Here is a 40,887-nt window from a genome sequence, read left to right on the forward strand (position 1 = left end):
CGCGCTTAACTGTCGAACCCGGGAGAGCAGACCGACATTCTCACGGCGCTGACGATCAAAAAACCGACCCTAGTAAAGCCGCTATCCATACGAAGCTCGACCAAAATCTCATCACTGCATGGCTTGATCTGGGAAATAAAGCGGTCCATGGAGTCCTCTTGAACGACGGCAAAGCAGCGAAACCGGCCAGTGAAATTAGTGGCGCGATCTACGGGAATCGGCCATCAAGCTGATGTTTGAAAATCTCTTCCAAAGCAGCCACCCAACCACTGGTTGTTTGGCTCGATCGAGTCATCGGACCATACAGGCGTTTCTTTCAACCACCGGACGCCAAGATGCGTGGTCTATTCCGCTTTGACCTCGTTATTTAATTTGAAAAACAATTATGCTGAATATACTGTTGAGGTTGTTTCGCCGCCTCTGCCTGTCCAATTTGTATGGAAATATTCTCCACGCGGTTTGTCAACTCTCTCATACTGATGCGCGCCGAAAAAATCTCTCTGTGCCTGCAAAAGATTTGCCGGGAGGTTTTCGCTTCTGTACCCATCATAATAAGCTAATGCAGAGGACAAAGCGGGCGTAGGGATTCCATTCTTTATTGCTTCGGCAAGTACATTTCTTAATGATTGTTGCGAGCTGGAAATTTTTTCCCTGAAAAATGGATCAAGTAAGAGATTTACAAGATCAGGATTCTGATCAAAGGCCTCTTTTATTTTTCCAAGAAAAACAGACCGAATGATACATCCGCCGCGCCACATTAACGCTATACCACCGTAGTTTAGATTCCAACCAAATTCTTTTGCCGCAGCACGCATTAATTGATAACCTTGCGTATAGGAAATAATTTTTGCCGCATATAAGGCTCTTCCAAGTTCATTGATGAAAATTTTTCTATCATCGGAAAAATATGGTTTTGGGCCAGTTAATATTTTTGAAGCTAAAACTCTCTCCTCTTTCATTGAGGAGAGCACACGGGCAAAGACCGATTCAGTTATAAGTGTGAGTGGAACAGCAACATCAAGTGACGTAATTACCGTCCACTTGCCTGTTCCCTTTTGCCCTGCTTTGTCTAATATTTTATCAAGCAACGGAAGACCGTCTTCATCTTTAACCGCAAGAATGTCTCTTGTGATTTCAATTAAATAACTTTTCAGTTCACCTTCGCTCCATTCCTTAAACACATCGTACATTTCAGCAGAAGTCATTCCTAATAAGTTTCTCATGACATCATACACTTCACAAATAAGCTGCATGTCGCTGTATTCAATTCCGTTATGAACCATTTTTACGAAATGCCCAGCTCCTTCTTCTCCAATCCAATCACAACATGGAACACCATCATCAACTTTTGCAGCAATTGCCTGGAAGATCGGTTTTACACTTTCCCATGCTGCTTTAGAACCGCCAGGCATTATTGAAGGTCCAAGCAAAGCTCCTTCTTCACCACCGGAAACTCCGGTACCTACATACAACAAATTCTTGCTTTCAAGCATTTTTGTTCTGCGTGTTGTATCTGAGAAATGAGAATTCCCACCATCAATAATAATACCTCCATTCTCAAGAAAAGGAATCAATGTTTCAATAATTTCATCAACTGGTTTTCCCGCTGGGACCATCAGCATAATTTTTCTTGGCAACTCTAAGGAGTCAATCAGTTCTTGAATTGAATAACATCCTTGAATATTTTTTCCTTTCCCTCTTCCAGTAACAAATTTTTCAACTTTTTCTTTTGAGATATCAAAAACGGAAACGGAAAATCCTTTTTTTTCCATATTGAGGACAAGATTTTCTCCCATTACTCCAACGCCAATTAATCCTATTTGAGAATTCATACTTTATTTTCCTGATTATTTAATTCTTCGGTATTGGGTAATCCGCCCTTTTTGCATGGGAGCCAGAAGTAGGGTTACGCAGCCATGGCCATTCACTGCTTTGGAGTAAACCCGCGATGCCATGTTGGAGCGGTCGTGATTGTAGGACCACATCCACTGCGTGGCGTACTTCTGCACCTCTTCAATGCTGGCCAGTGATACTGGGATAACCGCGGAGCCAGTGCCGGGGTCAAGGCTCGTCAACTAATTTATTTGTCAGCGTCGCGTAGGTCTCACGTAACGGATGCAACACCCCATTACTGGCGGGCCTCTTCAATAGCTGTCGTCGTCTGCAGCGCATGATCGGCAATTTGCGCAGAAACCAAAGCCAACGATGCCAGCGCATAAGTGCCGCTGATCACACCTTTGTAGGCCACTTCGGCAGCCACCGCGTCATTGCCCAAACCCTCGGTGGCGGCCACGATGCATTCTTCAATGCTGCTCAAGCCCGCGTCGCCGTAAAGCTCTTCGCCTTCGTAGCTGACACGGTATTCGTACTGATCTTGTTCAATGGGGTCAATGTGGAAACGCACGATCATGACAAGCCCTTTTTCGTAAATGCTGGCGTGAAGCTGGAATTGAAAATTAAACCGCTACCAAATTAATAGCTGCTTGCGCCCATCTTTATTGGGCTATAGGCCAAAATGACTTAGAACACCCTGTCCGGCGGCGCGTCCGCTGGCAAAACAGGCGGTGAGCAGGTAGCCGCCCGTGGGCGCTTCCCAGTCGAGCATTTCACCGGCGCAAAACACCGGCTGACCAGCGCCCTCCGGCATTTTGACTCGCAGTTGTGCATCCATCCCCTCAAACATCACGCCACCCGCGCTGCTGATGGCTTCGTCAATCGGCCTGGCGGCCAGCACGCGCACGGGCAATGCCTTGATGCCTGCGGCGAGTTGGACGGGGTCGGCAATGGCCTCTTTGTCCAGCAGTTCATACAGCATGGCGGCCTTGATGCCGTCGAGGTTCAAGCGGCTTTTGAGGTGGCTGGAGAGCGAACGCGAGCCACGCGGGTGACGCACCTCGACCAGTACCTGCTCGGGCGACTTGTCGGGCAGCAAGTCGAGCAGAAAGGTGGCGCTGCCGTGGGCCGCAATCTCGTCGCGCAGCAGGCTGGAGACGGCGTAGATCAGGCTGCCTTCCACGCCGGTGGCAGTGGCGACGAACTCGCCTTTGCGGCTGAAGGTGCGGCCTTGGGAGTCGGTGAAGTGGATGGCGACCGACTTGAAGGGCTGACCGGCGAAGCGGCTGGCAAAGTGCTCTGTCCAGCCCGCTTGCGGTGGCTTGCCCTGGCCGATGAGCTCTTTTAAAAACTCGCGGCGCGTTTCTCCCTGCTCTGCGGCGTCCGCAGCTTGCCGGGCTTCGCTGGCAGGCCGCGGCGCCACGTCAAAACCGCAGTTGGAGGGCTGCAAAGGCGCGAAGGCAACGCCGCGCGCTGCCAGCAGCGGCACCCACGCGCCGTCGGACCCCAAGCGCGCCCAGCTGCCACCGCCCAGCGCCAGCACCACGGCGTCGGCCTGCGCCTGCACTTCGCCAGCGGGGGTTGAAAATTTCAGCGCGCCATCATCGGCCCAGCCCAGCCAGCGATGGCGCATGGAAAACTGCACACCGGCGTTGCGCAGGCGATGCAGCCAGGCGCGCAGCAGCGGCGCGGCTTTCATGTCCTTTGGAAACACCCGGCCCGAGCTGCCGATAAAGGTCTCCACGCCCAAGGCTCCAGCCCAGGCACGAAGCTCGCTGGGGCCGAACGCGGCGATCAGCGGCTGCATCTGCGCGCTGCGCTCGCCATAGCGGCTCATAAACGCATCCGGCGCCTCGGAATGGGTGAGGTTCAGTCCGCCCTTGCCCGCCAGCAAAAATTTGCGGCCTACCGAAGGCATTGCGTCGTAAACCTGCACAGAAAGAGCCGGGCCGGCACTGGCCAGCACTTCAGCCGCCATCAGGCCTGCGGGGCCGCCGCCGATGACGGCGACGCGCAGCGGATGAATCTGGTTGGCAAGAGGTGTTGAGTGGTTCAAGGAGAAATCCGTCTGCACAGGGTGGCAATTTGAGGTCGAAACTGGAGGTCAAGTGCTTGCCGGAACTTCTTCCCCGGCAAAGATTGCTCTTTATTTGATAGCTGCTTGAGCCCGTAAATAGGGGGCTGCAATCCAAAAAGGCTTGGAATCTGTATATCAGGTAGACCCCAAGCCGGTTTGCGGGAGACCTTGATTATTGCAGTTGCATGGTTGGCGCCAACCCGCTGTTGACCACCGGGCGCGCTCAGGCAAGCTCCACCACCGTCCCCTGCCCAGTCAGAAAAGCGGCTTTCACCGTGGCGTCGGGGTAAATCAACTGCACCGCCGCCCGGTAAGCTTGCAGCTGAGCGACCAGCGCAGGCTGCTGCTGCGGTGTGATCGCCGATTTGTAGTCAAGCACCCACCACTGGCTTTCGTAACATGCGTCTTTGCGCTGCACCAGGCGGTCCAGCCGCAGTGGCTGACCCTGGTAGACCAGATCCACCTCGTTGCCATGCCAGGCCACTGCATCCTGGCGCCAAGCCCAAGCGCCTTCCCCGGCGAAAATGCGCTGCGCGAGGGCGGCCGCCTCTGCGGCTTGCGCCGGGCTGAGGCGAAACTCGCGTGCCACGGCCGTCACCTGCTGAGGAGACACCGCGCCGCCCCACTCCAGCAGGCGGTGCATGGCCTTGCCGATGCGGGCGATGATGGAATCCTCGTCTTCACGCGCTTCGACTGACGGTTTGGCCGCCATCATTTCAGGCAGCCGGGGCAGTTCAGGCAGGTTGAAGACGCTGGTGTCCCGGGCGGCCGAACCCGCCAAGGCGGCCTCTTTTGCCACCGGCACCGCCAATTCATCCACCAGGCCCTGCAAGCGCTGCCACCAGCTGTCGGTGGTTACGCGGTGGGGTTCAATCGATGAGATCACCAGGGTATGGCGGGCCCGCGTCAAGGCCACATACAGCGCATTGAGCTCTTCGCGCTTGCGTGCGGCCTGCTCGCTGGCCAGCGCCTCTTCGGCACAGGCCGGGGGGCGGCCTTCGCTGACCAGGAACACAAATTTTTGGGGTTCAGTGGCCTCGCCGGGCCAGTCCACCAGCACGCTCATGCTGTCGGCATTGCGCTCTACCGTGTCGGTGTCCAGCAGCAGCACGGCCTCGGCCTCCAGTCCTTTGGCGCCGTGAATGGTCAGCAGGCGAACGGCGCCCGTGCTGACGCTAGCGGGCGCCAGTGTGCCACCCGCCTTGAGCGCGCGGACAAAGCCATAGGGCGTGGCGTAGCGCCCACCATCGAGCGCCAGCGACACACCCAGCAACGCGCGCAGGTTGGCCAGCACGGTGTTGCGCTGGGCTGCGGGCGCGGCGGCCACAAAGCGGGCCAGCACATCGCCGTCGTCATAAATGCCTTGCAAGGCGTCGTGCGGTGGCAAACGGTCCAGCCAGCCCTTCCATCGGGCAAAAATAGCGCCCAGCCCCTGCAAATCGGGCGCAAGCAGCTCTGTTTTTTGTAGCAGTACGTACCACGGCGCTCGCAACTCGCGTTGCAGCAGCGCGAGATGCACCAGGCTGGAATCGGCCAGGCCAAACAGCGGCGAGCGCAGCGCGCGCGCCAGTGACAAGTCGTGCTGCGGAGACACCAGCACATCCAGCAGCGCCACCACGTCCAGCACTTCGCAGCAGTCGATCAGGTCGGTTTTTTCGCCAATCTGCGCCGGAATGTGCAGCGCCCGCAACTCGTCCTGCAGGGGCAGCAAACCCGCCCGTTTGCGCGACAGCACCATCACCTCTTGCGGCTTGAGGCCGCCAGCGAGTTGATCAAAGATCCATGCGGCGGCCTGCCGCGCTTCAAGCGTGCGCAGGGTTTCTTCGGGCAGCTCGCGTGGCGTGGTGAGGCTGTCGCGCCAGCCGGCGCTGAGCGGAGAATCGTCAGCGTCTTTGGCGCGCGGTATGGGCGGTAAACGGCCGGTTTCGCCCACCCTTTTTGAGTCCGTGGTGTGCTCGCGAAAGCCGTCGTAGCCGTCAAGCTCGCGTGCCTTGCCCATGGCGGCGTTGACAGTGTCAATCACGGCCAGGGCGTTGCGACGGGTGTGGTCGCAACTGAGCAAGTCGCCACCCAGGCCTTGCACCACAAAGGCCTGCGCAGCGCGAAACACCTGCGGCTCGGCGCGCCGAAAGCGGTAAATGCTTTGCTTGGGGTCGCCCACCAGGAACACGCTGGGCGCCGAGCCAGCCCCGGAATAACCTGTCAGCCAGGATGAGAGCGCCTGCCACTGCAGCGGGTTGGTGTCCTGAAACTCGTCAATCATCAAATGCTTGATGCGCGCGTCCAGCCGCTCCTGCACCCAACCCGACAACACCGGGTCACTCAACATGACCAGGGCGGCCCGCTCGACGTCGTTCATGTCAACCCAGCCATGCTCGCGCTTGAGTTGCGTGAACTGCGCAATCAGCGCGCGCGTCAGGCGGGCCATGCGCTGCTGGTAACCCCAAGCTTCATGCTGCTGGCTGGCCGCCACCACGCGCAGCACCAGGTCCTGCGCTTGTCGCACGCGCTCAATGCCGACGATCTTTTCGCCGAATCTGCGCGGCGTGCCTTTTTCGGTCAGCAGCGCAATGAACACTGCGGGCATATCCTGCGCCGTCAGAGCCTGCTCCAGCTCCACGCCTTTGGCCGAGAACGTTGGCGCACTGGCGCGGCCCAGGGCTTTGGCGGCGTCCAGCAGCAGCTGGTGGTTGGCAGGGATGGCGGTGAGGCAATCCTCGGGCGCGTTCAGACCTGCAAACTCGGGGAACTGCACGCCAAAGGGCTGCACCGAAGCCTCGACCATGCCTTTTTCGTCAGCCAGCGTGAATTCGGTTCGCTTGTCCAGCGCGGTTTGCAGGGCCTTGTCGGTCTGGAAGCGCCCATGGATCCGCACCACGGCTTCAAAGTCGGCCTTCAGCAGCGCATCGGCCACCACCGCCGCGTAAAACCGCCGCCACACCAGCACCCGGGCCGGGGCATCGTCTTCCAGCAGCTCGTAATTGACCGGCAGGCCCAGCCTTTGCAACACGGCCACGGGCGCGCTGCGCAGCAAGGCGGCAAACCAGCTGTGAAAGGTGCGAATCTGCACCGAACGACCGCTGACCAGCATGGATCGGTATAAATTTGATAGCTGCTCACGCACGTCCTGCCTGGCATTGGGGCCGATTTGGCTTGTAAGGCCGCGCAGTACCAGTTCGCGCTGCAGCGTCGCATCGTCGGCGTGGGCAAAGGCCTTGAGCCATTCATCAAGCCGCTCACGCATTTCACCAGCGGCTTTTTTGGTGAAGGTGATGGCCAGGATTTCGTGCGGGCGGACCTGGGCGTCTGAGTTGGCATCCGCGCCGTCAAGCAAGGCGCGCACGATGCGCGACACCAGCATCCAGGTTTTTCCCGCGCCAGCGCAGGCTTCAACCGCCACGCTGCGCCGCGGGTCACAGGCGATGGCATAAAACGCGTCGGCGGAAACCGGCTCGCCATTGCACTCGTAGGCGGCGTTCATGTCAGGTCTCCGTCATCGTGGCGCTTGCTTGCAGTGTGAAGCGCGCGGGCCAAAGGCCGCAGCGCCGGGCCGCCCCAAGCAAGGCCAGCCCCCTCGGGGGGCAGAGAGTTACACGAAGTGAACGAACGTGGGGGCATCATGCTTTCCAAAAGTCTTTACGGCACAGGCCGCGTGCCGCGCAATAGTCGCAGGCCTTGCCTTCGCCCAGCGCGGGCAGCGCGGCGCCCTGCGCAATACGCGCCATGTCGCTGAGGATGCTGTCGATCAACTCATCGCGCAGCTCCACGATGTCGGGCTGCCCGTAAGTGCGGGTGGGCTCCTTTTCGCCCAGATTGACATAAGCCGCGGCCAGCGTGTCGTCGGCCATCAGGGCGGCGTAAAACGCCAGCTGGGTGTCTTCCTGCCCGCCCTTGATGCGCTCTGCCGTGGTGGCGCGCGGCTCGGTTTTGTAGTCGATCAGCAGCGTGTGACCATTGGCATCGCGATCAATACGGTCCAGCTTGCCCACCAGCGTCAGTTCGCCCAAGGGCATTTCGCGCCAGGTTTCTGATGCGTCAAAACGGGCGCCTGTGGCTTCGTGACCGGCTAGCCACGCCAGATAGCCGTCGCGCACAGCGGCCCAAGCGGCGGCGAACGGCAGAAACTCGCTGTCGCTGTCGCTCAAGCCAAGCTCTTTCGTGGCTTCCTCTGCCGCTATATTAATCATAGCTACCCGCGCAGACAGATCGGGCGCAGGAGCCTCTTTTAGTGCCTCATGAAAGTGGCTCAACAGGCTGTGCAGCCAATTGCCAAAATCGCGCTTGCCGAGTTCGCTCTCCAGCTCTTCGGGCTCTTGCAGCTTGAGCTGGCGCAGCGCAAAAAAGCGGTAGGGGCAGCGACGCAAATCTTCATAGGCACTGGCCGACAGCTTGGTTACCGGCAAAGCCTCGCCGGTGGGCAAGGGATGCGGCGTGGGCTGGACGGCCACGGCGCGCCAGCTGCGGGGGTCGGGTGCCAAGGGGAGATCATTTGCCAGCAGCAGCTCCTGCACAAAACCACTGGGCATCAGGTGCTCGCCGGCCTCGCTGGTGCGCCACAGCAGATCGACATGCGGCAGCTGCAGGGCATAGTGCCAAGCCTGGCGGGCTGCGCTGGCGAGCGTTTCGCGCGAAGGCAGGCCGAGCAGCTCGCGCTGGCTGGGCGTCCAGGGGGCCGCAGGCTCGGGCGACACCGGCAGGCGGATTTCGTCGCAACCGGGCAGCACGACGGCCTGCATGGGCCGCCCCAGCAATTGCTGCAGCGGCAAAATTACCACCTGCTCTGCCGGGGGATGCCCGGGTGAGAATTTGCCGCCCTCCAGGGTCTGGTTGACCCAGCTCGTGAAGTCGTTGAGCTTCATGATGGGAGAAGTCTCAAACTCCACCTCGGCGCCTTCGTGTAGGCGCAGCACGTCCAGCACCGCCTGGCCGGCCTCATCGAGAGCCAGCGCCTCCCACTGCCCGGCTGACTGCAAGGCAGCGCGTAGATGGCGCAGCCACTCGGTCAGGGAACGGGCGCGGCTGAGTGTCTCGCGCAGGGCGTTCACTGGCACCGCCAGTGGCTGGGCGGCCGCGAAGGCAGGCAGCGGCGTACTGGGCAGTTCGCGCCATGCGCGCACACCGGCTTTGCGCAGTTCGGTTTCAGCCGCAGTCACTGCGCCAGCAACAAACGCGGGTGCGTTTTTCAGCCAATCCAGCACGGCGTCGGTTGATGCGTCCCACGACATGGCGCGCAGCAAACTCATCAGGCTGGCCGCAGCGCGTGTGGTGGACAGCTTCCAGCCGGTTTCATCGCGCATGGCAATGCCGCGCTCCGCCAGCATGGCGCCGACGCGGCGCGTGAGCAGCCGGTCTTGCGCAATCAGCGCGACGGGACTGCGCCCTTGCGCCAAATGCGCCAGCACGCAGGCGGCGGCCTGCTCGGCCTCGTCTTCTGCGTCCAGCGCGGCGTGCAGCGAGGGAAACACCGGTAATGGCAACTCCGCTGGCGACGACGTGTAAAGGGGAATGGAGATCGACCGCTCGCCAAAATGCAGCTTGAGCGCCTCGGTCAGCGGCTCGGCCTGAAAGCCTTCCAGCACGGCAAACAGCGGTGCTCGAGCCTGAAAAAGACGGTCAGAAGGATAGGCGGAGGCCGCTGCCCAGGCGAGCGCAATGCGCGCCACTGCGGCCTCCAGCGCAAGGACGGGCGAATCCAGGCCCACGCCCAGCGAGACCGCCAGGTGCTCGCTCCAGGCCTGACGCGCGGCGGGCAACACCGCCGCAGCCACCCGGCCCAGGCTCCACGCCGCCTCGACCAGTCGCCCGGCCAGAGCGTCCTGCTGACTCGCCAGGCCCGCCCGCACCAGCAGCGAAGCGGCCGTCAGCATGTCCACAGCCACATCCATACGCAAATCGTCACCCGAAGGCGTAAACAGCCCCAGCGTACCGCCCAGGCTGCTGGCCCAGTTCATGGTGGTTTCAAAACGCGGAACAAAAAACGTGCCGCCTGCTTGTGCGGCCCAGGCATGGCGCGCCTGCTGGATCAGTTGGGCATAGGGCAGCAGCACCACGGCCTCGGCTGGGTGTATGCCCTGCGCCTTCAGGGCATTGGCCAATTTGCCCACGGCCTGCTGCCAGCAAGGGGTGGAAAGGGTTGCCGCAGTGTCAGCGGTGTCGGGAAGCGGCATGGAGGAGGTTCTGCAAAGGGTAACAAAAGGGGGGTGGCACACGGACTCGGAGGCTAACTATCAGGACGATAGCCGCTGCTCAACCGACACCGTCACTTGCTTTCTGCCACAATGACAACGACTTTAGCCCTGTCCCGTAGCGTAACCATCGTAATTAGACCCAAGGAGCCGTCATGGCGAGCGAACTGATCAAACATACCACCGATGCCACTTTTGAAGCCGATGTGCTGAAATCATCACAACCTGTGCTGGTGGATTACTGGGCTGAGTGGTGCGGTCCCTGCAAAATGATCGCCCCCCTTCTCGAAGAAGTGGCTACCAGCTATGCGGGCAAGCTGCAAATTGCAAAAATGAATGTGGACGAAAACCGCGAGATTCCTGCCAAATTCGGCATTCGCGGTATTCCCACCCTGATGCTGTTCAAGGATGGCCAGATGGCTGCCACCAAAGTGGGCGCCATGAGCAAGGCGCAGTTGACCGCGTTTATCGACCAGCAACTGGCCTGAACGCTTTTGCACTGGAAAGCAAACAAGGCCCCTGCGGTTTCCTTTCCAGAGCAAGCCTCCGCTTCGTTGAGCCCGCGCCCCGGGCACCTGCCGGGCGCGCATCAAAATGCTCCCTGATTTCTCCCCTGAATTTCCTGTCATAATGAGCCTTATTCGCCAGCTGACTGTTGTCGGCTGGTTCGAGTTCCCGGTTTGTAAGCCTTCCTTCTCTGCGGCTTCTTTTCAAACCTCCCCCCGTTTTTTTTAAATGAACTCCGCAAGGAGTAATTCCATGCACTTAAACGAACTCAAGGCACTGCACGTGTCTGAAGTCCTCAAGCAGGCCGAAGCTCTTGAGATCGAAAACGTTGGCCGTATGCGCAAGCAGGAGCTGATGTTTGCCATTATCAAAAAGCGGGCAAAAACAGGCGAAACCATTGTGGCCGACGGCGTGCTGGAAGTGCTGCCAGACGGTTTTGGTTTTCTGCGTGCGCCCGATTCCAGCTACACCGCCAGCACCGACGACATCTACATCAGCCCCAGCCAGATCCGCCGCTTCAATCTGCATACGGGTGACATGATTGAAGGTGAGGTACGCACCCCCAAAGATGGCGAGCGCTACTTTGCACTGAACAAGCTCGACAAAATCAACGACGGCCCCCCCGAAGACAACAAGCACAAGGTCATGTTCGAGAACTTGACGCCACTGTTTCCCAGGGAGCAGTTCAAGCTTGAGCGCGACATCAAGGGTGAAGAGAACCTCACCAGCCGCATCATCGACATCGTTGCGCCCATCGGCAAAGGCCAGCGCGCCCTGCTGGTGGCACCGCCCAAATCCGGCAAGACCGTGATGATGCAGAACATCGCCCACGCCATCACCGCCAACTACCCCGAAGTGGTCATGATGGTGCTGCTGGTGGACGAGCGCCCTGAAGAGGTCACCGAGATGCAGCGTAGCGTGCGCGGCGAGGTGATTTCATCGACGTTTGACGAGCCTGCCGCACGTCACGTGCATGTGGCCGAAATGGTGATTGAGCGCGCCAAGCGCCTGGTCGAACTCGGGAAGGATGTCGTCATTTTGCTGGACTCCATCACCCGCCTGGCGCGCGCCTACAACAACGTGCTGCCCTCCTCGGGCAAGGTGCTGACCGGTGGCGTGGATGCCAACGCGTTGCAGCGTCCCAAGCGCTTTTTCGGCGCAGCCCGCAACATCGAAGAAGGTGGCAGCCTGACCATCATCGGCACCGCGCTGGTCGATACCGGCAGCCGCATGGACGAGGTGATCTTTGAGGAGTTCAAGGGTACCGGCAACTGCGAAATTCACCTGGACCGTCGTCTGTACGAAAAACGCGTGTTCCCGGCCATCCACCTCAACCGCAGTGGCACCCGCAAGGAAGAACTCCTTCTGGCTCCAGAAATCCTTCAAAAATCGCGTATCTTGCGTCAGTTCATGTACAACATGGACGAAATCGAGTCCATGGAACTCATGCTGAAAAACATGAAGGCGACCAAAAATAACCACGAATTTTTCGACATGATGCGCCGGGGGGGTTAATCCAGCCCCCTTCTCCGAAGAAAAGCCCCTGGGTCATGGCGAGCATGACTAAAGCCGAAGGCGTTTTTCGCCAGGCCGCCCCAAGAAAAACATGGCTCCCCCTGGGGGGCAGCGCAGTACATGGAAGTGGCAAGCGTGGGGAGCCACTTCCATGTGATAATTGAAAGCTTCACGGAAAGTGCCTGGAACTGGTCTGGGTGGCTACCGAAACGATGAAAAAGGAAAGATTATGAAAGAAGGCATTCACCCCAACTACCGCGAAGTTTGCTTCGTTGACCTGTCCAACAACTTCAAGTTTGTGACCCGCTCCTGCGTGAACACCAAAGAAATGGTAAAAATGGACGATGGCCGCGAGCTACCCCTGTACAAGCTCGATACGTCCAGCGAATCGCACCCCTTCTACACCGGTACGCAAAAATCCGTGGACAACATGGGTGGCCGTGTCGAGAGATTCCGCAACCGCTTTGGCAAAACCGCCGCAAAAGAAGCAGCACCCGAATCAGCTCCCGAAGTCGAAGCTGCCAAGTAAGCTGCAAAAAACGCTTTTGCCAGCCTGCAAAAAGCAGCCTGAATTTCAGGCTGCTTTTTTTTCGACTAAAACTGCTACAGACTGAAGCAGGAGTCGCCATTCAGCTTCCCATCAGACGCAGCCTCTTTCCTGATCATCAAGCCATTTTGAACAAACCTTCTCCCGCCATCATTGCCCAGTCTGCCGTCCGCCGCCTGCCGCGGTTTGCGCTGCTGCTATTTTGCCTAGCCTATATCTTGCCGGGCTTCCTGGGGCGTGGGCCCTGGAAAAACGAAGACATCGCGGCATTTGGCGTCATGCGCGAGCTGACCTCCTCCGCTGCCAATTGGCTACAGCCTCAGCTGCTGGGTCAGGCCAACGGATTTGAAGCACTCGTGCCCTATTGGCTGGGTGCCATCGCCATCAAATGCCTGCCTTTTTTGGACCCCGCCTTTGCCGTGCGCATTCCGTTTGTCCTGCTCCTGGCGCTGACACTGCTCACCACCTGGTACGCCGTTTATTACCTGGCCCGCAGCCCGCAAGCCCAGCCCGTGGCCTTTGCGTTTGGTGGAGAAGCCAGCCCGGTGGACTACGCCCGGGCGATTGCCGATGCCGGTTTGCTGGCGCTCATTGCCAGCCTGGGCCTGGCGCAGCTGTCTCATGAAACCACTCCTGCGCTGGCACAGTTGGGCTTTACGGCCCTGGTGTTCTACGCCATGGCGGCCAGCCCGTACCGCCGAGCGACCCAAATTGTAGGCCCTGCGCTGGGTTTGTTGGCCGGCCTCGCAGGGCTCGCCCTGAGTGGCGCGCCCACACTGGCTCTGTTGCTGGGCGTGGGCGGAGCGGTCGTGGAATGGACCCATATGCGTTGGGGAAACAACCGGGCCGATGCTGCCAGCAAACAGCAATCCTGGCAGTGGGTGTTGCTTATCGCTGGCGTCACGCTGCTGGTCTCATCGCTCGCCTATGGCCTGAACTTGTGGCGCTGGCGAATTCAGTTGCCGGGTGCCGACGGTCAGTCGTCCTGGAACGAATGGCGTAGCCTGGGGCGCTTGCTGCTGTGGTTTACCTGGCCGGCGTGGCCCCTTGCCCTATGGACGCTCTGGCGCTGGCGCAGGCAACTGGCGAGCCGTCACGTGGCCCTGCCGCTCTGGTTTGTAGGAATAGCCGTTGGAGCCACGCTGACCACCACAGCGTCTGACCGCAGCCTGCTGCTGAGCCTGCCGCCACTGGCCGCGCTGGCCGCATTTGCCCTGCCAACGCTCAAGCGCAGCGTGGCCTCGCTGATTGACTGGTTCACCCTGCTCTTTTTCACCGGCTGCGCCATCATCATCTGGGTCGTCTGGATTGCCATGCAAACCGGTGTGCCCCGTCAACCCGCAGCCAATGTCGCCAGGCTGGCGCCTGGCTTTGAACCCAGCTTTTCGTGGCTCACCTTTTTGGTGGCAGTGGCAGCCACCCTGGCGTGGACCTGGCTCGTTAAATGGCGGGCCGGCGCACAGCGCGCAGCCATCTGGAAATCGCTGGTTCTGCCCGCTGGCGGCGCCACGCTGTGCTGGTTGCTGCTGATGACGCTCTGGCTACCCTTGCTCGACTATGCGCGCAGCTTGGCGCCCTTGTCGCGCCAGATTGCGAGCCTGGTTGATAAAAATGCCTGTGTCGAAATCTACGGTGTGGATAGCGCCCAGGCTGCAGCCCTGCAATACCACGGCCAGCTCGAACTGCGCCAGGCCACCGTGCAGGCCAGTTGCCCTTACCTGATCGTTGATGTCAATGCCCAGTCAAGCCTCAGCAGTACCGTAAATTTGCCGGATTGGGCTTTTCAGGCCACCGTGCGCAGGCCCACAGACAACAATGAAAATGTGCGGGTGTTCAAACGGGTGAGTATTGACAGCCAGGCCAAGACGGCGACCGCCCCGCGACGTCCATGACGTGAACTCAAAGTCATCAGCCACCATGCGGGCACCATTCTGGTGGGCCAGCTGGCCGTCAAGGCGTTCGGAGTCGCCGAAACCCTGATTGCAGGGCGTTATAGCAACGCTGCACTGGCAGCGCTGTCCGTGGGTTCAGCCCTTTACGTCAGCGTCTATGTCGGGCTGATGGGCATTGTGCAGGCCTTGCTCCCTATCTGGGCCGAGATGCTGGGCGGACGCTCGTTGCGGCAAAGCCTCTACCTGTGCGGCTTTATCACCGTAGCGGGCATGGCCGCCCTGCTATTTCCGGGTCGGCTGCTTCGCTGGGCGCAGGTGCCCGAGTTCATGCGAGATGAGGTACATCGCTACCTGAGCATGCTGGCGTTTGCGTTTGCCCCTCCCTTGCTATTCCGGGTCTATAGCACGTTCAACCAGTCTTTGGGGAAACCGCGTCTGGTGACGTGGCTTCAGGTCGTTGCCCTGGCTGTAAAAATCCCGCTTTCAATCTAGCTGGTGGCCGGCGGCGACGGCGTCGACCCCATGGGTGCCGCCAGCTGTGCCGAGGCTACGTTGGTGGTTAACTATATATGCTGTGCTGATACTGGCCGTGGTGATGGTGCTGCTGCTGACACAAGATCTTTACGAACCCTTTTGCATCTGGCGGCCCATGAAGCGGCCCGACTGGTTACAGTTAGGCACTTTTGCCAGGCTGGGTATCCCGGTCGGGCTGGCTTATCTGCTACCAGTTGGCTTATGAGGGCGTTGCGGGCCGGGGCCGCCAGCACCATTGCTATCGGTCTGGTAGCGACATGCCTTTTGGGCTTGTTGTGGTACGCAGTCCAGCAAAGCGAACGGACGAGCGCCCGCAAGATTCAAGCAGCCTGAAGCCGACGAACGCGTGCTGCCGGAAAGATGATTGAAAAGCACGAGCCATGCCCCGGCTGGCTCTCAATGTGCAATTCGGCGCCGTGACGCTGGGCTACGTGCTTCACGATGGCAAGGCCTAGCCCCGTTCCGCCTGTCTCGCGTGAGCGGCTGCGGTCAACCCGGTAAAACCGCTCGGTCAGGCGCGGCAGGTGCTCAGGTGCAATGCCCGGACCCGTGTCCTTGACTTTGAATTCGCCGCGTCCATCCTCCAGCAGTGTCCAGCTGACGCGGACCAGGCCACCCTCAGGCGTGTAACGCACCGCGTTGGTTACAAGGTTGGACATGGCACTGTAAAGCTCGGTTTGTATACCTGAGATCTCACAAGGGGGACCGGGTTCAAACTCCAGTTGATGCCCTTGCGGCGCAATCAGCACAGACAAGGCCCTAGCCTCCTGCTCGCATTGGGCAAACAGCGCGCTGGTGGTCATCCAGTCATTGGCGCCCGGGAACGGGCTGCCTTCCAGACGGGACAGGGTCAGCAAGTCGCTCACCAGTGTCTGCATGCGCTGGGACTGCTGCGCCATCAGGGCCAGATAACGGCTCCGTTCAGCCTCCTTCAGAGGCAGGGTTTGCAGAGTTTCAATGAAGCCGGACACGACAGTCAGCGGCGTGCGGATTTCATGCGACACATTGGCCACAAAATCCCGGCGCATGGCTTCCGCAAGCTCGACGGCGGTGATGTCGCGCGACAGCAGCAGTTTGCGGTCTTTGCCATACCCATGCACATGCACCGACAATTTGAGGGGTCGTGCCGGCGTGCTGAAGTTGCCGGGAATCACCACGTCGTGCGAAAAATCGCCCGAGGCCATATAAGCATTGAAGGCCGGCTCGCGGACCAAATTGCCAATGTGCTGCATCACATCGCGCTGGGCATCAAACCCGAAATGCTGCGTCGCCATCTGGTTGCACCACTCAATGCGCCCCTGTGCATCAAGCAGAACCACCCCACTCGGAGAGGCCTGCATGGCTGCCAAAAACTCGTCGAGGCGTGCCTGGCTTTCCCGGTACTGCTGATCGCGGTTCTTCAGCAGCCTGCGGGTTCGGTCGACAACCTCGCCCCACACACCAGGTAAGCCGGGCGGGCTGGCATCCGTGCTGGCCAGGTCGGCCGGCGTTTCCTTGCTTTGTTCGGTGCGCAGCCACCTGAGGAGCCGCCCCACGTAGAGGCTGTCAAGCACCAGCCAGACGAAAGCCCCCAGTAGCAACCCAAGCCCGAGGCCGTCTTTCGCTGCTGCCCACCACCCCAAGCCGCCGCCGGCAAACAGGCAGGCAGCAAAAATGATCCACCGATTGATCATGTCCCGGATGGCGCCGCGGCAACCAGGGTATGGGCGGCGACGGACGTCAGCCGGTAGCCTGCACCGCGAACGGTTTCCACCATGGTGCCGGCGGTGCCCAAGGCCTCCCGCAGGCGCTTGATGTGAACGTCGACCGTGCGCTCTTCAATGAACACATGGTCACCCCATACCTTGTCCAGCAATGCGCTGCGGCTGTGTACGCGTTCGGCATGCTTCATCAGGTAGTGAAGCAGCTTGAACTCGGTCGGGCCCAGCTTGAGCTCCTGATTCTGAAATGAAATGCGGTGTGTTGCCGCATCCAGCACCAGCGCACCGACGGTGACACAGTCGTTCACCGACTCGGGCGCGCGGCGGCGCAGCACCGCACGAATGCGCGCCAGCAACTCCTGGGTGGAAAAAGGCTTGGTAATGTAGTCGTCGGCGCCGGCATCCAGTCCGGCGACCTTGTCGGGCTCATCTCCCCGGGCCGTCAGCATCAGGATGGGCGTGCTCTTGGTACGCGCCTGTTTTCGCCAGTGGCGTGCCAGCGCAAGGCCGCTCTGTCCCGGCAGCATCCAGTCCAGCAAAATGACATCCGGCAGCACAGAGTCAAGCTCGCGCTGAGCCGTTACGCTGTCCTGCGCAACCACAGGATCAAAACCGCCATGCCTCAAGTTAACAGCAATCAGCTCGGCAATGGCCGGCTCATCTTCAACAATCAATACGCGAGGAAGATGTTTCATTCGACCATTACTTTACTGCAGACTCAACCTGCTCCATGGGTGTGTGCCTGACGTCTGCACCCTTGACGATGTAGATGATGAATTCCGCAATGTTCTTGGCATGGTCGCCCACGCGCTCAATAGCTTTGGCCACAAACAACAGATCCAGGCTTGCGGAAATCGTGCGCGGGTCCTCCATCATGTACGTAATGAGCTTGCGAACAAAGCCATCAAATTCCTTGTCAATCTGGTCGTCCTCCTTGAGGATGGATACCGCTGCGGCAGTGTCCATCCGGGCGAAGGCATCCAACGCCTTGCGCAACAGGCCGGAAGCGAGCTCCGCAGCGATGCGAAGTTCGGAAGACGGCAAAGCACGGGCCGAGCCGCTTTCGATGATCGAATTGACCATGCGTGCGATTTTATCGGCTTCATCACCCGCTCGCTCAAGGTTGGCCGTGGTCTTTGAAATGGCGATCAACAGGCGCAGATCACGGGCCGTGGGCTGGCGCCGCGCAATGATGGAAGACAAATCGCGGTCAATGTCGATTTCCATGGCATTGACGCGCGCTTCGGTTTCGATCACCTGGTTGGCGCTCTCGGTGCTGAACTGCGACAGCGCATAGATGGCCAGGCGAATCTGGGATTCAACCAGGCCGCCCATCTCCATCACACGCGAGGACAGGCCGTTGAGTTCGCTGTCGAACTGGGTAGATAAATGATTATCAGACATGTTTTTCTCTCAGTCCCTGTCAGCCAAAACGGCCAGTAATGTAGTCTTCAGTCTCTTCACGCTTGGGCTTGAAAAAGAGGTCTTTTGTGGCGCCGAATTCGACCAGATCCCCAAGATACATATAGGCCGTGTAATCGCTGCAGCGGGCAGCCTGCTGCATATTGTGCGTCACGATGACCACCGTGTAGTCGCTTTTCAACTCGGCAATCAGCTCCTCGATCTTGGCCGTGGAAATTGGATCCAGCGCCGAACAGGGCTCATCCAGCAGCAGCACTTCCGGCTTGATGGCGATGCCACGGGCAATGCACAGCCGCTGCTGCTGGCCGCCCGACAGACTGGAACCGCTCTGGTTCAGCTTGTCCTTGACCTCGGACCAGAGCGCAGCCTTGCGCAGCGCCCATTCGACCCGCTCGTCCATGTCTGCCGCATTGAGGTTGTCGAACAACTTGACACCAAAAGCAATGTTGTCGTAAATCGACATGGGAAACGGCGTCGGCTTCTGGAAAACCATACCCACTTTGGAGCGAATCAACGCCACATCTTTTTTGGAAGTGAGCAGGTTCTCGCCGTCAAACATGACTTCACCTTCCGCACGCTGCTCCGGGTAGAGCTCGTACATGCGGTTAAAAATGCGCAGCAGGGTTGATTTGCCGCAGCCTGACGGACCAATAAATGCCGTGACTTTATTCTCAGGGATTTCCAGATTGATGCCCTTTAGAGCGCGAAATTTTCCGTAATAAAAGTCCAGGTTTTTGACCACTATTTTTGACTTTTCGGGTTGGGCAGCGATGGCGTCCATCTTTAACCTTGTCTTGTTGTGTGAATGGATGGCGATCAGCTTTTGTGTCAGGCTTTGTTGCGCGTCAGCACGCGCGCCAGAATGTTCAGACCGAGCACCGCCAGGGTGATCAGGAACACACCCGCCCATGCAAGTTGCTGCCAGTTCTCATAAGGGCTCATCGCAAACTTGAAGATGGTCACAGGCAAGCTGGCCATGGGCTGGCCCAAATCAGAGGTCCAGAACTGGTTGTTCAGGGCCGTGAACAGCAAAGGGGCAGTTTCACCAGCGATGCGCGCTACGGCCAGCAATATGCCGGTCACCACCCCAGAGCGAGCGGCCCTGAGCGTGATGCTGGTGATGACCTTCCACTTGGGCGCACCCAGCGCATAAGCCGCTTCGCGCAGACCCGGCGGAACCAGATGCAGCATGTTTTCAGTGGTGCGTATCACCACCGGAATTACAATCAATGCCAGCGCCAAGACCCCCGCCCATCCTGAAAAGGAATGAAAACGGGACACCACGACAGCGTAAACAAAAAGGCCAATCACGATTGACGGCGCTGACAGCAGAATATCGTTGACGAACCGTGTCACCGAGGCCAGCCAGCCCTTAATGTTGTACTCGGCTAGATAAATGCCGGCCATAATGCCAATCGGTGTACCCACAAAAGTGGCGAGCAGCACCATAAAAAAAGAGCCATAGAGCGCGTTTGCAAGGCCACCAACTTCGTTGGGCGGGGGCGTCATTTCGGTAAAGGTCGCGAGCGCAATACCGCCAATACCCAGGCGTATGGTTTCCCACAGGATCCAGAACAGCCAGAACAGCCCGAACGACATGGCCGCCAGCGACAAAATGAGTGCCACCTGGTTGACCCTTTTACGGCGCGCGAACTTGGCCAGGCGAGCATCATGCGTCACCGCGTTCATGACTTGCTCCCTTCATTTTTTTTCAATTGGGCCAGCAGCAGCTTGGAAAGCGACAACACCACAAAGGTGATGAAGAACAGTACCAGCCCCAGGTAGATCAGCGCCGCCTGGTGAAGACCTTCGCCCGCCTCGGCAAACTCATTGGCGAGGGCTGACGTGATGCTGTTGGCTGCCTGAAACAGGCTTGGGGAGAACTGGTTGAAATTTCCAATGACGAAAGTCACCGCCATGGTTTCGCCCAACGCACGCCCCAGCCCCAGCATGATGCCGCCCACCACACCGGCTTTGGTATAGGGCAACACTACCTTGTAAACGACCTCCCATGTGGTAGATCCGAGGCCGTAAGCCGACTCCTTCAGGAGCACCGGCGTGACCTCGAACACATCGCGAATCACGGAAGCTATAAACGGAATGATCATGATCGCGAGAATGATTCCCGCAGACAATATGCCGATGCCTACCGGCGGCCCCGCAAACAGGGCGCCGAGGTACGGCACATTGCCAAAAAGACTCTGCATAGGCTGCTGTACATAGGTCGCGAGAACCGGGCCAAACACCAGCAGACCCCACATGCCGTAAACGATGGAAGGCACAGCGGCCAGCAGTTCGATGGCTATGCCCAGTGGCCTTTTGAGCCAGGCCGGAGACAATTCAGTTAAAAACAGCGCAATGCCAAAGCTGACTGGCACCGCGATCAGCAAAGCGATCAATGACGTGGCTAGCGTGCCATAAATCATGACCAGCCCACCGTACTCGTCCTTGACCGGATCCCATACGCTGTTGGTCAGAAAACCCAGACCGTACTTGCTGATGGCAGGCCACGCCCCAATGAAGAGTGATGTCAAAATGCCTATCAACAAACCCAGCGTCAACAGCGCCGCCCCAAGTGCAGCCCAGCCAAAAAGCCGGTCTGCAAAAGGGCTTCTGCGTACAAAATTTACAGGAGGGGGATTCTTCATGTCGCGTCCGGTCACTTTCGTCGGGTCATCAAAAGCTGCCCGGCCAGCCGGAAGTGTAGTGGACACATGAGAAACCCCTATCCTACGTCGCTGCAGAAGAAAGACTGCTTATTTGTAAGCGACAGCTTTACCAGACGCGTCCTTAATCTCGCCCCAGGCTTTCTCGATCACAGTTTTCACGGAAGCAGGCATTGGCACATAGTCCAGTTCGTTGGCAATCTTGTCGCCGTTCTTGAAGCCCCACTCAAAGAATTTCAAGACTGATGCCGCATTGGCTGGCTTATCCTGAACCTTGTGCATCAGAACAAAGGTGGAACCAGTGATGGGCCACGAATCCTTGCCAGGCTGCTCGGTCAGAATCTGGAAGAAGCTCTTGGCCCAATCGGCGCTTGCTGAAGCGGCCTTGAATGCCACGTCGTTGGGGGTCACGAAGTTGCCATCCAGATTCTTCATCAGGGCGTAGGTCATCTTGTTCTGTTTGACGTAGGCATACTCAAGGTAACCAATGGAATTGGGCAGACGGCCAACAAATGCGGCCACGCCTTCGTTACCCTTGCCGCCAGCGCCCAAAGGCCAGTTGACGGCCGTACCCTCGCCCACCTTGGATTTCCACTCAGGGCTGACCTTGCTCAGGTAGTTGGTGAAAATAAACGTAGTGCCCGAACCATCGGCACGGCGAACCGGTGCAATGGCTGCATCGGGCAGGGCCAGTGTCGGATTCAGGGCCTTGATGGCGGGGTCGCTCCACTTGGTGATTTTGCCGAGATAAATATCACCCAGGACAGGGCCGGTCAGCTTGAGTTGGCCCGGTGCAATTCCCTTGATATTCACCACAGGAATGACGCCACCGATCACAACCGGGAACTGCATGAGACCTTTCTTGGTAAGTTCCTCATCTGTCAGAGGCATGTCTGATGCACCAAAGTCCACCGTTTTGGCTTCGATCTGCTTGATGCCAGCGCCCGAACCCACCGACTGGTAGTTGATTTTTACACCTGTGGCCTTGTTGTAGTCCGACGCCCATTTTGAAACAATGGGAGCCACAAAAGACGAACCGGCACCTGTCACATCCTGGGCAGCCGACAACGTGGCAAACGACATGACGGCTACGCCCATCACAGCAGTCATCGAAGCTTTGAAACTCAATTTCATAAAATCACCTCTTGGGTTGGTAGGAAACAAGCACTCAATGTAATGTCCTTGTGTGACAAAAATATGACAGATCGCTCCGGGCCTGCTAATGGCTTCCATTGGCGTTTTGTGTCATAAAAAGTTCATATTTCCGTCACTAAATTGACATTGACCTCTCCTATTCTTCGCACTGTATTAATCAGGAGAATCGACATCATGTTCAACCGCCGTATTTTATTCGTCGTCGCAGCAGTTGCCGCCCTCGCCGGCTGCGCCACCCGCTCAAACCCAGTGTCGGTGGCAGACACCATCGCCGCCACGCCGCAACTGAGTATGCTCAACAGTCTGCTCACCAAAGCAGGGCTCACCGACACGCTCAAAGGGACGGGGCCCTTTACTGTCTTTGCGCCTACCAACGAAGCCTTCGCAAAAGTTCCCGCAAAAACCATGGGCGAACTTGCCAAAGACCCGGCCAAACTCAAGGCTGTCCTGACTTACCACCTTATTCCAGGCAAAGTCATGGCTGTTGACGTCAAAAATGGCAACAGCAAAACCGTCAACGGCGCCAGTGTGGCTCTCTCCAAAGCAGGCGACTTCGTCATCATTGAGGAAGCCATGGTTCAAACGGCCGATATTTCCGCGACCAATGGCGTCGTGCATATCATAGACAGCGTTCCGATTCCTCCAGCGAAGCACTAGCAACGCCAAGCTCAAAGCCTCGCATCCCGTGTCTTTCAGGCCAACGCCCCGTCTTAGCGGACGCTGGTCGCTACTAATTCCACAGTACTTTACATCGAACGGCGGGCACGGCACCGCTTGGGAATCAGCCATGCATTTACAAAAGCCAGTCTGCAGTCGTCGCCAGCTGCTGCAGCGTGTCAGCCTGCTGACGGCAGGCGCTGCCGCACCGGGCTGGGCGCAGCCTGGCAAATCGGCCGCATCGTCACGCAGCGTCGTCGTTGCGCAGGTTGTTGACTTCTCGCAGGCACAGCAGGACGTGTCCAAGGATTTTCTGATCGGGTCACGCGCCGCCTGGCAGGACATCAACTCACGCGGAGGTATTCGCGGCAGGCAGGTGCAGCATCTTGCGGTTGAAACGGACGGCACGCCGGCCAGTCTGCGCACGGCGCTGGACTCGGTCAAGGACAACCCTTCGTGCATGGTCCTGTCCGGCAGTGTCGGCGACCAGATCGCCAGCCAGATCCTGGCCCTTTCGCTTCAGGGTGGTCTGAACATCGCTCACGCAGCACCCTGGCTGCAAAACGCCAGCCTCGAAATCGACGACAGGACATTTCCCATCTTCGCAGCACGACAGGAGCAGATTGCTTTCGCATTGAAAACCCTGTCGGTCATGGGCTTGAAGGAGTTGGGTGCGATTTACGGAACAGCGCAGGACCACACCTCCTACCATGTCGAGCTTGAACGCATTGCTGCTGGCATGCAGCTAAGACTGCAGTCATTCCAGGGAACGGGTGACTTGCGCCTGCTGAGCCAAAGGCTGACGCCAACTACCCCCGCTGTGCTGCTGTTTGTGGGTGGCACGCCGGAGCTTGCCGCGTTCACGCAAGGCCTGGGAAAACAGGCGCGTCAGCGCTACATCGTGGCCCTCGCCGACGTCAACCTTCAGACCCTGCTGCAGATGGGCGCTTCGCGCAACATGCCGGTGATCGCGACCCAGCCGGTGCCGCTGGTCAACGCCAGCTTGCCGATCGTCAGGGCCTACCGTGAAACGCTCTCACGCCTGTTTGACGAGCCTCCCACCCCGCTAAGCCTGGCCGGCTTCATTGCCGCCCGGTACACCTATGAAGTACTCAATGACGTCGAAGGCCCGCTGACACGCCAGAGCGCCCTGGCAGCCTTTCAGCGGCGAGCCAGCCTGGATATTGGTGGTTTTCGTGTCAGTTTTAACGCCCAGCGCAGAAGCAGCACCTATGTCACGCAAAGCATGATGTCGGTCGATGGCCGGCTGATTGGTTAGGGTCTGGCATGCTGATGCGGGTTTCGCGTGAATGCTATGCTGACCTTGTCAAACCAAAGCCAGCCATGCAAAACGGAACCCGCCTCGCCGCTGTGGACCTCGGATCCAACAGCTTTCGCCTCGAAATAGGCCGCCTCGACCACGGACAGATCCACCGGACCGAATACCTCAAGGAAACGGTCCGCCAGGGTAACGGACTCGATGCCGACCGCAACCTGACTCTAGAGGCGATGCAGCGCGGCTGGGACTGTCTGGCCCGCTTCGGCGAGCGGCTGGCGGGCTTTAAAAGAACGCAGGTCAGGGCGGTTGCCACCCAGACACTGCGCGAAGCCCGCAATCGCGAAGAATTTCTGGCGAACGCCCACAAAATCCTGGGATTTTCCATTGATGTCATTTCAGGCCAAGAAGAAGCCCGCCTGATTTACCAGGGCGTGGCCCACATGCTGCCGCAGTCGGAAGAACGGCGGCTGGTAGTGGATATCGGCGGTCGCTCCACCGAAATGATCGTAGGCAAAGGCCTTGAAGCGCGCACCATGGAGTCCTACCGCGTCGGCAGTGTGGCCTGGTCGATGAAGTACTTCTCCGACGGACAGTTCAGCCCACGCGCGTTCGAGATGGCTGAAATTGCCGCCAAAGCAGTCCTTGATGAAGCCGTCAACGCCTACCATTCAGGCACCTGGGATATAGCCTATGGCTCTTCCGGCACCATCGGGGCCGTCAGCGATGTTCTGGCTGCCGCCGGCTGGTCACCCGGTGTTGTCACGCGTGAAGGCCTGGACTGGCTACTCGAGCGCCTGCTCAAAGCGCAAAGCGCCGACCGCCTGAAGCTCGATGGCATCAAGGATGACCGGCGCGCAGTCATTGGCGGCGGTGTCAGTGTGCTCAGGGCCGTGTTTGATCTGCTGGGTATTGAGCAGATGGAAGCGGCGCAAGGCGCCCTGCGCCACGGCGTGCTCTACGACCTGCTGGACCGCGAGCAGGATTTGACCGATTTGCGCTCTACGTCTGTGCAGCGACTGGCCAGTAAATTCAATGCGGATGCCGTGCAGGCCCAGCGGGTCAGTAGAGTCTCGATGCACCTGTTCCAGATGGCTTGCACGGGCGTGCCCCGTGCTGAACCGGAGCGCTACCAGCGCAAACTGGAGTGGGCCGCGCAACTCCATGAGATTGGCAGCCAGATTTCACACAGCGACTACCACAAGCATGGCGCCTACATTCTGGACAATGCCGACGCGCCCGGCTTCGCCCTGCCCGAATTGCACCGCCTGGGCCTGCTGGTACTGGGCCATCGCGGCAAATTGCGCAAGCTGGAGGCCGACTTCGAGGATCGGGTATTTGTCCAGCAGTTGCTCTGCCTGCGCTTGGCGGTCATTTTGTGTCATGCCCGGCGTGACCCTGACCTCAAGGACCTACGGCTTGAATCCGTTGCCGAGCCCGGGCGGCTCTTCGTGCTGAACTGCAGGCCCGGCTGGGCCGAGGCCTTTCCTCAATCGGCGTATTTGCTGCAGGAAGAAGTGCTGGCCTGGCAAAAAACACCGTGGACACTGATCGTTTCCGGGTTGTAAATTCGCAGGGTTGCCCTTTTTTTTAAACGGTATAAACTATATAAACGGTTTATTCGTACCATTTATTTCAAAGGAAATCTTCATGACAACCATAAAAATGGTACCTGTACCGGCTGCGCCCGAGACGCCGGCAAAACAAAAAGCAACCCCGTCAGCGCCGGCAAAATTGCCCTTCAGCAAAGTTCCCAACGGCAAAGCTGCTGTCAAAAAATCCTCTGTAAAAAAAGCCGCTCCCAAAAAGGCCACCGCCAAGGCGCCTCTTTCCAAAGCCTTTGCCCCGGCAAAGCTTGAAAAAGCCGTCAAAGCCAAAAAGCCCAAACTGGTCCGTGACAGCTTTACCATTCCAAAAGCCGAATACGTGGCGCTCGACGAGCTCAAACAGCGCGCAGCCAAACTGACCCGCCCTGCCAAAAAAAGCGAGCTGCTGCGCGCCGGCATCAAAATCCTGGTCGCTCTGTCCGACGCGGCATTCCTGACGGCCCTGGAGCAGGTTCCCACCATCAAGACAGGCCGGCCTACTCTCAAAAAGTAAGCGCCGCAGAGGTCTGCTCAAAGCATCTCAGGCGACTGCACGGTCACCACGACGGTCTGGCTATGGCCGTCACGGTCACGGCTGCGAAGCCACCAGAGGGCGCCCTTTTTGACGGGGCAATCGCTTTCCTGCAAACCGAGCAGTTGCGCAATGGTCTGCCCCAGCGTGGGTTGATGCCCCACCACCAGAATCGGCGATTTACTCAGGGGCCATTGCACCAGCTCCAGTAACTGCGCGGCCGTTGCACCGGGTGCAAGCTCAGTACGGATCTTGTACTTGCGCCCAAGCGCCAGAGCCGTCTGCTCGCAGCGCCGCGCCGGGCTCACCACAATGCGCGCACCTTCGGGCAACTGCCGGTCCAGCCAGCTGGCCATGCGGAAGGCCTGTTTTTCTCCGCGTGGCGTGAGTGCACGCTCTAGATCACGGCTTCCCAGCGGATCACCTTCGGGCCAGTCTTCTGCCTCTGCATGACGCCACAAGATCAGGTCCATGTGTTATTTTCCCCAGTGGTTGGGTGACGACGAGTAGCGCGCCATCAGGGCCGCCTGTGCGCCGTGGCGCTGCGCCGGGTCTGGCGGATTCACGCGCGCATACGTGCCGTCCGGCTGCAAGTCCCAGGCATCGCAGTCATCGTGCAGGTAGGCGACCAGGCATTCATCAATGATGCGCTGGCGAATGACAGGATCGGTCACTGGCCAGGCCAGCTCCACCCGGCGCAGCATGTTGCGGTTCATCCAGTCGGCGCTTGAGAGATACAGCGTTTCTTCCTCAGCGCAGCGGAAATAAAACACACGCGAATGCTCAAGAAAACGGCCAATCACCGAACGTACGCGGATGTTGTCCGTCACGCCGGGCACTTGGGCCGGCAGCATGCAGGCGCCGCGCACAATCAAATCAATTTTCACACCGCGCTGCCCCGCCCTGACCAGGGCCAGCATCAGGTCTTGGTCGGTCAGCGCATTCATCTTGACCACAATGCGTGTGTCTTTGCCCTGCAGGGCAGCTTCACCCAGCGCATCTATTTTTTCCACCAGTTTGCGTTGCAGCTGAAACGGCGCCAGCAGCAGGTGATGCAACTTGGGCAAGCGGCTTTGACTGGCCAGATGCACAAATACATTGTCAATGTCCGAAGTCAACAGAGGATCGGCCGTCAGGTAGCTCACGTCGGTGTACAGGCGGGCCGTACCCTGGTTGTAATTGCCGGTAGACAGGTGGCCGTAGCGGATGAGGTTCCGCCCCTCGCGCCGGGTCACCAGCAGCATTTTGGCGTGGGTCTTCAGACCCACCACGCCGTAAACCACTTGTGCGCCAATCGACTCCAGCATTTCTGCCCAGTTGATATTGGCTTCCTCATCGAAACGCGCCTTGAGCTCCACCACCACGGTGACTTCCTTGCCCTGGCGAACAGCCTCCCGCAGCAACACCATCATTTCCGAATCCGCACCCGTACGGTATATGGTTTGCTTGATCGCCAGTACCTGGGGATCGTCGACCGCCTCGCGTAGAAAGTCCAGGACGCCGTCGAAGCTCTCAAACGGCTGGTGAATGGACACATCGCCCTGCTTGAGCCGCTCAAAAAAAGATTGCCCGGGCTGCAGCTGCGTGGGGTAGCAGGCGTTGTAGCGGGGAAAAAGAAGCTTGGGATCATTGACCAAGTCCACCAGCTGGGTCAACCGCACGAGGTTGACTGGGCCTGGCACCCGGTACAGGGCGAGCGCCGGCAAGTTGAATTGTTTGAGCAAAAAGTCCGACAAGTATTGCGAGCAGCCGGCCGACACTTCCAGCCGAACGGCCTGGCCGTAGTTGCGCTGCTCCAGACCCTGGCGCAAAGCTGTTCGCAGATTTTTCACGTCGTCTTCATCCAACGCCAGATCGGAGTGCCGGGTGACGCGGAACTGGGAAAACTGCCCCACTTCCCGGCCTGCAAAAAGCTCCGCCAGATGGGCCCGAATGATGCTGGACAGCGAAACAAACAGCATGCCCTTTCTATCTCTGCTGCCCTTGCTGCGGCTCGGCATGTGAATCAGGCGCGGCACTACCCGCGGGACCTTGACGATGGCAATTTCGTTCTGACGTCCGAAGGCATCATGCCCACCGAGCCGGACAATGAAATTCAGCGACTTGTTGGCCACCTGTGGAAACGGATGAGAGGGATCCAGGCCAACCGGAATCAGCAAGGGCCGCACCTCCCTTTCGAAATAGGCTTTGACCCAGCGCCGCTGAGCCACGTCGCGTTCCCCGTGCGAGACGATACGAATGCCGTGCTGTTCAAAGGCAGGTAGCAGACAGTCGTTGTAAAGCGAATACTGGTTTGCCACGATGTCGTGTGCGGCCGCCGAAAGCGCCTTGAAAGATTGGACCGTGTACAGGCCCTTTTGCTCGTTGCTTTGGGTGGCCGTCAGGTGGGGTGCCGTACGGACCTCAAAAAATTCGTCCAGATTGGACGACACGATACACAGAAATCTCAGGCGCTCCAGCAGCGGCACATCCGGGCGCTTTACCCAGTCCAGTACCCGCTCATTGAAGGAGAGAATGCTGAGGTCGCGGTCCAATAACTGGACGGGTGGCGCAGCAGAGGCCACCGGGATGGGTGAAGTGGGCATCAACAAGAAAATTTTTTGTCATCAAAGGTAAGCCTGAGTGTTTACTGATTTGATGACAAAGGTGTGACAGTACTTTTGACGGATGTTGCACCGGCATTGACGGGCTTGCAAGCGGTAATTTTCTGGGCAGCAACCAGGTTACTTTCAAACAGCTGCGCGGCCTGCGCCCAACTGAAGTCCAAGGCACGCGCACGCGGCTCATGACGCGGCACAGCCAGCGCGCTGTAACAAGCCTGCTGCAAATCGGCGTCCATGACACCCCCGTGACAACTTCCGTCAGGTTTTCCCAGCACTTCCAGTGGGCCATCCACCGGGAAGGCGGCCACCGGCGTGCCGGTGGCCATGGCTTCCAGCATCACCAAACCAAAGGTTTCCGACTTGCTCGGGAATACAAACACATCGGCCGCGGCGTACACCTTTGCCAGCTCTCCTCTAGCCAACACGCCCATCCAGCGTACCTGCGGATAGCGTTCCCTGAGCGACGGCTCCAGCGGCCCCACCCCGCAAACGACTTTGCTACCGGGAATGTCCAGCCGCAAAAAAGTCTCTATGTTTTTTTCGTACGACACCCGCCCCACAAACAGCGAGACCGGTCGCACCAGCGTACCCATGGGCGGGTACAGGAGAGGTTGGGGCTGGAAGGCAAACAGCTCCGTATCCACACCGTGCGTCCAGCTGCGCAGGTTGCGAAACCCCCGCTGCTCAAGCATGAACAGCACGCCGTTGGTTGGAACCATCACGCCGGAAGAAGGCTTGTGAAAGTAACGAAACAGCGCATAGCCCCACGACAAGGGAATTTTGAGGGCGGCATGGAGGATTTCAGGAAACTTGGTGTGAAAGGCCGTCGTGAAACTCAAACCGCGTTTAAGGCAGTAGCTGCGTGCAGCCCAGCCCAGCGGACCTTCTGTGGCGATATGGAGGGCTTCTGGCTGAAAAACGTCCAGTTTGACGGCCAGGCGGCGCTTGGGGCGGACTGCCAGGTCAATCCCGGCATAGCCCGGGCAAGGCCGGGTAGTGAACAGGCCGGGATGAATCACTTCAACCTGATGCCCCAGTTCCTCAAGCTCACGCACCAGTTCTACCAGGGTGGTGACAACGCCGTTAACCTGAGGCTGCCAGGCGTCGGTAATCAGCGCGATCTTCATGCAGTCACCGCCACATCAGCCTGGCCACGACGCTGGGTTTCATGGGCTGGAGCCCAATGCAACAGCTCCAGCGTGCCGTCGAAGTTCTCGACCAGCGCGGTGCGGCTCTCAACCCAGTCGCCGTCATTGCAGTACAACACGCCGTTGATGTCGCGCATTTCGGCGCGGTGAATGTGGCCGCAAACCACGCCCTGATGGCCACGACGGCGCGCTTCGTTGGCCACCGCCACTTCAAAGTCGGTGACATAGTTAAGCGCGCTCTTGACCTTTTGCTTCAGGTAAGCCGACAGCGACCAGTAGGGCAAGCCCATGCGGGCGCGCAGGCGGTTGAGATGCCGGTTGAGTTTGAGTGTGAATTCATAGAGGTTGTCGCCCACATAGGCGAGCCATTTGGCGCATTGCACCACCGCATCGAAATAGTCGCCGTGAATGATCCACAACTGGCGGCCGTCAGCGGTGATGTGGACAGCTTCGTCAATCACTTCGATGCCGCCAAACTGGTGGCCCATAAATTCACGCGCAAACTCATCATGGTTGCCAGGAACGAAAATGATGCGACAGCCTTTGCGAGCGCGCCGCAGCAGCTTTTGCACCACGTCATTATGGGACTGCGGCCAGTACCACCTGCGGCGCAGCTGCCAGCCATCAACGATGTCACCCACCAGGTACAGGTTGTCGCTGGGATGGGCTTTCAAGAAGTCCAGCAGGGCAAGCGCCTGGCAGCCGGGGGTACCCAGGTGCAGGTCGGAAATGAAAATTGTGCGGTAGCGCTTGCGCAGGAAGTCCGCGTCGTCGTCCTGGCCCGGTACGAACCCATCACCAACTGATGCGAGCGCTCCCAAAGCGTCAAAGATGTTTCTCATCACGCCTCCATTGGATTACCGGAAAAATGCTTCAAATAACGCGGTGGCAAATCAGCGATGCGCATCATCATGGGCAAGTCGGCCGAGTTGAAGTCCGGATCCCAGGCAGGCGCACCCAGCACCTTGGCGCCCAGCCGCAGGTACCCCTTGATCAACGTGGGCGGCTCCACATCCAGCGAATCGTCAAGCTGCTCAACCGGCAAGGCGAGGCGCGGCGTCACCTGGTACTCGATGGCGGCCAGATGCGTTTGCCTGACCTGGCGCCAGATGCTGGCTGCTGCATGCCCGCTGGACACGCCGTTGTGCTGCATCGGAATGCTGGCGCAACCAATCATGGTGTCGAGTTGGTTGCGCGACATGAACTCGGCCAGCGCGCCCCATAGCGCCAGAATCACGCCGCCATGCCGGTGGTCTGCGTGCACGCAACTGCGGCCCAGCTCCACCATGCGCTCACGCAGGCTGCGCAGCCGTGTCAGGTCGAACTCGATGTCACTGTAGGTGCTGCCCACGCGCTTGGCCTGCGTCGGCGTCAGTACCCGGTAAGTGCCGATCACCTCCCGACTCTCCGCGTCACGCACCAGCAGGTGTTCACAGTAGTCGTCAAACAGATCGACGTCATGGCCGGGCAAGGTTTTCGACAGCGTTGCGCCCATCTCCAGCGCAAACACCTGGTACCTCAGCCGCTGCGCCTGCCGGACCTCGTCCTGGTGCCGGGCCCAGCTGACCGAGATTTTCCCCACTGCAGGCCTTTGAACAGGAGCTTGACTGACCGCATGACGGCTTTGATGAAGTGACCCCCGTGGCATTGCGACGGGCGACAATGCAAAAGTGGGATTGGGCAGTTCTTTCATGGCTAACTCCTTGTTTGCTGGGTGTCTGAAAACACTAAAACCACTCACACCGATGCGCTGAAAAAAGCCCCGTCGAAGGGGCTAAATGGAGCTTTGACGATCAATCACCCGCGACCTGCGAAACCGCTTTCTCGCATCGGCCGGCTGCAGTGGCCGATGCCGGGCGACCACCCGACAGCCCATCCAGCCACGGTCGGGTGCCCGCCTTGAACCGCAAGCCACCCGGGCCACTGGCCATGGCCTGCGCCGTACAGCGCAGAATGCGCAGGCGCTGCTTGTCGAGGTCGTGAATGGCCGCGCTGGGGCCTTGGCTGACGCCTGTTCCCCGCTTACCCTGCTCACCGGCTTTGCTCAAATTCATTCCCATCGCGTGATCCATCGTGCAAGTCATGCGGCGATTCTGAAAGCTGGGGGTGACGCGCTCATGTCAGTTCAATGGCACTTGTGTGACAGCGCGGGTCGGCTGTGGGTTGTGCCGAGCGTCTGGTCAAACTGCGCTGGAAGATAGCCAGGGGGACTGAGCCGGTGAGCAGCATTGCCACCAGCGACGCCAGCGACGCCAGCGCTATTAAATCAGGAGCTGCTTGTGCCCGTAGATAGGGCGCTATGGCAATAAATGATTAAAAAAATATACAGCCCGCTGGTTCAGCCGCATGGCCAGCGGCAAGCGGGCCACTTCTTCGCTGGCCAGGCGGCCTCGGGTGGTGCAAAAAGCGCCGGATCGATATTGGGAAGATTCACTGCAAGGCTTGCGAACTGGCACGGTCGCCGCATGCGTTTTTTGCTGATAATTTAATGATAAAATCGGCCTATAGCCCTTACAGCATGGGCGTAAGCAGCTATTTATTTGATAGTAAAAAGGATGGCGCGGCATCCCCTCCGCCCCCCAGAGGCCGTCCAACCCTCAATCCAGCCATTTGTGAAAAAACTGCGCCACGCCCATGGCGGGGTCCAGCTGGTAGCCGGCAAAACCCACGCGCTCATAGAGCTTGATCGCGCTGGCGTTGCCCTGCAACACCTCAAGCGTCAGCTTGCAGGCGCCGCGCTCGCGCGCAATCTCATCCACCAGCGCCAGCATCTGCTCGCCGACCCGCTGGCCGCGGTGGCTGGGCAGCACGGCCACGTCATGAACGTTGACCAGCGGTCGGCAGGCAAAGGTGGAAAAGCCTTCGATGCAATTGACCAGGCCCACGGGCTGGGCGCCGTCAAACGCGAGTACGCTGAAAGCCTGCGGATGGGCGGCCAGCTCTTTGACGAGGTGACTTTTTGCATAGTCACTGAGCGACTCGCCGCCGCCGGCCGGGTCCTGCGCATAAGCGTCCAGCAGCAGGACCAGCGCGCTGGCATGCATGGGATTGTAGTAGTCGGCCCTGCAAATGAGAAGCTGGGGAGTGCGGGGGTTGGCCGAAGCAAATTCAGTCACACGAGGTTCTCTCAATGAAAAAATGATGGCGTGATTTTAAAGACGGCGGCGTCCTGGAGCCGATAGAGGCGTTTCGCGTTCTCACCCATGATGGCGGCCTGCTCTTGCGGGCTCAGGTGGGCCAGCAACTGCTGCGTTTCGCCCCACCACTGCGCATAGCTGCCTGAGAGTTCCAGCACCGGCCAGTCACTGCCCCACACCACCCGTGCTGCCCCAAAGCACGCTAACACATGGTCACCCCATCGCCGCACGACGCCGGGCCCGGGTGTGCGGCCGGCCTCGGTCACCAGGCCGGAGAGCTTGCACATCGCTCCGGTTTCTGAGGCCAGCTGCGCGATACCGTCGGCCCATGGCTGCCACTCCCACGCGGCAATGTCGGGTTTGGCCGCATGGTCACGTCGCCTGCAGCCAGCTCGACCGGTGTGGCCCAAGCCACACCGCCGTCTTTGCAAACGCCTGGGCTATCTCGGGCCGCACGTCAAACGCGGGCACGTTGTAGACCGCACGGAGCAATGATCGAGCCATGCCGTTGCCCATGGCGCCCAGGCCGATCAATCCGACATTCGTGTTCACGGTGTGCCCACGAAGCTTCCGTGCCTGACGTTAATACAACTGCTGATCATATGGTTTTGACGGCACATGCCCAGGCCCAATTCAGGCCCAGTCCAGCAACTTCGGCGACCAGAAAAAACTTGCTAAAGTGGCGACATTGAAGGTTTTACATTCATTTACTGGAGCCCCCATGGTTCACTCGCTTCCAAAACACGTTCGGCGCCTGCTGACCACCCTGGTTGCCCTTGGTGCCTTATCGCTGGCTGGGCTCGCTCAAGCGCAGAGCGGCACCGTCAAGCTGCTGGTAGGTTTTCCTCCCGGCGGCGGCACCGACGCGATTGCCCGCACGCTGGCAGACAAGCTCAAAGACCAGTTGGGCATGCCCGTCATTGTGGAAAACAAAGCTGGCGCTGGTGGCCAGATTGCGGCCCAGACGCTCAAGGCCGCACCAGCGGATGGCCTCACGCTGTTTTTGTCGCACGACCACACCATATCGATTCTCCCGCTGGTGATGAAGAACCCGGGGTTTGATCCGGCGCGTGACTTTGTGGCCGTGGGCGGCTTTGCCACCTTCGTCAATGCGCTGGCCGTGTCGGGTGGGACACCCGCCAAGTCAATGAACGAATATGTAGCTTGGGTGCGCAACCAAGGCGCGGGCAAGGGCACAGTGGGCGTGCCTGCGCCGGCCTCGGTGCCCGAGTTCCTGGTCCAGGTGATCGGCCAGAAATTCAAGCTGGACTTGCAGTCGGCCCCGTACCGCGGCAGCGCGCCCATGATGGGCGACATGCTGGGTAACCAAATCAATGCCGGGGTGGGTTCCATTCCCGATTTCATCGAAAACCACAAAGCGGGCAAGATCCGCGTGCTTGCCGTGCTGGGCGGTGCGCGCCAAGCCATCCTGCCCGAGGTGCCCACTTTTGCCGAGCTGGGACTGGCGGGATTTGAAGATGTGCCCTATTACGGTATTTTTGCACCGGCCGGCACACCGCAAGTCGCCATTGACCGTTTCTCGGCCGCCCTGGCCAAGGTCGTAGCCATGCCCGATGTGCGCGACCGCCTCACCGCCATGGGCCTGACCGTGGGCTACATGACACCAAAGCAGCTCGCCAGCCGCGAGCAAGCCTACAGCCAGACGTGGGCACGCATCATCAAGGCCAGCGGCTTCCAGCCCCAGTAAACTTGAGAACAGCAGCTATCCCGGCGTGACGAGCGCCGGAGACAGATTCCCGGTTTCAAGCAATAAATAGAGCTCTAGCGCAAGCAGTACGGGCCTGACAAGCTATCAAAAAACTAGCAATTTCCGTCATCTCCTGTCAGCCAAGGCGGCCATCGGCCCAGGTCTGACCAAGGCTAAAAAGGGCGGGGTCGGCTTTACCGCACATTTACGCGCCTGTTCTGAGCAGCATATCTGAGGGTAAAGGGTTGCAGTGATAATTATTGCTAGCCGGCTAAAAGATGCGCACCGGCATCCTGCCAACCCTGCAGATGACAGAACCCATCCAGTACAGAAAATGCCGCGACAAACCCCTTGGCGGCGATCAACAAGGACAGGTGATGGATCCAGAATTCGAGGCGCTGCACAGCGGCGCTGACTCAAGCCCCCGTAAACGTTTTGGTCGCCGCGCATCGATCATTGGCAGCATTGTTGCGGTTCTTGCGCTGGTCGGCACCGGCTGGCTGGCGTGGCACCTGACCCATCCTTTACCCGAAGCGGGCAGCACGGCCGCCGGGCCGGGCAGCCCTGGTGGCGCGGCCGGCAGGCGCAGTCCACCGCCCTCCACGGTAGGCGTCGCCATGGCGGAGCGGGCCAGCATTCCAATTATTCTGGAAGCCCTCGGTACCGTCACGCCGCAGGCCACCGTGAAGGTGCGCCCCCAAGTGTCCGGCGTGATGGAAAAAGTGCTGTTCAAGGAAGGTCAAATGGTGCGTTCCGGTGACCTGCTGGCCACCATTGACCCCCGCCAGTTTGAATTGGCGCAGATGCAGGCAACGGGGCAGCGCCAGCGCGATGAAGCGCAACTGGACAGCGCCAAAGTGACCTTGCAGCGCTACAAAACCCTGCTCGAGCAGGACTCGATTGCCCGTCAGGACGTCGACTCTCAGGCGGCACTCGTCAAACAGCTGGAAGGCACGGTGGTGATTGATAAGGCAGCGGAAGGCACAGCCCGCCTGAATTTGGGCTACACACGCATCGTGGCACCTGTCAGCGGCCGCATCGGTTTGCGTACCGTGGACGTCGGCAATGTGGTGAGCAGTAGCGACGCCAACGGCGTAGCCCTGATCACGCAGGTCACGCCGATTGATGTGGTATTTGCCGTTCCGCAAGACCAGGCGGGCGAGTTGCAGCAGGTCGTCAGCACAGGCGCAACAATGAAGGTCACCGCGCTCGATAAAAATCGCTCCAGCACGCTGGACACCGGCGTGTTTGCCTCGCTGGACAATCAGGTCGATACACAGACGGGCACGATCAAGGCCAAAGCGCGCTTTGCAAACAGCAAGCTGACGCTTTTTCCGAGCCAGTTTGTCAATGTGCAGCTGTTGGTCAAAACCATTGACAACGCCGTCATGGTACCGGTGACGGCCCTGCACCATGGACCCGCCGGTGACTATGTCTATGTGGTCAATAGCGCCGAGCGCACCGTCAGCCTGCGGCCTGTGCAGGGGGGCCAGGCGACGGTTGAAAAAATCGTGATCACCTCTGGCCTGCAGGCGGGCGAGCGCGTCATCACCGAAGGCGCGGACCGGCTCAAGGACGGCGCGCGGGTGGTGCTGCCGGGCGACGCGCCTAAAGGCGCAGGTGTAGGTGCTAAGCGCCAAGGCCAGAGCGCTGGAGCCGACGCGCCCGCAGCGCAAGCCTCCAGTCCACAGCGCCGTCGCCGTGCCTCACAAGCCGAGGGGTCATGAGCCAGCCGCTTGAGTCAAACCCCTCTGAGCAGGGCCATGCCATGAGTCCCTCCCGTCCCTTCATCCTCCGGCCGGTGGCGACCTCTCTGCTGATGGTGGCCATTGTGCTGGCAGGTCTGGTCGGTTTCAAGTTTTTGCCGCTGTCGGCCTTGCCGCAGGTGGACTACCCGACGATTCAGGTCCAGACCCTCTACCCCGGTGCCAGCCCCGAGGTGATGGCGCAAACCGTGACGGCACCGCTGGAGCGCCAGTTCGGCCAAATGGCCGGGCTGCAGCGCATGAGTTCCACCAGCGCAGCCGGGGTATCCATCGTCACGCTGCAGTTTGGCCTGGGGCTCACGCTGGATGTTGCCGAGCAAGAGGTGCAGGCCGCCATCAACGCCGGAGGCTCGCTGCTGCCGGCCGACCTGCCTGCTCCGCCAGTGTATGCCAAGGTCAACCCGGCCGATGCACCCGTGCTGACGCTGGCCATCACCTCCGACACCCTGCCACTGACGGAGGTGCAGAACCTCGTCAACACACGGCTGGCCCTGAAAATCAGCCAGGTCAGCGGCGTCGGCCTGGTGTCGCTCAGCGGCGGCCAGCGCCCTGCCGTGCGCATCCAGGCGAACACCCGGGCGCTGGCCTCTTATGGGCTGGCGCTTGATTCGCTACGCACCGCGATTGCGGCCGCCAATGCCAATGGTGCCAAGGGCAACATTGACGGCCCGACCCGCGCCTACTCCATCAATTCCAACGACCAGTTGCTGGCGGCCGCCGACTACAAAAACCTGATCATTGCCTACCGCAACGGCGCAGCGGTGCGCGTCTCGGATGTTGCTAACGTAGTTGACAGCGCCGAAAACATCAAGCTGAGTGCCTGGTCTGGCTTGAAGCCCGCCATCATCCTCAATGTGCAGCGCCAGCCCGGTGCCAATGTAATTGCTACGGTCGACGCCATCAAGGCGCGCCTGCCCGAGCTGCAGTCCGGCCTGCCCACTGCTCTCAAGGTGGAGGTACTGAGTGACCGCACCACCGGCATACGTGCCTCGGTGATGCACGTCGAGATGGAGCTGGTGCTGGCCGTGCTGCTGGTGGTATTGGTGATCTTTGCGTTTTTGCACAGCCTGCGCGCCACCGTGATTGCCAGCCTGGCCGTACCGATTTCCCTTATCGGAACCTGCGGCGCGATGTACCTGCTGGGTTACAGCCTGAACAACCTCAGCCTGATGGCGCTGACGATTGCCACCGGCTTCGTGGTCGACGACGCCATCGTGATGATCGAGAACATCTCGCGCTACATCGAGGAAGGCGAGGAGCCCATGCTAGCGGCGCTCAAGGGCGCCAAGCAGATCGGGTTCACCATCATTTCCCTGACCATCTCGCTGATTGCCGTGCTGATTCCGCTGCTCTTCATGGGCGATGTGGTGGGCCGCCTGTTCCGCGAATTTGCCATCACGCTGGCCATCACCATCCTGATCTCGGCAGTGGTGTCTCTCACGCTGGTTCCCATGATGTCGGCGCGCTGGCTCAAGCATGAGCCCAAAGACCAAGGCGAGGGAAAGGCCGGCAGGATCGGAGCCCGGCTGCAACATTTTTTTGAGGGCGTGATCGCACGCTATGACCGCTGGCTGAGCTGGGTGCTCAAGCGCCAGGGCATCACACTGCTGGTGGCACTTGGCACGCTGCTGCTGACAGTTCTGCTGTATATGCTGATTCCCAAAGGGCTCTTTCCCACGCAGGACACGGGCCAGTTGCAGGCGCGCGTTGAAACCGCACGGTCGGTTTCTTACGCGCGCATGGCCGAGCTGCAGCAAGCGGCCGCCAAGGCCATTCTTGAAGACCCTGATGTGGAGACCCTGAGCTCCTTTATCGGTGTGGACGCAGCCAACAACACCATGCTGCATACCGGGCGCATGCTGATCAACCTCAAACGCGTGCGCACCGGCAGCCAGCAGGCCACCATGGACCGGCTGCGCGAGCGTGCGGGCAAGGTCGCGGGCGTCACGCTGTACCTGCAGCCCACGCAGGACTTGACGATTGACGCCGAAACCGGTCCGACGCAGTTTCGCGTGTCGCTCGAAGGCTCTGACAACGCCACCGTGGTGCAATGGGCCACCACACTGGCCCAGCGCATGCAGCAGCTGGCAAGCCTGCGCAATGTGGCGTCCGATGCCGGCTCCAGCGGTGCGGGGGCCTACATCACGGTGGACCGCGACACTGCGTCGCGCCTGGCCATCACCACCTCGTCGATTGACGACGCCCTATACAGCGCCTTTGGACAGCGCATCGTCTCCACGATTTTTACCGAGACCAACCAGTACCGCGTGATTCTGGAGGCCCGGCCCGACACGCTGACGACACCGGCGTCTTTGGGCAACCTGCCCCTTAAAACCGGTTCTGGCAGCACCACGCCGCTATCGGCGATCGCCACCATTACCGAGCGGCCTGCGCCCCTGCAAATCACCCATGTGGCCCAGTACCCGGCCACCACGCTGGGGTTTGACACGGCGCCCGGTGTGTCGCTGGGCAAGGCGGTGGATGAGATCAAGCAGGCAGCCCAAGACATCGCCCTGCCGGCCAGCGTGACCCTGACCTTCCTGGGCGCGGCGGGGGCTTACCAGTCGTCCCTGGCCAACCAGCTGTGGCTGATTCTGGCGGCCGTGGTCTGCGTCTACATCGTGCTGGGCGTGTTGTATGAAAGCTATATCCACCCGCTGACGATTATCTCGACCCTGCCCTCCGCTGGTGTCGGCGCGTTGCTGGCCCTGATAATCAGCGGCTCGGATCTGGGGGTGATCGGCATCATCGGCATCATCCTGCTGATCGGCATCGTCAAGAAGAACGCGATCATGATGATCGATTTTGCACTCGAGGCAGAGCGCAGTAAGAACAAAAAGCCGACGGAGGCGATCGTCGAGGCCGCCAGCGTGCGTTTTCGTCCGATCATGATGACAACGTTCGCGGCGCTGATGGCGACACTCCCGATCGCGTTGGGCACGGGCTCGGGCGCTGATGCGCGCCGCCGGCTCGGTGTTGTGGTGGTCGGAGGACTGGCGTTCTCGCAGCTCGTGACTCTGTACGTGACGCCCGTATTTTATACGTACTTCGATGAGCTGCCGGAGAGAGTGCGCGGCCTGACGAAGAAGACGGTCGCGAGAATTCGCGGGCGCCGCCGCTCGCTCGCACCCAGCGAGCCTTAGAGAAATACCCGGGACGAGACTCGAACTCGTAAGGCCATAGGCCGCGGGATTTTGAGTCCCGTGCGTCTACCGATTCCGCCACCCGGGCGTGATCCCAATTTAGCCGATCGACTGCCGTGTCACGAGAGATCGGCGCGATTTTCGATCGTCGCGGGCGTGTCCGTCTCCGCGGCAAGCGCCAATTTCGATCTTCTTCGCTGAATGATATAGTAGACCAGGATTGCGACAGCGCCCAGCACCAATACTCCAAAACTTGTACGCGAGATGTATTTCTGGAGCAACGGCAGGTCGTGTCCGAAAAAGTAGCCAAGGGAGCCGAATACGACTGCCCAGGCAATGCTGCCAATGGTTGTGTAGATCACGAACTTCGTGAACGACATGCACGCCGCCCCGGCAACCACCGCTGCCCACGTCCGCAGAATCGCGATGAACCGTCCGAACAGAATTGTCTTCGCGCCGTTCCGCTCGAAGAAAGCGTGGGTCCGTTCGATGTGGGATCTCCTCACGCCGATATAACCGCCGTACCGCACGACGAGCGGCAGTCCGCCTTTGATCCCGATCCAATACCCCAGGATTCCGCCGACGATGGCGCTGAGCGCGGCGAGAATGATCACGATGACAATCGAGATATGTCCGAGAGACGCATAAGCGGCCGCGGTAACCAGCGCGATTTCACCGGGGAGCGGGATGCCCACGCTCTCGAGTAGCACCAGCGCCACGAGTACGGGATACGTGTACGACTGAAGCAGTCGTGACAGATGGTGTGCGAAATCAGGCATGAGAAGGTCGAAGGCAATAAAAGAGCCCTCAATCCATCGGATCAAGGGCTCTATCACATCGGGTGGCGAAAAAATGCGCCAGGATGCTAGGGCCTTTTCTTCAAGCCGGGTCGACCGCGCTGCTGCAGGCCCATGCCGGCCTTCGGCGATCCATTCTGTCCGGAGAGCTCCTGCGCGCGTCGCCGGAACTGCTGCTGGAGGGCGATGTACCGCGCTCGCTGCACCGGGGTCATGAACCGCGCGAGCTCCTTCTGCTCGGCTTCGACGATCGAGATGCGCTGCTTCTGCAATCGCAACGATGCGTCGAGCAGCTCACTCACGTGCTGCTGGTTCGGTTGGCCTCCCGACGTCATCTCCTGACGGAGCTGGCGACGGGTTTCCCTCTCCTGCGCCGCGACCTGACTTAGCTGCGGGGCGAAGCGCGAGTTGGACTGATCCAGCTGCGACATCTGCGCATCGGTTAGGCCGACACGTTCCTGGGTAAGCTCTGTCTCTTATACACATCTCCCAGCCCACCAG

General features: G+C 59.5%; 35 protein-coding genes, 1 tRNA gene and 1 pseudogene. 13 read left to right on the top strand and 24 right to left on the bottom strand.

The genetic code is table 11. From position 1 onward, the window contains the following. Positions 1-233 (top strand): annotated as a pseudogene (locus tag B3F77_RS07015) (hypothetical protein); the annotation flags it as partial. A gap of 150 nt (positions 234-383) precedes the next feature. Here B3F77_RS07015 and gnd read toward each other — a convergent pair. From gnd to B3F77_RS07040, 5 genes are all read right to left on the bottom strand, one after another. Then, positions 384-1,832, bottom strand: coding sequence for a decarboxylating NADP(+)-dependent phosphogluconate dehydrogenase (gene gnd, locus B3F77_RS07020; RefSeq protein ID WP_293604266.1), 1,449 nt, complete (start codon positions 1,830-1,832; stop codon positions 384-386). A 296-nt stretch (positions 1,833-2,128) separates the two neighbouring features. Further along, on the bottom strand, positions 2,129-2,410 hold the full coding sequence (locus B3F77_RS07025) for a hypothetical protein (RefSeq protein ID WP_293604267.1): 282 nt from the start codon (positions 2,408-2,410) through the stop codon (positions 2,129-2,131). A 93-nt stretch (positions 2,411-2,503) separates the two neighbouring features. Further along, entirely contained in the window at positions 2,504-3,889 is a 1,386-nt protein-coding gene (locus B3F77_RS07030) for a TIGR03862 family flavoprotein (protein WP_293604268.1), read from the bottom strand. Positions 3,890-4,133: 244 nt separating this feature from the next. Next, positions 4,134-7,391: a UvrD-helicase domain-containing protein gene (locus tag B3F77_RS07035; protein ID WP_293604269.1), complete on the bottom strand. Its 3,258-nt coding sequence runs from the start codon at positions 7,389-7,391 to the stop codon at positions 4,134-4,136. A gap of 136 nt (positions 7,392-7,527) precedes the next feature. After that, complete coding sequence (locus B3F77_RS07040; RefSeq protein WP_293604270.1) at positions 7,528-10,077, bottom strand: PD-(D/E)XK nuclease family protein; 2,550 nt, start codon at positions 10,075-10,077, stop codon at positions 7,528-7,530. 173 nt (positions 10,078-10,250) lie between these two features. Between B3F77_RS07040 and trxA the strand changes: the two genes are divergently transcribed. From trxA to B3F77_RS07065, 5 genes are all read left to right on the top strand, one after another. Continuing rightward, entirely contained in the window at positions 10,251-10,583 is a 333-nt protein-coding gene (gene trxA, locus B3F77_RS07045) for a thioredoxin TrxA (protein WP_293604271.1), read from the top strand. A 271-nt stretch (positions 10,584-10,854) separates the two neighbouring features. After that, positions 10,855-12,117 carry a transcription termination factor Rho gene (rho, locus tag B3F77_RS07050; protein WP_293604272.1) on the top strand — a complete coding sequence of 421 codons (1,263 nt, stop codon included), beginning with the start codon at positions 10,855-10,857 and terminating at the stop codon, positions 12,115-12,117. A gap of 229 nt (positions 12,118-12,346) precedes the next feature. Beyond that, positions 12,347-12,646: a type B 50S ribosomal protein L31 gene (locus tag B3F77_RS07055; protein ID WP_293604273.1), complete on the top strand. Its 300-nt coding sequence runs from the start codon at positions 12,347-12,349 to the stop codon at positions 12,644-12,646. Positions 12,647-12,792: 146 nt separating this feature from the next. Further along, positions 12,793-14,556 carry a hypothetical protein gene (locus B3F77_RS07060; protein ID WP_293604274.1) on the top strand — a complete coding sequence of 588 codons (1,764 nt, stop codon included), beginning with the start codon at positions 12,793-12,795 and terminating at the stop codon, positions 14,554-14,556. Positions 14,557-14,598: 42 nt separating this feature from the next. After that, positions 14,599-15,048 (top strand): MATE family efflux transporter, encoded by a 450-nt coding sequence (locus tag B3F77_RS07065; RefSeq protein ID WP_293604275.1) that lies wholly within the window; start codon positions 14,599-14,601, stop codon positions 15,046-15,048. Between the two features lie 362 nt (positions 15,049-15,410). On the opposite strand, the gene phoR is transcribed toward B3F77_RS07065, so the two are convergent. From phoR to pstS, 7 genes are all read right to left on the bottom strand, one after another. Beyond that, a complete protein-coding gene (gene phoR, locus B3F77_RS07070; protein ID WP_293604276.1) occupies positions 15,411-16,763 on the bottom strand; it encodes a phosphate regulon sensor histidine kinase PhoR in 1,353 nt (450 codons plus the stop codon). After that, the gene (phoB, locus tag B3F77_RS07075) at positions 16,760-17,485 is read right to left on the bottom strand and encodes a phosphate regulon transcriptional regulator PhoB (protein WP_293604277.1); all 726 of its coding nucleotides are present in this window, start codon (positions 17,483-17,485) and stop codon (positions 16,760-16,762) included. The genes phoR and phoB overlap by 4 nt, the downstream gene beginning before the upstream one ends. A 7-nt stretch (positions 17,486-17,492) precedes the next feature. Then, entirely contained in the window at positions 17,493-18,194 is a 702-nt protein-coding gene (gene phoU / locus B3F77_RS07080) for a phosphate signaling complex protein PhoU (RefSeq protein ID WP_293604278.1), read from the bottom strand. Positions 18,195-18,213: 19 nt separating this feature from the next. Next, the gene (gene pstB, locus B3F77_RS07085) at positions 18,214-18,993 is read right to left on the bottom strand and encodes a phosphate ABC transporter ATP-binding protein PstB (protein WP_293604279.1); all 780 of its coding nucleotides are present in this window, start codon (positions 18,991-18,993) and stop codon (positions 18,214-18,216) included. A gap of 47 nt (positions 18,994-19,040) precedes the next feature. After that, positions 19,041-19,901 (bottom strand): phosphate ABC transporter permease PstA, encoded by an 861-nt coding sequence (pstA, locus tag B3F77_RS07090; protein ID WP_293604280.1) that lies wholly within the window; start codon positions 19,899-19,901, stop codon positions 19,041-19,043. Continuing rightward, complete coding sequence (gene pstC / locus B3F77_RS07095; protein WP_293604281.1) at positions 19,898-20,860, bottom strand: phosphate ABC transporter permease subunit PstC; 963 nt, start codon at positions 20,858-20,860, stop codon at positions 19,898-19,900. The genes pstA and pstC overlap by 4 nt, the downstream gene beginning before the upstream one ends. Before the next feature lie 108 nt (positions 20,861-20,968). Continuing rightward, positions 20,969-22,012, bottom strand: coding sequence for a phosphate ABC transporter substrate-binding protein PstS (gene pstS / locus B3F77_RS07100; RefSeq protein ID WP_293604282.1), 1,044 nt, complete (start codon positions 22,010-22,012; stop codon positions 20,969-20,971). A gap of 195 nt (positions 22,013-22,207) precedes the next feature. Here pstS and B3F77_RS07105 point away from each other — a divergent pair, with 195 nt between their 5' ends. From B3F77_RS07105 to B3F77_RS07120, 4 genes are all read left to right on the top strand, one after another. Next, positions 22,208-22,690: a fasciclin domain-containing protein gene (locus tag B3F77_RS07105; protein WP_293604283.1), complete on the top strand. Its 483-nt coding sequence runs from the start codon at positions 22,208-22,210 to the stop codon at positions 22,688-22,690. 130 nt (positions 22,691-22,820) lie between these two features. After that, positions 22,821-23,969, top strand: a complete 1,149-nt coding sequence (locus tag B3F77_RS07110; protein ID WP_293604284.1) for an ABC transporter substrate-binding protein — start codon at positions 22,821-22,823, stop codon at positions 23,967-23,969. A gap of 65 nt (positions 23,970-24,034) precedes the next feature. Further along, positions 24,035-25,534: an exopolyphosphatase gene (ppx, locus tag B3F77_RS07115; RefSeq protein ID WP_293604285.1), complete on the top strand. Its 1,500-nt coding sequence runs from the start codon at positions 24,035-24,037 to the stop codon at positions 25,532-25,534. A gap of 82 nt (positions 25,535-25,616) precedes the next feature. Beyond that, positions 25,617-26,066, top strand: a complete 450-nt coding sequence (locus B3F77_RS07120; protein ID WP_293604286.1) for a hypothetical protein — start codon at positions 25,617-25,619, stop codon at positions 26,064-26,066. Positions 26,067-26,083: 17 nt separating this feature from the next. Here B3F77_RS07120 and B3F77_RS07125 read toward each other — a convergent pair whose 3' ends face one another. The 9 genes from B3F77_RS07125 to B3F77_RS07165 all read right to left on the bottom strand — a co-directional run bounded on the left by B3F77_RS07125 (position 26,084) and on the right by B3F77_RS07165 (position 33,524). Beyond that, positions 26,084-26,557 carry a SixA phosphatase family protein gene (locus B3F77_RS07125; RefSeq protein WP_293604287.1) on the bottom strand — a complete coding sequence of 158 codons (474 nt, stop codon included), beginning with the start codon at positions 26,555-26,557 and terminating at the stop codon, positions 26,084-26,086. 3 nt (positions 26,558-26,560) lie between these two features. Continuing rightward, on the bottom strand, positions 26,561-28,669 hold the full coding sequence (gene ppk1, locus B3F77_RS07130; protein ID WP_293604288.1) for a polyphosphate kinase 1: 2,109 nt from the start codon (positions 28,667-28,669) through the stop codon (positions 26,561-26,563). 41 nt (positions 28,670-28,710) lie between these two features. Further along, positions 28,711-29,814, bottom strand: coding sequence for a glycosyltransferase family 4 protein (locus tag B3F77_RS07135; RefSeq protein ID WP_293604289.1), 1,104 nt, complete (start codon positions 29,812-29,814; stop codon positions 28,711-28,713). Continuing rightward, entirely contained in the window at positions 29,811-30,677 is an 867-nt protein-coding gene (locus B3F77_RS07140; RefSeq protein WP_293604290.1) for a UDP-2,3-diacylglucosamine diphosphatase, read from the bottom strand. The genes B3F77_RS07135 and B3F77_RS07140 overlap by 4 nt, the downstream gene beginning before the upstream one ends. Next, complete coding sequence (locus B3F77_RS07145; protein ID WP_293604291.1) at positions 30,677-31,528, bottom strand: GNAT family N-acetyltransferase; 852 nt, start codon at positions 31,526-31,528, stop codon at positions 30,677-30,679. The genes B3F77_RS07140 and B3F77_RS07145 overlap by 1 nt, the downstream gene beginning before the upstream one ends. Before the next feature lie 100 nt (positions 31,529-31,628). After that, positions 31,629-31,919, bottom strand: coding sequence for a hypothetical protein (locus B3F77_RS07150; RefSeq protein WP_293604292.1), 291 nt, complete (start codon positions 31,917-31,919; stop codon positions 31,629-31,631). Positions 31,920-32,432: 513 nt separating this feature from the next. Then, positions 32,433-32,951, bottom strand: coding sequence for a GNAT family N-acetyltransferase (locus B3F77_RS07155; RefSeq protein ID WP_293604293.1), 519 nt, complete (start codon positions 32,949-32,951; stop codon positions 32,433-32,435). Between the two features lie 11 nt (positions 32,952-32,962). Next, a complete protein-coding gene (locus tag B3F77_RS07160) occupies positions 32,963-33,403 on the bottom strand; it encodes an amidohydrolase family protein (protein WP_349678393.1) in 441 nt (146 codons plus the stop codon). Beyond that, positions 33,345-33,524 carry an NAD(P)-binding domain-containing protein gene (locus B3F77_RS07165; protein ID WP_293604295.1) on the bottom strand — a complete coding sequence of 60 codons (180 nt, stop codon included), beginning with the start codon at positions 33,522-33,524 and terminating at the stop codon, positions 33,345-33,347. Before B3F77_RS07165 ends, B3F77_RS07160 begins: the two co-directional genes overlap by 59 nt. Positions 33,525-33,693: 169 nt before the next feature. Between B3F77_RS07165 and B3F77_RS07170 the strand changes: the two genes are divergently transcribed. The 3 genes from B3F77_RS07170 to B3F77_RS07180 all read left to right on the top strand — a co-directional run bounded on the left by B3F77_RS07170 (position 33,694) and on the right by B3F77_RS07180 (position 39,589). Beyond that, entirely contained in the window at positions 33,694-34,680 is a 987-nt protein-coding gene (locus tag B3F77_RS07170; protein WP_293604296.1) for a Bug family tripartite tricarboxylate transporter substrate binding protein, read from the top strand. Between the two features lie 377 nt (positions 34,681-35,057). After that, a complete protein-coding gene (locus B3F77_RS07175; RefSeq protein ID WP_293604297.1) occupies positions 35,058-36,407 on the top strand; it encodes an efflux RND transporter periplasmic adaptor subunit in 1,350 nt (449 codons plus the stop codon). A gap of 41 nt (positions 36,408-36,448) precedes the next feature. After that, a complete protein-coding gene (locus B3F77_RS07180; RefSeq protein ID WP_293604298.1) occupies positions 36,449-39,589 on the top strand; it encodes an efflux RND transporter permease subunit in 3,141 nt (1,046 codons plus the stop codon). A 5-nt stretch (positions 39,590-39,594) separates the two neighbouring features. Here the strand turns inward: B3F77_RS07180 and B3F77_RS07185 are convergent. The 3 genes from B3F77_RS07185 to B3F77_RS07195 form a co-directional block, all read right to left on the bottom strand. Continuing rightward, positions 39,595-39,677, bottom strand: a tRNA-Leu gene (locus B3F77_RS07185). A 31-nt stretch (positions 39,678-39,708) separates the two neighbouring features. After that, positions 39,709-40,368 (bottom strand): DedA family protein, encoded by a 660-nt coding sequence (locus B3F77_RS07190; RefSeq protein ID WP_293604299.1) that lies wholly within the window; start codon positions 40,366-40,368, stop codon positions 39,709-39,711. Between the two features lie 86 nt (positions 40,369-40,454). Then, positions 40,455-40,817, bottom strand: a complete 363-nt coding sequence (locus B3F77_RS07195) for a hypothetical protein (RefSeq protein ID WP_293604300.1) — start codon at positions 40,815-40,817, stop codon at positions 40,455-40,457. Positions 40,818-40,887 lie beyond the last annotated feature (70 nt).

It is taken from the genome of Polaromonas sp. UBA4122, assembly GCA_002381615.1.
GTDB lineage: Bacteria > Pseudomonadota > Gammaproteobacteria > Burkholderiales > Burkholderiaceae_C > Polaromonas.

What these genes read in the sequence shown, in the direction of transcription:
- gnd (WP_293604266.1), bottom strand. Translation starts at nt 1,832, where the DNA reads ATGAATTCTCAAATAGGATTAATTGGCGTTGGAGTAATGGGAGAAAAT.
- B3F77_RS07025 (WP_293604267.1), bottom strand. Translation starts at nt 2,410, where the DNA reads ATGATCGTGCGTTTCCACATTGACCCCATTGAACAAGATCAGTACGAA.
- B3F77_RS07035 (WP_293604269.1), bottom strand. Translation starts at nt 7,391, where the DNA reads ATGAACGCCGCCTACGAGTGCAATGGCGAGCCGGTTTCCGCCGACGCG.
- B3F77_RS07040 (WP_293604270.1), bottom strand. Translation starts at nt 10,077, where the DNA reads ATGCCGCTTCCCGACACCGCTGACACTGCGGCAACCCTTTCCACCCCT.
- trxA (WP_293604271.1), top strand. Translation starts at nt 10,251, where the DNA reads ATGGCGAGCGAACTGATCAAACATACCACCGATGCCACTTTTGAAGCC.
- rho (WP_293604272.1), top strand. Translation starts at nt 10,855, where the DNA reads ATGCACTTAAACGAACTCAAGGCACTGCACGTGTCTGAAGTCCTCAAG.
- B3F77_RS07055 (WP_293604273.1), top strand. Translation starts at nt 12,347, where the DNA reads ATGAAAGAAGGCATTCACCCCAACTACCGCGAAGTTTGCTTCGTTGAC.
- phoR (WP_293604276.1), bottom strand. Translation starts at nt 16,763, where the DNA reads ATGATCAATCGGTGGATCATTTTTGCTGCCTGCCTGTTTGCCGGCGGC.
- phoB (WP_293604277.1), bottom strand. Translation starts at nt 17,485, where the DNA reads ATGAAACATCTTCCTCGCGTATTGATTGTTGAAGATGAGCCGGCCATT.
- phoU (WP_293604278.1), bottom strand. Translation starts at nt 18,194, where the DNA reads ATGTCTGATAATCATTTATCTACCCAGTTCGACAGCGAACTCAACGGC.
- pstB (WP_293604279.1), bottom strand. Translation starts at nt 18,993, where the DNA reads ATGGACGCCATCGCTGCCCAACCCGAAAAGTCAAAAATAGTGGTCAAA.
- pstA (WP_293604280.1), bottom strand. Translation starts at nt 19,901, where the DNA reads ATGAACGCGGTGACGCATGATGCTCGCCTGGCCAAGTTCGCGCGCCGT.
- pstC (WP_293604281.1), bottom strand. Translation starts at nt 20,860, where the DNA reads ATGAAGAATCCCCCTCCTGTAAATTTTGTACGCAGAAGCCCTTTTGCA.
- pstS (WP_293604282.1), bottom strand. Translation starts at nt 22,012, where the DNA reads ATGAAATTGAGTTTCAAAGCTTCGATGACTGCTGTGATGGGCGTAGCC.
- B3F77_RS07105 (WP_293604283.1), top strand. Translation starts at nt 22,208, where the DNA reads ATGTTCAACCGCCGTATTTTATTCGTCGTCGCAGCAGTTGCCGCCCTC.
- B3F77_RS07110 (WP_293604284.1), top strand. Translation starts at nt 22,821, where the DNA reads ATGCATTTACAAAAGCCAGTCTGCAGTCGTCGCCAGCTGCTGCAGCGT.
- ppx (WP_293604285.1), top strand. Translation starts at nt 24,035, where the DNA reads ATGCAAAACGGAACCCGCCTCGCCGCTGTGGACCTCGGATCCAACAGC.
- B3F77_RS07120 (WP_293604286.1), top strand. Translation starts at nt 25,617, where the DNA reads ATGACAACCATAAAAATGGTACCTGTACCGGCTGCGCCCGAGACGCCG.
- B3F77_RS07125 (WP_293604287.1), bottom strand. Translation starts at nt 26,557, where the DNA reads ATGGACCTGATCTTGTGGCGTCATGCAGAGGCAGAAGACTGGCCCGAA.
- ppk1 (WP_293604288.1), bottom strand. Translation starts at nt 28,669, where the DNA reads ATGCCCACTTCACCCATCCCGGTGGCCTCTGCTGCGCCACCCGTCCAG.
- B3F77_RS07135 (WP_293604289.1), bottom strand. Translation starts at nt 29,814, where the DNA reads ATGAAGATCGCGCTGATTACCGACGCCTGGCAGCCTCAGGTTAACGGC.
- B3F77_RS07140 (WP_293604290.1), bottom strand. Translation starts at nt 30,677, where the DNA reads ATGAGAAACATCTTTGACGCTTTGGGAGCGCTCGCATCAGTTGGTGAT.
- B3F77_RS07145 (WP_293604291.1), bottom strand. Translation starts at nt 31,528, where the DNA reads ATGAAAGAACTGCCCAATCCCACTTTTGCATTGTCGCCCGTCGCAATG.
- B3F77_RS07150 (WP_293604292.1), bottom strand. Translation starts at nt 31,919, where the DNA reads ATGACTTGCACGATGGATCACGCGATGGGAATGAATTTGAGCAAAGCC.
- B3F77_RS07170 (WP_293604296.1), top strand. Translation starts at nt 33,694, where the DNA reads ATGGTTCACTCGCTTCCAAAACACGTTCGGCGCCTGCTGACCACCCTG.
- B3F77_RS07175 (WP_293604297.1), top strand. Translation starts at nt 35,058, where the DNA reads ATGGATCCAGAATTCGAGGCGCTGCACAGCGGCGCTGACTCAAGCCCC.
- B3F77_RS07180 (WP_293604298.1), top strand. Translation starts at nt 36,449, where the DNA reads ATGAGTCCCTCCCGTCCCTTCATCCTCCGGCCGGTGGCGACCTCTCTG.
- B3F77_RS07190 (WP_293604299.1), bottom strand. Translation starts at nt 40,368, where the DNA reads ATGCCTGATTTCGCACACCATCTGTCACGACTGCTTCAGTCGTACACG.
- B3F77_RS07195 (WP_293604300.1), bottom strand. Translation starts at nt 40,817, where the DNA reads ATGTCGCAGCTGGATCAGTCCAACTCGCGCTTCGCCCCGCAGCTAAGT.